Here is a 57,671-nt window from a genome sequence, read left to right as displayed (position 1 = left end):
AAAACTGGAATCTATGGGCTATGAAGTAAATGGTGATATTTTCGAAGAATATACTATCGGACAAGTGGCTACTAAACAGGTGGAACAGTATGTGACAAAACTTTATATTCCAGTTAAGCGAAGCATTGAATATAGTGTATAATAAGAGGGATATAAACAGACTGAAATGAGGCATGAGTAGCCCAATGAGATGAAAAGGAGTTATAACAATGAAGTCAATTGTACCTGTGGAAAAGGGTCAAGTCTATGAAGTGCGCATTAATGGTTTAGGTAATAGCGGTGAAGGCGTAGGCCGATATGAAGGCTTTACTGTGTTTGTTCCTTTTGCGTTACCTGAAGAAGTAGTAAAAGTGCGCATTGATTTAGTAAAGAAGAAGTATGCTACGGGCAAGATTGTAGAGATTTTAGAAGCCTCGCCGCATCGCATTACACCAGATTGCCCTGTATATGGCATTTGTGGTGGCTGTCAGTTGCAACATGTAAGCTATGAAGAGCAATTGCGTTTGAAGACTCAAAAAGTGCGTGATATTATGGAGCGCATTGGTCAGACAAATCCCGATGTAGTTCTACCTACTTTAGGACCTACTACGCCGTGGCATTATCGCAATAAAATGCAAATTCCTGTAGGTGGTCGTGCAGGCAGGGCGGAGCTTGGCTTTTATGCCATGGGGTCACATTCTATTGTGCCTTGCGTAGATTGTAAAATCCAGGATGAAGGGAATAATAAAATGGCTCAAGTCTGTGAGCGACTCATCAATGAAAGTGGCCTTGAACCATATAATGAAGTAACCGGTGAAGGGGAGATTCGCCATATTATTGGCCGCATTGGTAAAAATGGGTGGATGCTTATTATCGTGTCAACGAAGTCTTCCTTAGCGAATAAAGACCATTGGATTAGCACGATTCGAGCTGAAATGCCTGAAGTGAAAAGCATTGTGTTGAATCATAATCCGAAGAAAACCAATGTTATTATGGGGGCAGATTGTACCTTACTTTGGGGCGATAATACGATTAGTGATACTATTGATACATTGGAGTTTCGTTTGTCACCGCACTCATTTTTCCAAGTGAATCCAGAGCAAACCAATGTATTATATAAAAAGGCACTAGAGTATGCTAATCTTACTGGCTATGAAACAGTCATTGATGCATATTGTGGCACAGGGACGATTTCCTTGTTCTTAGCGCAAAAGGCAAAGCATGTGATTGGTATTGAAATTGTAGAGCCTGCCATCGTCGATGCTAAGGCTAATGCAGCGCGAAATAATATTACTAATGCAGAGTTTATTGCTGCTGATGCAGCTAAGGAAATGCCAGCCCTTGTAAAACGAGGCGTTAAATCCGATGTTATTGTCTTTGATCCAATCCGTGCTGGTTGCAAAGAAGAAGTCCTAAAAGCAGCAGCTACCATGAAACCGGAGCGAATCGTATACGTGTCTTGTAACCCTGCATCCATGGCTAGAGATATTGTAGTCCTACGAGAACTTGGCTATGAAGTACAAGACGTGCAGCCTGTGGATATGTTCCCACAAACAAGCCATTGTGAGGCGGTAGCGTTATTACAGCGAGTAAACATGTAAAATTCATGTGTTTTAAATTATAAATAGTTAGAAATAGTATTACTTAAAATTGAGCAATGTGAAGATTTATGATGGAAATATAAATTTGAGGTACTATGATGTTAAAAGGTATCATTTTTTTACTATTTGGAGTAGGACTAGTTTTAATGATTCCCAAATATGTGAATCGATATAAAGCAGAAAAGAATATAGAAAACTTGCTGATACTTTTAGGGCTTATATTAGTAGGAATTTCTAGTATAGCTTTAAGTATCAATGAGCTTAACTTTTAATAGAAGATAGTAGAAAATAACTGTTGAGATGTCATCAAAGTGATGTATCTCAACAGTTATTTTAGTTTGATTATGATTTATTACAGTACTAGTATATAGTCATATAAAAAACAGCCCCTTATATAAGGGGCTGTTTTTCTGTATAAATCTAATTTTTTACTTCTCAATATAACTCTTAAATGCTTCTAAGTTTTCATCCACAACTTTTGCCAAGAGTTCTGTATCAGCGCCAATGCCAATGAAGCTTGCACCATAATCAGCAAAGCGTTTAGCTTGTTCTGGTGTACCTGCAATAGTACCAACTGGCACATTATGTTCACGGATACGTTTGATAGCATATTCCATAGCTTCTTCTACTTCTGGATGGAATATATCCACGCCATGGCCCATATCTACAGCGAGATCGATAGGTCCTAAGAATACGCCGCCAATGCCTGGGGTAGTGGCAATAGCATCGAGGTTTTCAATACCTTTTTTACTTTCGATTTGAGGTAAAATGCAGATTTCATCAGCAATGCGTTTAAAATATTCCATTACATCAATGCGACCGTAGCGTGCAGCGCGTACTGCATCGGCACCCATGCCGCGATTGCCACGTGGCGCATAAGATGCCCAATACATAATCTGCTCAGTTTCTTCGCCGCTTTCAACTTTAGGAATAATAATATTTTGAATGCCAGAGTCTAGTAACTGTTTAATGATACCAGTGCCAGCTTCTGGAATACGTACAACTGGGGTTACATTATAAGGTGCTACTGCTCTAGAAATAGCAACTAAGGAATTAATGTCATGAGCACCATGTTCACCATCTACAAACAACCAATCATAGTTGGAAGTTGCTAATACTTCGGCCACATCAGCAGAAGGCATTTCGACTGCCACACCATATTGAAGTTTGCCTTGTTCAATGTTTGCTTTAAATTCATTTTTTAAATAATCTTTTACCATTGCCATAATAATCCTCCTTATAAATAATATGGATTAAAAAATTTAGAAATAATGTGTAATTAGTATATCAATCAATTTACTTATGTACTTTTATATATTTAATAAGTTTGTTTCAGTATATTTACTTACTGTAACTTTATTGTATAACAAAATTAAATTTTATGCAATCTTATTTTTAGAGGTATTAAAAAGAATGTCGATGACATTAACTCCTTCAATGATATCCTTGACATTAATGGTCTCAATGATATCGATTACCTGACTAATGTTAATTTTGATAGTGAGATAGAGAGATACAATAATCAAAATATAGAAGGAAGTCATTAAAATAAAGTAAAATTTTTGTAAAATATAATTTTAATTTTCAGAAAAAGAGAGATAAATTTGATAGTTTTCTCTTGATTATAATATAATATCAATTATGAAAATTAAATGAACGCTATCAAAATATGAAAGTTTTATAAATCAAATTTTACAATTTAATTAGAGGAGGATATGATAAATACTTTAAATACACATTAATTGTACAACAAAAATATTGATACATAATAAGTCCTTTATTTTACTTGATTTTACTTGATCTTCTTGTTTTGATATATATATTATTTTAAGAAATAAATATTAAAAATATAGGTTTTATTGAAAAGAATTATAGCTTTACTAATCATGAAAATTTTATGAAATTTATTGATGATTTATGAAGTTTCCTATGGTATACTGAAAAAAAGAAATGCAAAACTTGGCCTTTAATCAACTTTTAAGTGATATATACTTCATAATATTTTAAATAGAATGCATATGAATTACCCAAAATGTTAATACATCATGTCAGTCACAAGTGAAGAAAGGAGACATGTATTATGAATGGGATTTATAATGTGATTTGGAGTAAGGTAAAACAACGTTTTGTGGTCGTATCAGAGCTGGTTCATAGCTGTACTAAACACTCTGGGCGCCGTGCCACGAGGAAAATGGCGACTGTTCTAGCGGTGTTAGCTTTGACTGCTAGTGCAGGGAGCTTAGCAGAAGCCGCTACTAATGGAGAGTGGACAACAGGTGTTGATGGAAATGGTAATTTTACGGCTCATATTGATACAGCCAATACCATGGGGGCTAGTGCGAAAACAAATACTGTGTTAGGTGATGGAAATACAGTAAATACTAGTAGCAATGATATTACTGGTGATAATAACACATTAGGTTCTGGGACTGGTAGTGATTATGTTATTGGTGATAGCAATGAGATAAAAAATTTAAGATCATCGTGGGTTATAGGTAATGCCAATAAAATATATACCAATGATAAGTATTATGGTGCAAGTAACTCACTTATCTTAGGTAGTAATAATACATCAACCGAAGAAATCAATAGCACCATTTTTATAGGCAATAAAAATAAGGTAACAGATTATATTAAGGACTCTGTTGCTATTGGTAGTGGCATGGAGTTTGGTAAACGATCGGATAATTCTGTTGTAATTGGCAATAACGCAAAAAATGGGGTATTCCCAGAACTTGCATCAAGTAAGTCAAATTTGGTAGGTAGTAATGGTTCCGTTGTAATTGGTGATTCGGCAAGTAATCAGTCGCCATATAGCGTAGTTATTGGTGCAAATGCTAAGATGGGGGATAAATGGAGTTCAGCTGGTGTCAGCGTAGTTATTGGGGCTAATGCTACGATTGCGGATGATTCGGCAGATAATATACTGATTGGTTCTAGTAATTCGAAGTATACATATTCTAAAATTGGTACCAATGTAGACTGGGCGATTGCTATGGGTCATCAGGTTGAAATAGGGGATACATCTGATCAGTCCGTAGTTATTGGTGGTACGTCAGCAAGAATTGGTAATAATGCGGCTCATGGCACTGTACTAGGCTCATTCTCTACTATTTCTGATGACACCTGGTTTGGTACAGCTCTAGGATATAGTGCAGAAGTAACCGGTCGATCAAGCTTGGCTATTGGTCATGATGCTCATATTGGTGTAGCTGGTGAACCTGAAAGTAGATATTCACTCGCTATTGGCTATAAGGCAAAACTTGAAAGTGGAGTTGAGAATGCTACGGCAGTGGGGCCAGAATCTAATATTAAAAGTGGTGCCAAAGGTAGTGTGGCAGTAGGTATAAAATCTACTATAGAAAAAGGCTCATTTGGCTCTGTAGCTATAGGATCTAATTCTAATGTTAAAGGAACTAATAATATAGCTATTGGTAGTGGTGCTAAAACAACGACTAAGCCAGGAAACGTTAGTAGTTCTGTAGCACTTGGGAATAGCGCTAAAGTTGAAGTTGGTTATAGTATAGGCTTGGGGAGTAGTGCAGCTATTAGTGAAGTTGCAGAGCGTTCGTCTGTAGTTGGCTATGGTGTAGCTACCAAGAGTAAATATAGTTCGATTTTAGGGGCATCATCTAAAATTGGTTCAAACTCAGATTATTCATTTATTGGTGGCTACAAATCAAGTATTGGAGATAATGTAGATAGAGCAACTCTTATCGGTTCATCGGCTAGCGTAAATAGCATAGGTGGGACTGCCATTGGTTTTGCCACTGCTGTTGATGCAGATACTAATTACAGTGTAGCTTTAGGTCGCAGTAGTAAGGTAAAAGCTGATAATATCTTTACTACTACTAAGCTTACTGAATTTAAAGCAGACTTAGGCTCTTATTATGATAAAAATTGGAATATTTCAAGTGCTGATGGTAGTTATGGTGTTCTTTCTGTAGGTGATAGTAGTGGAAAGCGCCGTATAATTAATGTGTCTAAAGGCCGCATTTCAGCTGATTCCTATGATGCCATTAATGGTAGTCAGATCTATCATTTAACTAATGCTTTAAATGCCCAAATAGCAGCTGCAGGTGGTAGTGTAGCTGCTGGTACGAATGTTGCATCAGTTGCGACAGGCGAGGTAGATGGTAAGAAGGTATACACTGTAAATGCCAAGAATGCCAGTGTCAGTGTGGGCGATAATTTTACTTTAACAACTAAGGAAAATACAACAACGAACATTACCGATTATAATATTAAATTGAAAGATATTGTAACTATTGGTGGCGTAACAGAAGGAAATAATCCAATTAAAATTGATGGTACCGTAGGAGATATTACTGGACTAACTAATAAAACTTTAGATTCTGACGATTTTGCCACTGTTGGTCGAGCTGCTACTGAAGAGCAATTGAAATTAGTTATGTCGGATATAACAGATATTAAAGGCAGTTCGTATCAGGGCTGGAATATAACGGTCAATGATGCAGATAAAACCGCTGTAGGTAGTGATAGTACAGTCGACTTCTCTGGAACTAAAGATGGAGACGGCAATCAAAATATCATTATAAGTAAAGAGGAAAATAAATTATCCTTTGGTCTTAATGATAAAATTACTCTTGGTACGGGTAATACACAAGTTGTAGTGAATGGTAAAGAAGGCTCAGTAAATATAGGCAGTGAAGCAGGTAAGAAAATCGACTTTAACGGTACTACTGGTATTGGTCAAGTAGGTAATATCATTGTGAATGGGGATTCAGGTGAAATTACTGGTTTAACAAATACAACTTTAGATTCTGAAGATTTTGCCACGGTAGGTCGTGCAGCTACAGAAGAACAACTTAAGGGTGTTAACCAACAAGTAACTAATAATAGTGCAGCGATTAATCATTTAGGTGGTCGCGTAAATCAATTGAGCAATCGCATTGATAAAGCTGGTGCAGGCGCTGCAGCTTTAGCGGCTCTTCATCCACTTGATTTTGATCCTGATGATAAATGGGATTTTGTAGCTGGTTATGGTAATTATCGTGGAGAAAATGCAATGGCCTTAGGTGCGTTCTACCGTACGAACGAAGATACTATGTTTAGTGTAGGTGGCACGCTAGGCAATGGCGATAATATGTTTAATGCTGGTATATCGCTCAAATTTGGTCAAGGCAATAATATATCTACAACACGTGTCGCCATGGCTAAAGAAATTAAAGATATGTGCCGTGAAATGGAAGCCATGAAGTCGGCCATGCTTGATTCACATGCAGGACGCAAAATTGACACATCTAAATTACAGCTCTTCCCAGATGTTCCTCAAAATCATTGGGCTTATGAATATGTAGCTACTCTTGCTGGAAATGGTATGATTCAAGGGTATCCAGATGGTACTTATGATGGCAACCGTCCTATGACGCGTTATGAATTTGCTGCTATGCTATATCGTGCGATGTTAAATGGTGCTACTTTATCGGATAAGATTCTTACTGAATTTGCTCCTGAGTTAGAACGATTTACAGTTGACACAGTACATACTGATAAAGATGGCAATCCAACAGTAGAACGTGTACGCGTAGCTCGCCAGAAGTAAGGCTTACATGCATATTGTATATTAAGTATGCTTGAGTATTTAAGTTAAGTATATTAAATGCATTTACTGCATTAAGTATATTAAGTGCATCAAACATTAAGTAGGCTTAATATAAATAAGTTTTAACCTTTCGTGACATAATAAGAACATAATAAAAAGCACTCTCGTCGTAGTTGGCTGTGATGGAAAGAATCCGTCAAAACCAGTAAAGAGAGTGCTTTTTTATAATCTATGAACTTAATTTGTATTAATAATAACATTAGTTAGTTCTTCGTCAGCTTCAAAAGAAACATCTTCTCGTACACCATGGACATAGGCAATGTAGTTTATTTTCTTGGTGCTGTCTCTATTGGTATAATCTATTCGTATATGATAGGTTGTACTTAAATCTGAATCAAGTTCAATATTTTCTTTTTCTATATGATTTTGTACTAGTTTATAAAATTGATAGAATTTTACTCCATTTATTTTTTCATAAGGGAATGCATCAGCTACATCTTCTTTAAGGGGGAGTTTATAAGGTCTATCGTATTCCCATTCAGAAAATAAAAGATTAGTTGTATTATATACATATTTATCAAAATGAGTTGGAGTTGTTGGGTCTTGAACTGTGACTACCATACGATCTTCTGTAGCAAATACATCAAGAATATTTAAGGAGTGGCCTTTAAATTTTTTTTCTTGTGTGAGCTCATTAATAATTCGATCAAGATTTTCGGCACTTTTAAAAACTGTACCAGGACGGCCAAAATAACCTTGTACTTCATATCCCATTTGTAGCGTTGGGATAAATCGTATTTCACCAGTTAAAAACAATAGGCCTATGAATATAATAGGTGATAAAAGAAGTAGATATTTGAGTAAATGAGGTTGTCCTGATTTATTTTTATTCATAAGCAATCTCCTTGTTTCCAACATCAATATATAATTAATAATATTATACAGTATGAGTAACGTTTTAATGTAAAGCCTATGAAAAAGTTTAGTAAAATAATGATATTATTAGTTTATAGTAATACTAGTTGTACTAGTACTGTTTTATTGTATTAAATGAAAATTAATGATATATTTTGCTAAATAATTCTTGTTTAGGATATCTTTTGGTATTACTTGTTTTGGCACTCTTAGTTTAGGACTTGCTTAGTTTGCTATAATAAAGTTATATGGAATCAATTGGAGAATCATTTACTTGCACATTAGAGTGGAATAAGGGCAATCATTTTCAAGACTCTGACTTACGCTGTGCGAAAGGTTTTACTTGGTGCCTAAAGAACATGTAAAGCATGAATTTGGGTATAGATAGAAAAAGAGTAAGCGTGTATTTTAAGGAGGTTTATATGAAACTATATGATATAATTGTAATTGGCTTTGGTAAAGCTGGTAAAACATTAGCAGGAACACTCGCTAAGCAGGGAAAAGCGGTGGCATTAATTGAGAAGGATGCCCATATGTATGGTGGCACTTGTATTAATGTAGGCTGCATACCATCGAAACGGCTAATTACTGATGCGGAATTAGCTCCAAAAGATGATATGACTGCACAGGCTGCTTATTATAAAAAGACAATTGAAGAAAAACGAGCCCTAACTACAGCACTTAGAAAAGCAAATTATGATAAATTAATACAAGCTGGTGTAGATGTTATAGATGGTATGGCTTCCTTTGTTGATGCTACGCATATTATGGTGCAGACTAAAGACCAAGGTGATATTACTTTAGAAGGCAAGCAAATTGTGATTAATACAGGCGCGACACCTATTATGCCGTCTATTGAAGGACTTGCAAGTAGTGACGTGGTATATACGTCTGAAACTTTAATGGACCTTGATATGTTACCTAAAGAACTAATTATCATCGGTGGAGGATATATTGGTTTAGAATTTGCTGCAATGTATGCTAACTTTGGCAGCAAGGTAACTATTGTACAGGATGGGGATGAATTTTTGCCTAGAGAAGATCGTGATATAGCTGAATCAATCGCTACTGTATTGAAATCTAAGCACGTATCTATTGTAAAGGGCGCTAAGATTACACATATTGAAGGGGGCACATTACATTACACAAAACAGGATGGTTCATATACTGTAAGTGGTGATGCGATTTTAGTTGCTACCGGCCGTAGACCGAATACTGACGGCCTTATGGCAGAAAAAGCAGGCATTACACTTACTAAACGTGGTGCCGTAGAAACTGATGAGCACTTGCGTACAAATGTGCCAAACATTTGGGCTGCTGGTGATGTATGTGGGAAGTTACAATTTACTTATATTTCTCTTGATGATTATCGCATTATCTTAGATGATATGAACGGCCAGCAACAGCGTACAATTAATAATCGCGGTGCCTTTTCTTACTCTGTATTTATTGACCCGCCATTTTCTCGAGTTGGCCTTAATGAAATGGAAGCAAAGGCAGCAGGTTTAGATTATAGAGTTGTTACCTTGTCGGCTAATGCCATTCCAAAAGCAAAAGTACTTCGTAAAACAGACGGCATGCTTAAAGCACTAATCGACAATAATAACAAAATCTTAGGTGCGCAATTATTCTGTGCAGAATCACATGAAATGGTCAACTTTATTAAATTGGCCATAGATCAAAACTTAGATTATCAGGTTATTAGAGACTTTATCTTTACACATCCGACTATGTCTGAAAGCTTGAATGACTTATTTGTGTAATTAATTTTTAGTACATATATTTAGTATGTGAATTATAATCGTCCAACACTTTTTGTTATCGTCCAGAAACTCATAAAAATTGGACGATACGTGAGAGGTATTGGACGATTATTTTTTTGCTAAGTAATATAAGAGTTAAGTAGATATATTCTGATTATGCCCTAGACTATCTAGAGCCTCCGTGTTACAAGCTATGAAAACACTTACTGAGGAAGGGGTTATACAGCATTTAGGTTCCGGTCGAGCTACCTACTATATGGCAATTCATACATAGTAATAGACTCAGCAATTTAATAGTCTTAACAGATTTAATAGCATTAATCTATTCAATATATTGAATAGATTTTATAAATTTAATAAGGGATAGGCTTAATAGATATAATCTATATTAAAATAAAAGTAGAAATAAAAATCTATATATTTAGATATTTGAATTTACAATCTTTTATGTTATACTGTAAAAGAAGATAGTGAAGTTGTATTTCTAAGTAAATTACTTATTTTGAGTACATGCTATTTTCTTTTATTTTATAAATATATATGAATGTGCATTCATTTATTTGGCGTAGAAGTTAGATTTAGTTCAACTAAACTAGATTCAGTGACCTTCAGCAAGATTTTACGTGAACTTAGATTAGGTGTATTCCTTTAAAAATAAATTGAATGCTATATAGTAGATGAGAAGAAAAGAGGAAATTTTATGGACGTATCCTTATTAAATTTAGTACCTTTACGAGCTGGACAAGAGTTTAAGTCTGCTGTAGATGATATGGTAACATTAGCATAGCGCACGGAGCGTTATGGATATAGTCGTTACTGGATTGCTGAGCATCATAATATGAAACGATTGGCTAGTAGTGCTACTCAGTTATTAATTCAGAGAACCTTGGCTAACACGGAGACGATTCGCGTTGGTTCTGGCGGCGTAATGCTTCCTAATCATAGTCCTTACCTTGTAGCAGAACAGTATGGGACCTTGGAAGCCTTATATCCTAATCGTGTAGACTTAGGCTTAGGTCGTGCACCAGGTACAGACCAACAAACAGCACGAGCACTTCGTCGTACAGATAATTTATATTCTGATTTTGCTAGTGAATTAAAAGAATTGCGCGGTTATTTTGATGATACTAATGGTGTACATGCATATCCAGCAGCGGGCTTAGATATACCGTTTTATATTTTAGGCTCTAGTACTGATAGTGCTTACTTAGCGGCTCACTTAGGCTTGCCTTATGTATTTGCGGCTCATTTTGCACCGGCTATGATGGAGTCAGCGATTAAAATTTATCGCCATAATTTTGAACCATCTAATTATCTAATTGAACCTTATGTTATTTTATGTGCCAATGCTATTTTAGCGGATACCGATGAGGAAGCAAAGCGATTGGCGACGACTCAGACACAGAGCTTCTTAGGTATTGTAACAGGCAGTCAAGAAGGCTTATTGCCACCTAAAGATTCTGATGACGAAGTATGGGATCATTATGTCGAAGCTAAAATTGCACCTCATTTTGGACCTATTGCCTTTAAAACAGAAGATGTTGTATATCGTGAAAAAGCAGTGGTTAACCAAATGACATCGGTTACTATTGTAGGTAGCCCTGAGACGGCGAAGCAACAATTAGCTGAGTTGCATAGTCGTGCACCATTTGATGAGTTAATGGCGCAAAGTTTGATTTACGATCAAGATGCACAGGCTTATTCCTATAAGCTATTAGCAGATGTTATGAAGGACTTTAAATAAGGATAAGGAAGTTAAAGTTTTCGCTAGCGATTATATATCGCTGCTATATATGAAAAGGGACCAATTGGTCCCTTTTTTGATTTACCTAATAGACAAAGAAGGGCTATTCTCTTATACTGAAAGCATATAAAGCATATAAAACATATAACATATATGAAGCAAATAAAAAATAGTAAATTAAAAAATATGAAGCATATAAAAACTAGTAAGTTATAAATGTATAGTTTAGCTGTGGCGATTACATTTTTAGTTTTAGTCTTTTAATTTATTTTTTGTTTTAAATTTTCAGGTATATAAAGGGGGGATATGATGAAATTTTATATTGTAGATTGTTTTGCTGATGCTAAGTATGAGGGGAATCAATTATTAGTTGTAAAAACAGATAGAATTCTCACCGATGAAGAACAACAAGCTATTGCCAAAGAGATAAATTTCTCTGAGACTACCTTCATACTATCTGACAAGCAAGCTAATGGGGGCTATGATGTAAGAATTTGGACACCGAATGTAGGGGAAGTTCCTTTTGCTGGTCATCCTACCTTGGGAACAGCTCATATTTTACGCACTGAATTTGAACCTAAGGATACGAAGGAAGTAAAGTTAAATTTAAAGGTTGGTCAAATTCCCGTATCTATTCAAGACACTACTTTAACTATGAGTCAAAATCCACCAACCTTTGGTGAATACATTGACAAAGCTGAATTAGCGCCCATTTTTGGCTTAACTGAAGATGACATAGATCCAGAATTTCCTATTCAGTGGGCAAGTACAGGCTTAGAAGCTGTTTTAATTCCCTTAGCGTCGCGTGCTAGTTTAACAAAATTACACATGGAGAAAGAATTATTTAATGCCTATGTGAAAAAGCATCCAGCATGTTATTGTAATCATTTATTCTTTGTAAAAGAAGATGAAAATACGCTGGCAGCTCGTTGTTTAATGGAAGATTTTGTAGAGGATCCTGCTACAGGAAGTGCTAATGGTGATTTAGCAGCTTATATTATTAAGCATAATTATTTCTGTAGTTCACAGGTAGCGTATACAGTTATTCAAGGCGAAGATATGGGGCGTAAGTCTGTGCTTCATGTAAATGCATTATTAGAAAATGGTTCTTGGACTATTAAAGTAGGCGGACAATGCCATACAGTGGCAAGTGGAGAGTGGTATGTGTGACAGAAGAATTACAAATTGAAGAGTTTAATAAGAATCTTGGTCTAGAGCCCTATAATTGGCTCGTTGAATTAGATGATGGCTCCAGTATTTTATGGGATGAGACCGTTGGATATATTGATGTTTATAGCAACTTAGATAGCTTTTTACCCTATGAAACGCCTACCTGGCCTTGGTATGTAGAAGAACGAGATGGGGTAAAAGTTTCGCGAACTGATATAGAGCGAGATCTAGCTGATGCAACAGATAAAGAGGCGCAACCTTTAGGTGGGCGATGGAAAATTGTTAAGGAACAGTGGTTACGCATACATCGTAATGGTTTAGTGGAGATCCAAAGTGTTTCTGAATCAGCTGATTTTGATGTGGAACGTAATCATATAGTAGAGCTTTCATTATCTAAAGAACGAACACAGCTTATTTTTTATGTAATTGCTTATTTTATAAATCATCATCGTGAAGGCATAGCAGATTTAAGTTCCGGCCAATGGAGGATTGACTTAGTTAAGGACGATAAGTCACATCGGCAAATTAGTGGCTCTTTACCTGTAGTGCCACAGCCTGTACTATATGGTGCCACCGTATCTCAAGCACTGCGAGAGCTTATTGGTTATGATAATTTGCTACTTTTTGATGGTGCCCCTGATGTGATTGAATCATTAGATTTAAAATATATTTCTAAGTCTAGCGATGCATCTTGTTATACTGAATCGCTATCCATAAGTCGCAAGGATATGGAAGTTATTTATGAGACAAAACAAGAGCCCCTTAAGCCAGCCAGTATTTATTTTAAGGAAGAGGATACGGGCCTTATATCAATAAAGAATCGAGTTTTGGTACATGAGCTCTTAGAAGAAATTGACTCTTTAGATTTTTTTACCATGCCACAGCCTGGTAAGTATATGCAGGTGGAAGGTCAAGAACGTACCTATAGTTTGCGAGTGCGCAGTAAATCTGGCAAAGAATTCTTTTGTACTGGGGAATTTCACCGACTTGGTTTGCCACCAGAATGGCCTGATTTTGTTTCCATTTTAGAGGGGATTGTAGGGTCTAAGATAAAATTGGGACATATTGTACATGAGAAACTTTATGAGTATCGACCTATGCCTGATAGGGACGTGCAATTTTGTATGGTACGATTTCCTTTTGCAGGGCAGGATTATACATATCTATGTAATGATGAAATTATACAAGCCGGTGATACTGTAAGTGCCCCTTTAGGACCAGACAATACGCCTACAGAAGGTATGGTTGTTAATGTGTTTAAAGCACATCCTAAGGAAGCACCATATCCCTATGAAAAAATCAAATCGATATTTTGTAAAATAGCAGCTGAAGATAAAGAAGTATAATTAAGTTAGACAATAAATTTGGAATAAAAGTAAATTATCACGTAGCTAAAAATAAGCAAAGAAAAGTAAGTTAGTACGTAATGCCAAAGAATAAGTAAATAAGCCAATTAAACTTAAGTAATAAATAAACTTTCTAATTCATCATCGGAATAAAAAATTTAAATATAAAGAATCTGCCACTTATAGTAGAGAAAAAACTGAGAAAGGTCTATAATGTAACAATGACTTAAGATCTAAATCGTCTTTGAGTTCTAATCGTATATGTGAGGAGATGGATTGTTGTATGGAATTTTTAGAATTAGCTACGTGGATTGCCATAGGTAAAATTATTGTGGTGGATATCTTACTAGCTGGTGATAATGCAGTTGTTATTGGCATGGCAGTTAGTAAATTAAGACCAGAATTGCAAAAGCGTGCTATTTTGTGGGGCACATTCGGTGCGATTGCGTTGCGCTTTTTATTTGCTACCATTTTGATGGAAGCTTTATCTTTAATTCCAGCCCTTCACTTAATTGGCGGTTTAGTACTTCTTTGGATTTCCATTCACTTACTAAAAGGTGATGAGGAAGACGCTAATATTGAAAGTAAAGATTCCCTTCGCGGGGCCATCATTACCATTATTATGGCCGATGCAATGATGAGTATTGATAATGTTCTTGGCGTTGTAGCTGCCGCAGGTGGCCATTTGGAATTTGTCATTGTGGGCATGTTAATTACTGTGCCACTTCTTATTTTTGGGTCAGCTATATTTGCCAAAGTTATTGAACGTTATCCGCTCATTTTATGGGCTGGCGGCTCTTTATTGGGTTGGGTTTCAGGGGAAATGATTGTAGAAGACCCATTATTAATTCCTTATATTGATGGCTATCAACTAGCTATTAAAATTGGCGCGGTTCTATTTGTTGTTGTAGTGGCTCTATTAATCAGAAAAAGCCGCAAGAAAGCATAGAAAGCTAAGAACCCATAGAACGTTAAGAATACATAGTATAATCTGTTGTATAAGATTATAAAAGTAATGTAATATAATTGAATAAAAATAAGAGCTGTAATTGAGCAGGTAGTTAATTGATTAAGATAACTTACTCTAGGGATTACAGCTTTTTATTTAAATATTTCTTGTAATAATTGTTATTTCAACTTATAATAAGATTAATACAGAGGTATAGAAGTATAAGCTCTTATGTGTAGAGTTCTACTTATGCTGATTAGGTGTAGTTGTTAGGGGCATAGTAAAGCTAAGAATGTTTTATACAAGTGTATAGATTATAATTAAGGGGGTCATTTATTTGCAAATCTCAAGCCGTTTTACTATTGCCGTACATATTTTTACTTGTATTGCTATTGCAGAAAAAAATTATAAAGTTACGAGCAAATTTTTAGCAGGTAGTATTAATGTAAATCCTGTTATCATTCGCAATATTGTGCTCATGTTAAAAGCTAAAGGTCTTGTTAATTCTAAGCAGGGAAGTTCAGGTATTTCTATTGCAAAATGTCCAACAGAGATTACTTTATTGGATATATTTAATGCAGTAGAATCGCTAGATAATGGACAGCTTTTTAGTTTTCATGAAAATCCAGCTAAGGATTGCCCGGTGGGGCGCAATATTCATGTAGCCTTAGATCATCATCTCGTAGATATTCAAAAGGCCTTAGAGGATAAACTGGCTAGTATTACAATTGATTCTATTATTAAAGAAGCAGAAGCAGCTATAGCTGCTGAAGAAGTATAAAGTAACAAACTGTCTTCGTTTTTATATGATTGAAAACATATAAAGGGAGACAGTTTTTCTATTTTGAAATATAGCTTAGTTGATAGTTATTTTCTTAAATTCGTGTTAAAATATATAAGAAACCCTTTTTTAAGAATGGGTTTTAGAAGTATGAAGTAGTGCAAGTGAGGAGTTTTGGTTTTATGTTTTCTTATGGGAAAAGACAGTGGTCATTAGGCAAAGATATTTATGGAAATGGTAATTGGCGTCAAAAACGGCGAATTACTCTTTTTGTAGGTCGCTCCTATAAGAATCGTAAGCAAGTCGTGGGATTACGAAATTTTTTTAAAGGGTATACGATTTTACCTAATTTATTAAAACGTCATGAAGGTATTCATGAAGTTATTAATCGCGTATTCTTATATAAAAATTCGTCGGCCCAGGAACGTTTAGATGCATTAAAAGATCATTTCACTATGTTGCCTAAGTATTTTTCTGTTCCAGCCATACAAGCAATGTATAATAATGACCGTAGTAAGGCTGTAGAAATTTGGTCGGATGAAGAACTGGGTTTACATGGAGACATTTGGTTTGATACAGGGCAACGGAAAGAGGGCTTTTTAAGTTTATTTTTCCGTTATGAAGACAAAGGCTTATATCATATTAACTTTAGACTAGGTCATGGATTTAATGGTGAACCATGTATATGGATTGGTACGATTCAAGGCTATAAAGATGGTCTTGATGCAGCTAAAAAAATCACTAAGAAAATGCATGGATACAGACCGAAGAATTTTATATTCTTTTTAATGCGTCAACTCACTAAAGCTATGGGGATTCAATCCTTATATGCCGTATCTGATGAGGGCTTTTATACCAATAGTCATTTAATTCGTATTAACCGCTCAAAAAAGGTGAAGTTTGATCCATTTTGGCAGGAGTTAGGTGGCACTGTTTGCCCAGAAGATAGTCGTTTTTATCGCATTCCGTTAGAAGAAGAGCGAAAGACTTATGATGAGATGAAAACACATAAGCGCAATATGTACCGAAAGCGGTATGATATGTTAGACTCCTATATAACTGCTATAGATACATTAAATGCAAGTTATTTAATAAAATAAAAATATATACTTTTAGAATTGAGGTGTACTTATGAGATGTCCGTACTGCAAGCATACAGAAAATAAAGTAACAGACTCCCGTGCCACTGATGATGGGAATAGCATTCGTCGCCGTCGTGAATGTTTATCTTGCGGTCGCCGTTTTACTACCTATGAAGTAATCGAGGATGTGCCTATTATGGTTATCAAATCTGGTGGCGATTATGAGATGTTTGATCGGAGTAAACTCCTCAATGGTTTATTACGGTCCTGTAATAAACGAAACATTCCTCGTGAAACCTTAGAGAATGTAGTAAAAAATGTAGAAGATGAGATTCGCAATCGAGCTAAGCAAGAGATTAACTCTTCTGAAATTGGAGATTTAGTACTCGCTGAATTAAAGGACATTGATGAAGTGGCCTATGTTCGCTTTGCCTCTGTATATCGTAATTTTGATGATGTGCAGGCCTTTGTAGCAGTACTGGAAGATTTAAGAAAGCATGAGGCAGAAAAATGATAGATCTTCATTGCGATACCATTATGCAGTTAATTGACCATCCCAATAGTGGCGATTTATGGGAAAATCCTTGGAAAATAGACATTCAAAAATTAAAAAAAGGTGGCTATGAATTACAAGACTTTGCCCTATTTGTGCAATTGGACCAGGAAAAAGATCCTTATGCTCGCTATGAAGCTATGCTACAAGTATTTAATGAGCAAATGGCTAAGTATAAGGAGCATATTGAGCTCGTACGCTCTTATGAGGACTTTTTAGCTATTAAGAAAAAAGGTAAATTGGCGGCTCTTTTATCTGTGGAAGAGGCCGGGGTTTTTGATGGCGACTTAGGTAAATTAAAGAAAGCCTATGATGATGGCGTGCGCCTCATTACGATTAGCTGGAATTTTCCTAATGGCTTAACGTTTCCACAAGGGGAGCTTCATGAAGGTAAGAAGCTTACAGCTAAAGGCATTGAATTTGTAGAATATATGGAAGAATTAGGCATGATTGTAGACTGCTCACATTTAAATGACGCAGGAACATTCCAATTGGGTGAGATTTTAAAGAAACCATTTATAGCGTCGCATTCCAATGCGCGGGCCTTAAAAAATCATCGCCGAAATCTGACAGATGAAGAAATTCGTTTAATTGCCAATAAAGGCGGAGTGATTGGTTTAAATTTTGCCAATACATTCTTAGGCACATCAAAAATCAGTTTAATTGAAGATATTGTGCGCCATGGTTTATATATTTATGAAAAAGGTGGCGCCGATGTAGTTGCCTTAGGTACAGACTTTGATGGTATTAATCCGGCTACTGAAATAGAAGATGCAAGTCAAATGCCGCGCTTATATGAGGCCTTTAAAGCGGCTGGCTTAAGTGAAGCTGATTTAGATAAGCTCTTTAGAGCTAATGCAGAACGCGTATTTAAGGAGATTTTGCAATAGTTTATTTATGATTTAATAGTATGATTTAAATCTAATAATAGAGGAGATATATGAACGAGGGACAATCTGTCAATCCACTCATTGCGGAGCGCTTTCAAGACCATTTAGACGTATTTGGTCGCACCATGGAGCAAATGGAGTGCATTGAAGAAATTGCAGAGCGCTGCAAGATGGCGTTGGCAAATGGCAATAAAATTTTATTTTGTGGCAATGGTGGTTCAGCTGCTGATTCGCAACATTTAGCGGCTGAATTAGTGGGCCGATTTCAAAAAGAGCGCGTTTCCATGCCAGCAATTGCCTTGACTACAGATACTTCTATTTTGACCGCTGTAGGCAATGACTATGGCTATGATGAAATTTTTAAGCGTCAAGTGGCTGGTCTAGGCCGTGTAGGGGATGTACTCATTGGCATCTCTACTTCCGGTAATAGTGGCAATGTAGTTAAGGCGGTAGAACTAGCTAGAACTATGGGGCTTCATACCATAGGCTTTACTGGTGAAGGTGGCGGCAAAATGCGCGAGCTCTGTGATATTACATTGGCCATTCCTTCTAAGGTAACAGCACGCATTCAGGAGATGCATATTTTAATTGGCCATATTATTTGCGAACTCATTGAAGAAGGGTATTGATTTTATACTATGATTAGTAAAACCATAAATGACTTTTTAATTCAAAAATTGCCAGAAATGCGTGTAGCTGTTATTGGTGATATTATGGTGGACCGCTATGTGTTTGGCGAAGTGGGCCGAATTTCTCCAGAAGCGCCTGTGCCAGTCAATCGCGTGGAAGAAGTGCGCGAAGTATTAGGTGGGGCGGCCAATGTGGCTGCCAATTTAGCTGGCCTTGATTGTCAGGTGTACTTAGGTGGCATAGCGGGTGCCGATGCACATGGTGCTATTTTAAGTACTATGTTAAAAGAAAAACATATTGATCAAAGTGGCATACTGCACAGTGAGACGCGACAAACAACGACTAAAATGCGTATTATTGGTGGCCGTCAACAGATGTTGCGTTTAGATTTTGAGGAGCCTAAATTAATTGAAGAGCAAGAAGAAGCCTTTTTCTTGTCTTGGCTTGAATCAATTAGTGCAGAAGGCTTAGACGGTATTGTCATATCCGATTATGGCAAGGGCGTGTGCACACCAGCCTTATTGAAGTCAGTTATTGAGTTTGCTAAATCAAAGGGAATTAAGACGATTGTAGATCCTAAGGGGTCTGATTGGACCAAATATGCAGGGGCTACCTTCATTACTCCTAATGTAAAAGAGTTAGGTGAATGTGTAGGCCGTGAGCTTGCCAATACAGATGCAGGTATTGTAGAGGCGGCAGGACAGGTGTTAAAGGATATTGCCTTTGACTATGTCGTGGCTACTCGCTCTGCCAAGGGGATTACGGTAGTAAGTAAAACTGGTCAAGTGTGGCATAATCCAGCTACGCAACAGGAAGTATTTGATGTAAGTGGTGCTGGTGATACCGTAGTGGCCATGATTTTAACGGCTATGGCAGCAGGGCTTACAGTGAGAGCTACTCTTCATGTAGCCAATGCAGCAGCCGGAGTTGTAGTGTCTAAAATAGGGACTTATCCTATTCATCGTCAAGAGCTTCTCGATTTGTGGCAACATATTCGGGAACGAAACTCAGAAACTATGACAACATGTACGGCTCAGGACATGGCACAAAAGGTTCGTCAATGGCAAAATGAAGGGGCTACCGTTGTATTTACTAATGGTTGCTTTGACATTTTACATAGTGGTCATATATCGTATTTACGCGATGCTGCTAAATTAGGGGACCATTTAATTGTGGGGCTTAATTCTGATGCTTCTGTAAAACGTCTAAAAGGAGCAGCACGCCCTATTAATAATGAGGACGCTCGCGCTGATTTAATGCGTGCTCTAGGCTTTGTAGATGGAGTAGTAATATTTAATGAAGATACGCCAAGTGAACTCCTCAGTCAATTGCGACCAAATATTTTAGTCAAAGGTGGCGATTATAAGGCTGAGGACGTAATTGGCCGTGAATTTGTAGATAAAGTAGTGATTTTACCATTTAAGGATGGATATTCTACTACGGGCATAATTGAAAAAATTAAATCCTTGGTTCAGGAGGGCTTATTATGATTATCGTAACTGGTGGGGCTGGCTTTATAGGCAGCAATATTGTAAAGCAATTAAATAATCGTGGTCGCAATGATATTTTAATCGTTGATGATTTAACTGATGGTAGTAAAATTAAAAACTTACAGATGCTGGATTTCTATGACTATATTGACTGTGAAGACTTTGATGCAGCTGTAGCCGATAATTGCTTTGATGTAGGGCCTATTGAAGTTATTTTCCATGAAGGTGCTTGTGCGGATACAATGAACTACGATGGTCGCTATATGATGAAAAATAACTTTGAAGGAACCAAGAATTTATTCCATTATTGCCAAGAGCGTCGTGTGCCATTTATTTATGCATCATCGGCATCTACCTATGGTCATGGAACAAATGGTTTTAAAGAAGATCCCGCTTGCGAAGAAGCTTTGAATCCTTATGCGTATTCAAAATTATTCTTCGACCGCTATCTTCGTCGTTTTGAAAAGCATTTGCAATCTCAAGTAGTGGGCTTACGTTATTTTAACGTTTTTGGTCCTAATGAAAATCACAAGGGGAATATGGCCTCTTTAGTGAGCCAAATGTTCTATAAACTTCGTGAAACTGGAGAAATTACGCTTTTTGAAGGCACTGATGGCTATGGCAATGGCGAGCAAGTGCGCGATTTTATCTATGTGAATGATGTAGTTAATGTAAACTTCTTCTTCTGGGAGCATCCAGAAATCAGTGGTATTTTTAACTGTGGTACGGGCGAAGCTAAGAGCTTTAATCGCTTTATGAATGCCGTTATTAAATACAATGGGTCCGGTTCTTTGCGCTATATTCCATTCCCAGAAGTTTTAAAAGGAAAATATCAAAGCTTTACTGAAGCTGATACAACAAAACTTATGAGCGTTGGTTACGATAAAGGCTTTACTAATTTAGAAGATGCTGTAGCAGAATATTGTGAACTATTAGACCACAATGAAGGCTATGTGCGCTAATAAGTAGTGTATGAAAAGCTACTAGTGAAGTTACTAGTGAATTAACCATTTCGAGTATATTAGCCATTGCTAGTGTATTAATAGAGCTTTGTGTATTAATAGCGTTTTATGTCATAACCATTAGATTAGTTTTTTTATATAAATTACGATGTGGGAGGTACTTTGTGAGAAAAGCTATGTTTTTAGATCGCGATGGTGTCATTAATGTAGATGTAAATTATTTGTATCGCATTGAAGACTTAACTTTTTTCCCTGGTGCTAAGGAAGCGTTAGCATTGGCTGTTAAAGCAGGTTATGATTTAATTGTAGTGACCAATCAAAGTGGTGTAGCTCGTGGGTATTATACAGAAGCCGATGTGCAGGCATTACATCAGTATATGGGGGACCAATTAGCTAAGGTGGGGGCCCCCATTTTAACCTTTTATTATTGTCCTCATCATGAAAAGGGCCTTGTTCCAGAGTATACAAAAGCTTGTGATTGTCGCAAGCCAAAACCAGGTATGATATTACAAGCCTGTGAAGATTATGAAATAGATGTGGCGAAAAGTTTCTTAATTGGCGACAAGGAGACTGATGTAAAGGCTGCTGAGGCGGCAGGCATGAAAGGGTATTTACACACAGAAGATAATCTATTGCCCTTAGTGCAGCGCATTTTAAAAGAGCGCCAGGAACTAACTGATGAAAGTACAATGGCTAAAGAGTAGGAGGTCATCGTGAAAGACTATAAAAATATATTGATTATAAAAATGAGCTCTTTAGGCGATGTCATTCATGCATTACCTACTTTACATGCAATTCGTCAAAATTGGCCACAAGCTAAAATAACTTGGGCAGTTCATGAGCAATTCAGTGCTGTATTACCGGGTGAACCTTATATTGATGAAGTACTGTATATCAATAAGAAAAAATTAAAATCTATTTCTTATTTACTCGAATTGCGCCGTGAACTTCAGAGTCGCCAGTTTGATATGTGTTTAGACTTACAATGCTTAGCTAAGAGTGCCATTGTAGCTTTTTTAAGTGGGGCAAAAGAAAAATATGGTTATTGGGAGCTCCGCGAAGGAAGTAAATTAGTTAATAAGGCCTTGGTTGGACCCAATCAATATGGACATGTTATTGAGCGCTATTTAGATACAGTGCGCGCTTTAGGCGGACGAGTTGATTCCATTGAATTCCCTTTACGTCGCTCTGAAGAGGCTGCTCAATCTGTACGAGCCAAACTAGAGGCCCGAGGTCTTTCTATGGATCATCCTTATATTGTGGTAGCACCTGGTGCGCGTTGGGCTGTAAAAGAGTGGCCTATAGGGAATTTTGCACAGTTAGCTACTCGATTAAGTGAAGCAGGCTTGCCGGTCGTTTTAATTGGCGCTCCTAATGATGCTAGTAAAGGCGAGTCCATAAAGTCCGTGGCGACCTCTTCACAGGTAGTTAATATGATTGGGCAGACTAATCTACTGGAATTAATAGAACTTATTGGGCATAGTGCCCTTTATATTAGTGCTGATACGGGACCTTTGCATATTGCAAATGCTTTGAAACGGCCGTTAATCGCTTTGTTTGGCCCTACTTCACCAGATAGAACCGGTCCTTATGGGGGATCTTATGTGCATATTATAAAATCGCCTACTTCTAGAGCTACTGTAGAGGAGCCTTTAATTGATGATCCCGAATGTATGGCTCAAATTACTGTAGATCAAGTAATGGACGAAGTGAAGCCAATATTAGAACTATCTACGAATTGAGGAGTACTTTATGGATTTTGATCATAAACATATTGTGGTTACGTTTTTGATGCATTTAGGCGATGTCATTTTGACTACACCTTTTTTGCATGTTTTGAGAAAAGCGGCACCACATAGCCATATTACATATGTGATGGATGAAAAACTAAAAGAAGTTATGCAATATAATCCCAATATTGATACGATTATTACAGTGGATAAAAAAGGCCGTCATAATAGTATAGGTGCTTTACGTCGCATTGGTAAATCGATTAAGAACGTTGTAGGGAGACCTGTTGATATAGTTATTAACTTACATCCTAATGAGCGCACTAGTTTCTTAGCCTATGAAATTGGCGCGGCATACTAACCACCAACGCACAGGGACACGAAATCACCAGAAAGATGAGTCATTTTTTATTTAGACCTTTTATGTCAAAATATACAAGGCTTGATAGAAAAACTCGTCACGCTGCTGATATGTATATCAATGTATTGGAGCAATTAGGTGTACAAGATATATCCAATAAAGGCTTAGAAATATATAGCTGTTCGCAATGGGATGAAGCAGTACGAAACTTTTATGAAAGTCATGGCGTATCCGATGTTGATACGTTGATTGGGTTTAATGTAGGAAGCGCTGTACCAGAAAAACGCTGGCCAAAGGAACGATTTGCTGAGGTGGCAGATTTCTTTTGTCAAAAAGGTTATAAGGTAGTATTCTTTGGTGGGCCTATGGATGTAGATATGGTGCGTGATGTAGTCAATCATATGAATCATACGCCTATTGTTGCTACTGGTGCCTTTGGCTTAGGCGAACTAGCCGCTGCTATACGCCATTGTAATTTATTTATTACAAATGATTCTGGTCCTATGCATGTAGCTGTTAGTCAGCGCGTGCCACTAGTGGCTTTATATGGGCCTTCAAATCCTAAATTTTATGGACCTTATACGAATAATTGTATTGTGCTAGAATCAATGGATCAGTATGAAATTGGCAAGAGCATGAAACAAATTATTAAAGAAGGAAAATATAAAGGTGTTAGTGTCATAACTAAAGAGGCTGTAATTGAAGCAGCACAGACGCTCTTACAAGAAACCTGTAATGAGGACATATAATGAATTATATAATTTTTGATTTAGAGTGGAACCAACCATTTGCCAATGATATTGGGTTTATGAAGCGCACGGGGCTTCCCGTATCAGGGGAAATTATTCAAATTGGAGCTATCAAACTAGATGAAGAATTAGAACATGTGGATAGCTTAAATTTGTTGGTCAAACCACAGTATTTAACTAAGATGCATAAGCATGTAGAAGAGCTCACGCATATTACAGCGCAAGACTTGTCTATGGGACTTAGTTTTCCTACGGCCTATAGGCAATTTGAAAGCTGGTGTGGAGACGATTCTATTTTATTAACTTGGGGCTCAGACGATATCGTCATGCTTCGAGAAAATTTAAAATTGCATGGCCTTACAACACATGGCATACGGCCATGGTATGATGCTCAACTTTTGTTTGCTCATTTAGTGCATGGTGACTCCAAGCAAGTGGCCTTAGTCAAAGCTATGGAAGAACTTGGCATTTCCAGTGATGAACTGACAGCTCATAATGCGCTACATGACTCAATTTTTACAGGCCGTATATGCAAGGCTATTCCCTTTAAACAGGGAATTGAACAATATGATGAGATTATAAAAAAAGTATATGCACCGGCCTATTTTCCTGATGAATTAAGCTTTTTTATTTATGAAAACTTTCAGGATAAACGGCAAGTTTTTCATGATCGACGCGTTAATAAGGCGCATTGTCCATATTGTCAAAGCTTGCTTAATTTAAAAAAGATTCAGCGCTTGTCAGGGGATAAATTTATATCCTTAGGCCGCTGCCCACATCATGGTGAATTTGCTGTTCATTGGCGCATTGGCAAACAGATGAGAAAAGGTGGCATATTGCGTTTTTATGTAACTAAAATGCTTACAGAGGCGCCAGAAAAGCTACATACTCTCTATAAAGAGCGTACTGAAGTGAATCGCCGTAAAGAAGAGGCCTATTTAAAGCGGTTAGCTCAAAAGCAAAAAGAACGAGAGCAAGCTGAAATCAAAACAACTTCAAAGTGATAACAAGCTAACATATTCAATGTAGATATTTGATATTAAAAAATTATTATTTTATTTTTGTATAAAGGATGGTGTTATTATGGAACGCAAATATGCGTGGCATGATTATAGTGAAGCTGATTTACAAGCTGTGGAGCAGTTAAGTAAAGAGTACATGGATTTCTTAAATATAGGTAAAACTGAGCGCGAATGTATTGATGAAACGATTCGTCAAGCAGAAGCTAAAGGATATAAAAACCTTCGCGATGTATTACTTGCTAAAGAAAGTATTAAACCAGGCGACAAAGTATATGCAGTGCATATGAAGAAAATTATTGCCTTATTTAATATTGGCAATGAAGATTTAGAAGATGGATTTAACATTTTAGGGGCTCATATTGACTCTCCACGTTTAGATGTTAAACAGAATCCACTATATGAAAAAGACAATCTAGCTTTCTTAGATACTCATTATTATGGGGGCATTAAAAAATATCAATGGGTGGCTATGCCTTTAGCTTTACATGGTGTAGTAGTTAAGAAAGATGGCACAGTAATTCCTATTTCCATTGGCGAAAAAGAAACTGATCCAGTATTTTGTGTAACAGATTTATTGCCACATTTAGGGCAAGAACAAATGGAAAAGAAAGCGGCTAAAGTAATTGAAGGTGAAAACTTAGACCTTCTCATCGGTAGCCGTCCTGTTAAAGGGGAGTTAAAAGAAGGGGTAAGTAAATTCTTAAATGATATTTTTGAAAAAGAATATAATTTTACGGAAGAAGATTTACTGTCTGCAGAGCTTGAAATCGTACCAGCTGGTAAAGCGCGTGAAATGGGCTTTGACCGCAGCATGATTATTGCTTACGGCCAAGATGACCGCGTATGTGCTTACACATCTTTAGCAGCTATGCTAGAAGTTGATAAGGTAGAACGAACTACTTGTACTTTATTAGTTGATAAAGAAGAAATTGGCTCTGTAGGTGCTACAGGTATGCAATCTCGTTGGTTTGAAAATGTTGTAGCTGAGCTTCTTGAAGCAGCGGGCTTAACATCTCCATTAGCAGTGCGCCGCACTTTGGAACGAAGCCGTATGTTGTCTTCTGATGTAAGCGCTGGTTTTGATCCTCTTTATGCATCTGCATTTGAAACTAAAAACTCTGCCTTCTTGGGTAAAGGTGTAGTATTCAATAAATTCACTGGTGCTCGTGGTAAATCTGGTTCTAATGATGCTAATGCTGAATACATGAGCTTTATTCGCCGTGTTATGGATGAAAACAAAGTATTCTTCCAAACGGCAGAGCTTGGCCGCGTAGACCTTGGTGGGGGCGGTACGATTGCTTATATCATGGCTCTATACGGCATGAATGTTATTGACTGTGGTGTAGCGGTACTCAGCATGCATGCGCCTTGGGAAGTAACAAGTAAAGCCGATATTTATGAAGCTAAAAAATGCTATGTAGCCTTTTTACAGACTAAGGGTGAGGATTTAAAATAATGTCTCAGTCTAAGCAAACTGTAAAGGTTGATATTTATGATATTGAAGTAGACAAGGCTGAACAATATAAATCAGACCGAGAGCTTTGTGCCGAAGCTGTGAAAGGTATGATGGAAGAGTTTTGCTCTATAGTAAAAAGGGAAACCTTAGACCCTAAAATGGGCGAAGCCATTGCTGGATATGTTAATGATGGTTCATGTCTTATGTCCGTTCTATTAGATCCCTTTGAAGTGCCCGTCATGAAACTGGCTTTAGAACGGGGCAATTTAAAAACTTATGTTTTAGCAGCCAATGGGTTAACTGAAGAGATGGCACTAAGTTTGAAAGCCGCTCGGTAATTGATTTTACGATAGTGAATCTTATTGTAAACAATATATGTAAATATTTTTATGTAAGTAGTAAGCCATAAGTCGGAGGTGGACTATGTTATTAGTAGAGTATCCAACTTGTTCTACATGCAAGAAGGCCAAGTCTTATTTAACAAAACACAATATAGAATTTGAAGCTCGTAATATTAAGGAAGAAAATCCAACCGCTGAAGAACTAGGTGCATGGTTGCCTAAAAGCGGCAAAGAAATAAAAGCCTTTTTTAATACATCTGGTCAAGTATATCGCAGTGAAAACATTAAGGATAAATTGCCAAGCTTAAGTGAAGAGGAAAAATTAGCCTTATTAGCTAGTAATGGTATGTTAGTAAAGCGTCCTATTTTGATTTTGCCAGATACTGTATTAGTTGGCTTTAAAGAAGCAGAATGGGAAGAAGCATTACAGCGTAATGGCTTTTTAAAATAAGAATATGCATTAAGTGAGATAGAGAATTGCAATTAAAAAATATGTGAATTGCAATCCATCTATTGAAATGTAATTAGAAAAAAGCTATAATGTGTAGTATTAAATATCCCGTGTAGATGGATAAATGTAGTATAGTAGAAGGGAGCTTTTTATGATGTGGAAAAAGCGTGTAGTAGTTGCATTGGCAGCATTGATGGTAGTAGGCTTAGTGGCTGGTTGTGGTAGTGATTCTAGCAGTGGTGGCGACAAAACCTATAAAGTAGGGATTGTACAGCTTGTAGAACATCCTGCCCTTGACGCGGCAAATAAAGGCTTTGTAGATGGATTAGCATCCAAAGGTTTTAAAGATAATGTAAAAATCGATCAGCAAAATGCACAGGGCGATCAATCTAACTTAAATAGTATTGCCCAACGCTTCGTGTCTGAACGTGAAGATTTAGTACTTGCCATTGCCACACCGGCAGCACAATCAATGGCTAATGCAAGTCGTGATATTCCTATTTTAGGTACAGCCATCACTGACTATGTAACGGCTAAATTGGTTGAAAGCAATGAAAAACCAGGTGGCAATGTAAGTGGTACAACAGATATGAATCCAGTGGAACAGCAAGTGGATTTAATTGCAACTATTTTGCCAGAAGCTAAAAAGATTGGCATTTTATACAGTACTAATGAAATTAACTCCCAGCTTCAAGCTGAACGCATGAAGAAACATGCAAAAGAAAAAGGCATTGAAGTGGTAGAGGCCACTGTATCCAATGTAAATGATGTACAACAAGCAGCTCAAAATCTTGTATCTCAAGGCGTTGTAGCTATTTATGTACCAACTGACAATATTGTGGCATCCTCTATGCCTAACTTAGTTAAGATTACAGATTCAGCTAAGATTCCTGTATTCCCAGGCGAAGATAATCTAATTAAAACAGGTGGTTTAGCTACTTACTCTGTAGATTACTATCAATTAGGCTTCCAAGCAGGTGTAATGGGGGCGAAAATCTTATCTGGAGAATCTAAAGTTGGTGACATGCCAATTGAAGCACAGACAAATTTCAAACTTGTAGTCAACGAAGAACAAGCTAAAAAGCTTGGCATTACGATTCCTGCTGATGTATTAAAGGAAGCAAATAAATAAGATAAACAAGAGAAAAGGGCTTCGGTCCTTTTCTTTTTGCAAATCATATGGAGGGTGTTATGGAGAATTTAATTATTTCCACATTAGGCCAGGGCTTATTGTGGTCATTATTAGCGATTGGCGTATTTATTACGTTTAGAGTATTAGATATTGCTGATTTAACAGTGGAAGGTACTTTCCCTTTAGGGGCTGCTATTTCGGTTACTTTAATTGTCAATGGATTTAATCCAGTGCTTTCCATCGTAGGTGCTGCCATTGGGGGCGTGCTGGCAGGTGTGATAACTGGTTTAGTGCATACGAAGTTAAAGATTCCTGCTTTGCTAGCTGGTATTTTAACTATGATTGCCTTGTATTCTATTAATCTACATGTTATGGGTAAGGCTAATGTGTCTTTATTGCGCATGGACACTATTTATACATATTTAGAAAAAATTCACTTGGCACCTACTTGGGCGTTAACTATCGTAGGCTTATTAGGGGCTGTGTTAGCAGGTCTATTTTTATTCTGGTTCTTTGGTACAGAAATTGGCGCTGCCATCCGTGCCACTGGTGTAAATCCACAAATGATTCGCGCTCAAGGTGTGAATACAGATACGATGATTTTAATTGGTTTAGCCTTATCTAATGCTTTTGTAGCTATTGCTGGGGCCTTAGTCGCTCAAGGTAATGGCTATGCAGATGTAGGCATGGGCGTAGGGACTATCGTTATTGGTTTGGCTTCTGTAATCATTGGGGAAGTTTTATTTGGTACACGTTCTTTCGTGCAAAATCTTACAGCCGTGGTGCTCGGTTCCGTGGTGTATCGCATAGTAATTGCTGTAGTGCTGTACTTAGGTATGCCACCAAATGATTTAAAACTATTCACTGCCATTCTTGTAGCCATTGCATTGGCTTTGCCAACGTTAAAAGCTAAATGGCAGAGTCGATAAGGAGGGACCACCATGTTAGAAGTAAAAGATTTAGTAAAAACATTCTTTAAAGGCACGGTCAATGAAAAAACGGCTCTCCATGGCGTGAATTTACGTCTTGAATCTGGCGATTTTACGACTGTTATTGGCGGCAATGGGGCTGGCAAGAGCACGTTGTTAAATTCTATTGCTGGCGTATTTCCAGTGGACTCTGGCAGTATTACTATCAATGACACAGATATTACTAAAATGCCTGAATATAAACGAGCGGCCTTTATTGGTCGCGTATTCCAAGATCCTATGCTCGGCACAGCAGGGAATATGCAAATTGAGGAAAACCTTCTCTTAGCTTTGCGCCGTGGTAAATCCATGGGCTTGAAGTGGGCCTTCGTACCTAAAGAACGAGAATTATTCAAAGAACGTCTTTCTTTATTAGGTTTAGGTCTAGAAAATCGTTTATCTGCTCGTATGGGGCTCTTAAGTGGTGGGCAACGTCAATCCATTACTTTATTGATGGCTACTATGTTGCGCCCAGAGCTTTTGTTACTAGATGAACATACGGCAGCTTTAGATCCTAAAACAGCTGAAAATGTATTATCCTTAACGGACAAGTTAGTAAAAGAATATAATCTAACAACTCTTATGATTACTCATAATATGCGCGATGCGCTTCGCTTCGGCAATCGTCTTATTATGATGAATAATGGGCGCATTATTTTTGATGTGCGCGATGAAGAGAAGGCAAAGCTTACAGTTGCTGATTTACTAGAGCGTTTTGAAGTAGCTGGGGAAACTGTTAGCGACCGTATGGCATTGGGTTAATTAAGCTAGAATAGGCCTTTACAAGCAGTGTGAAGTATAGTATACTTTTAAAGGTGCTTAACGCACAGGACGCAGGCGAAGTATACGAGTCTCCAACGTTTACTTTGGCTTAGCGAGTATTTTATTTTTAGGAGGACATACACATGTTAACAACAGAAGCTAAATTAGCAATCATTAAAGAATTTGCTACTCATGAAGGAGACACTGGATCTCCAGAAGTTCAAATCGCGATTTTAACTAATCGTATCGTTTACTTAACTGAGCATTTAAAAGAACATAAAAAGGATCATCATTCCCGTCGTGGTCTTTTAAAATTAGTAGGTCAACGTCGTAACATGCTTGACTACTTACGTCGTAAAGATATTGAACGTTACCGTGCAATTCTTGAAAAATTAAACTTACGTAAATAATTTAACACGTAACTTAAAAAGCGGCTTCGGCCGCTTTTTTCTTATATGGGAAATGAATATTATAAGTAGAATAGAGTCTCAATTAGAAAAATATAGGTTTTTCCTAGAAAAAGACTTTCAATTTCTAGGTGAATCTATTAAAATAAGAGAGATGTGAAAAATTTAAAGACAGATTGATTCAGAGGAGGAATCGGAATGGAACAATTCCAAATGGACCTAGCGGGTCGTACATTGACAATTGAAACGGGAGAGCTAGCGAAACAAGCGAGTGGCTCTGCCTTAGTTCGTTATGGTGATACAGTGGTGCTTGTAACCGCTACAGCATCTAAGGAAGCCAAGGATATTGACTTCTTCCCATTGACTGTAGACTACGAAGAAAAAATGTACTCCGTAGGTCGCATTCCAGGGGGCTTTATTAAACGTGAAGCAAAGCCACCAGAATCTGCTATTCTTCATAGCCGTTTAATTGACCGTCCGATTCGCCCATTATTTGATAAGGGCTGCCGCAATGAAGTGCATGTAGTAGCTACTGTATTATCTGTAGATCAAGATAATGCACCTGAAATTTGTGGCATGATTGGTGCGTCTGCAGCGCTTGCTTTATCTGATATTCCATGGGCTGGTCCTATTGCTGGTGTTCGCATTGGCCGCGTTAATGGTGAATTCGTTATCAATCCAACTGTAGCTCAATTAGAAGAAACAGACTTAAATGTTGTAGTAGCTGGTACTAAAGATGCTATTTTAATGGTTGAAGGTGGCGCTCAAGAAGTATCCGAAGATGTATTGCTAGAAGCAATTATGCGCGCCCATGATGAAATTAAAACTATTGTAGCGTTCCAAGAAGATATGGTAGCTAAAGCTGGCCTAGCAAAACGTGAATTCCCAGTGCATGAAATTGACCAAGAAGTGTCTGACGCTGTACATGCGTATGCTCATGATGCTTTAGATAAAGCTGTTCGCTGCGCTGATAAACAACAACGTGATGCGCAACAAGCTGAAGTATTTGAAGATGTATTGGCTCATTTCGAAGAAATTTACCCTGAAAACTTAGGTGATGTAAAACTCACTTTAGAAAAAATGGTAAAAGAAATCGTACGTCATATGATCACTGTAGAAAAAATTCGTCCAGATGGTCGTCAACTTGATGAAGTGCGTCCAATCTCTGTGCGCGTTGGCATGTTGCCTCGTACACATGGTTCTGGCTTATTTACTCGTGGTCAAACACAGGTATTAAATATCTGTACCTTAGCGCCATTATCTGAAAAACAAACCATTGATGGTATTGGTATTGAAACAGAAAAACGCTATATTCATCACTACAATTTCCCATCCTATTCTGTAGGGGAAACTCGCTCCTCCCGTGGTCCAGGACGTCGTGAAATTGGTCATGGTGCTTTAGCAGAACGCGCTTTATTAGCTGTGCTTCCTACTGAAGCTGAGTTCCCTTACGCTATGCGTCTAGTGTCTGAAGTATTAGAATCTAATGGTTCTAGCTCTATGGCCAGCGTATGTGGTAGCACCTTGTCCTTGATGGATGCAGGTGTGCCAATTAAAGCTCCTGTAGCTGGTATTGCGATGGGGCTTGTAACGCAAGGGGATCATTATACTATCTTAACTGATATTCAAGGTATGGAAGATGCTCTTGGGGATATGGACTTTAAAGTAGCTGGTACAGCTAAGGGTGTAACAGCGATTCAGATGGATATTAAAATCTCTGGCTTATCCCGCGCTATTTTAGAAGAGGCTTTGGCACAAGCTCATAAAGGTCGTATGCATATTATGGGTAAAATGCTTGAAGTTATTGATGCACCTCGTGGCCATATGTCACCTTGGGCACCACGCATTATTACAATTAAGATTGACCCAGATAAAATTCGAGATGTTATCGGTCAAGGCGGTAAAGTCATTCGTGGCATTATTGAAGAGACTGGTGCGAAAATTGATATTGAAGATGATGGCACAGTATCTATTGCCGCTGTTGAAGAGGCATCTGCGAACCGCGCCATTGAAATTATTACAAATTTAACTAAAGAAGTAGAAGTAGGCGAAGTATACTTAGGTAAAGTGACTCGTTTGATGAACTTTGGTGCTTTTGTTGAAGTACTTCCTGGCAAAGAAGGTTTAGTTCATATTTCCAAGCTTGCAAAAGAACGCGTTGAAAATGTAGAAGATGTAGTCAATGTAGGCGATGAAATTATGGTTAAAGTTATTGAAATCGACAAACAAGGTCGAATCAATTTGTCTCGCAAGGATTGCTTAAAATAATATAGACCATGTATACTTAAGTTAATGGTGCAGTCCTTTGATTGCGCCACATTAAGAAATCTGCTTTTGAAAGAGGAGTCGTTAGATGGATATTCGTGGATTTGAGGTTGTATCTGCGTTTGAAGATAAGGATATAGCATTACCAAGAAGAAAAACAACGGAAAGTGCTGGCTATGATATTGAATGTGCAGAAGCTGTTACTATCGAACCAGGTGAAATGAAACTTGTTCCAACTGGTTTAAAAGCATTCATGAACTTTGATGAATACTTGGCTATTCATATTCGCTCAAGCATGGCTATTAAACGTCATTTGATGTTGTCCAATAGCACTGGTATCATTGATAGCGATTATTACAATAATGAAGAGAATGAAGGCCATATTTTGATTGCCTTATATAATTTTGGACAGGACACTGTTCAAATTGAACGAGGCGAGCGCGTGGCACAAGGCATATTCTCAAAATACTTAGTTGCCAATAATGATGACGCAACCGGCATTCGTGTAGGTGGCTTTGGCAGTACTGGTAAGTAAAGACATAGGCCCCTAGATTTTGTGCTAGGGGCTTTTTTGTATACATATAGGAGGTAGCATATGAGTTTCCATGAAGAGATTACGAAGTCATCAGAGATGAAATTTGACGGTAAATTGATTAAAGTAACCTATGATACGGCGTTAGTAAATGGTCGTGAAGCATGGCGTGAAGTGGTGCATCATCCAGGGGCCAGTGCTATTATTGTAATCGACAACGAAGGACGTTTGGTTATGGAGCGCCAATATCGCTATGCCCTAAAATCAGGTTTATTAGAGATTCCAGCTGGTAAATTAGATGCTGGCGAAGATCCATTAACTTGTGCTAAACGAGAGCTGGAGGAAGAAACTGGCTATACGGCCAAAGAGTGGATCTCTCTTGGGGCGGTGGCTACAAGCCCAGGCTTTTGCAATGAAATTATTCATATATTTTTAGCCCGTGATTTAGAAAAAGGGGCTACTCATTGGGACGTTGATGAGTATGTTGAGTTAGAGTATTTTACCTTAGAGGAATTACTCGCTGCCATTAAGGAAGAAAGTATTAAAGATAGCAAGACGTTGGCCGCTATTACATTGGCTATGCCTTATTTAAAATAATATTTTGTACGAATTATCTTTGAATTTTCCTATAAACTTACATATAAGTTTATGTATAAGTTGACTATAAGTTTACATATGAATTTATATATGTAAACTTATAGGATTTTGGCTATATTTAATGTGTCTTTTTATTAAATGGCACCAGGAACTGCACTTTTATTTGATTGTATTATGACGAAAGGACTGTGACGTCATATGTTTAAACGAATTATATTGTTAGTAATGGATAGTGTGGGTATTGGAGCGGCACCTGATGCAGCTGCCTTTGGTGATGCTGGTGCCGATACAGTGGGCCATATTGAAGCAACTTGTGGTGAGATTCGCTGTCCTAATTTGAAGCGACTAGGGCTTAGTAAAATTGCGAATATAAAAGAATATCCTCATGAGGATCCTGTCTGTGGTGTATATGGACGTTTACATGAAATAAGTCGCGGTAAAGACACTACAAGTGGTCATTGGGAGCTCTTAGGTCATCCTGTAGATGTACCGTTTCCAACCTTCTATGAAGGCTTTCCTAAAGAGTTGATGGATCGATTTACAGAAGAAACTGGATATGAATATTTGGGTAATGAAGTCGCCTCAGGTACGGAGATTATTGAGCGCCTAGGCAAAGAGCATTTAAAGACTGGCAAGCCCATTGTTTATACTTCAGCCGATTCAGTATTCCAAATCGCAGCGCACGAAGATATTATCCCAATTGAAGAATTATATAAGATATGTGAGATTACACGCCATAAAGTGTGCATTGGCGATTATTATGTAGGTCGTATTATTGCTCGCCCTTTTGTAGGGGAATTAGGGAATTTTAAGCGGACTGCCAATCGCCATGATTATTCCCGTATGCCAGAAAAAACTCTATATTTTGAGCTCTTGCAAGCTAAAGGATTACAAACCATTGGCGTAGGTAAAATTGGCGATATTTATGCTAAGGTAGGCATTAGTGAGTCCTATCCTACGAAATCTAATTCGCATGGCATGAACGAAGCTGCTAGATTATTAGGCGGTACCTTCAAAGAAGGTCTCATGATGATTAATTTAGTAGAATTTGACAGTCTTTATGGACATCGCCGCGATCCTCTTGGCTACAAGCGCGCTTTAGAAGACTTTGATTATCAGCTTGGAGGCTTCTTAGAACTATTACAAGTTGATGACTTACTATTAATCACTGCTGACCATGGCAATGATCCCACTTGGCAGGGTACAGACCATACGCGTGAGCTAGTGCCTTTATTAGGTTATTGGAAAGGTTTACATACAGCCATACCGCTCGGCGATAGAAGTACATTTTCTGATGTGGGGCAAACTATATTAGATAATTTTGATCTCACAGGTGAGTATGGGGCGAGTTTTTTAGAGATTTTAAATTAAATGTTACAGAGCCTAATGATAGAATTGCTACTGAAGAGCCTTAAAGGATTAGTTCCTAGTTAAAAATTTTATTCCAATATGAGGTGAAATATGAACGAAATATTAAAACAATTTAAAATGCCTAATGATGAAGCTAGTAAAGCAAAATATAATTGGGCAAAAACGCAAGTAGAAGTAGCCTTAGAGCAAGGCATGAGTAGAGAAGAGGCATCAGCTTTATATCAATATGTCGTGGATTTAGATGTGGCTGCCATTACTGAAACTGGTAATGAAGAAGTTCATGCCACATTTCGACGTGCCATAGGGCAAGCAACAGCGGCCATGGATGCAGGTCAACCCCTAGGTGTGGCATTAAATCTATTCCGCTGTATTATGCATGGCGACTTAAAGAGTGGCAAATAACACTAGAAAGTAAAAAAGAGCTGTAGACTTTGTCTTTATGCTCCTCATAATACTTAGTAACAAAATACAAAAGTGGTGGTTTTGTAGTTATATCGCTCATGCTACTTGTTGAATAAAATATAAAAAAGCGGTGCAGGGTTTAAGCCTGCGCCGCTTTTCTTTTTGAGACAAAAAAATGCACTACAGTAAGAGCATTTAGAGACGATAAGAAGTTTTACTTGCTAATTCTTTTAGTCTACAAAGGGCTGGTTTTATTTATATAAATAAAAAAAGCGCCGTAATTAAATTACAACGCTTTTTGGTGCCTATAAAATTATAAAGCATTAACTTTAGCAGCCAAGTTAGATTTTTTGCGAGCTGCTGTGTTTTTATGAAGAATGCCTTTGGAGGCCGCTTTATCAATTACGCTAGTAGCTTGAACAAGTGCTTGTTTAGCATCTTCTACTGCGCCTGCTTCAACAGCTTCAACCGTTTTGCGGGTAGCTGTACGAATCTGAGATTTCACAGCAAAATTTTTCGCACGACGTTCAGCGTCTGTTTTTACGCTTCTAATACTGGATTTAATATTTGGCAATTGAGTCACCTCCTTATGATTACAATAATATACCTGAATAATTATAGCATAGAGAGTATTGTTGTGCAATACCTTACTACAATACTTTTTATGTTATAATAAAGAGGTTAAGAATAGATTCATTGTTTTAAACAATAATACAGTATCCATAATGAGGTGTGAAATGAAAAAACTGATGATTATAGATGGAAGTAGTTTGCTCTATCGTGCATTCTTTGCCCTTCCCCCATTAAGCAATGCCTTAGGCGTACCAACCAATGCAGTATATGGCTTTTTAACTATGTTAGTTAAATTATATGATCAACTCAACCCAGACTATGTGGCAGTAGCCTTTGACAAGGGGAAGGAAACCTTCCGTACAGAATTATATTCTGATTATAAAGGAAATCGTCCTAATGCACCTGATGATTTACGTCCTCAGTTTGGTCTCATTCGCGAAGTGCTAGAAGCATTAGGAATCAGTGTAATTGAAGAAGAAGGTTATGAAGGGGACGATATTATTGGTTCCTTGAGCAAATCATTGGGTAATAAAGATACGGCTGTGTATATTATTACTGGGGACCGCGATAGTCTTCAATTAGTGGATACATATAGTACTGTGTATATAACTAAAAAGGGCATTTCCGATATGCTAGAGGTAACGCCTCAAAATATGGAACAAGAGTATGGCTATGGACCTGAAAAAGTGATTGATATGAAGGCACTTATGGGCGATAGTTCAGATAATATTCCAGGTGTTCCTGGTGTGGGTGAAAAAACCGCCCTAAAATTATTGGGACAATATGATACCTTGGAAGGTGTGTATGAGCATATTGATGAGATAAAGGGCAAGCTAAAAGAAAAATTAGCTGATAATAAGGAATTAGCTTATTTATCACGCACTTTGGCAACGATTAAGACTGACATGGAATTACCATATGCGTTAGAAGATTTTGTAACGCAGGCTCATGAAAGTGAAATTGTGCCTTTATTTGATAAACTTGGTTTTCATACAGTCACACCGCGCATAATGAAGGCCATGGGGATAACTGCTAGTGAAGCTGGTGAATCTGCCTTTGCTGACTTTGCCAATGATCCAGCTGAATCAGATTTAGATATCGTTGATGTACAAAGTGCAGAGGATATTGATTTTGCAGATAAATTAGTAGGTATTCACATTATTCCATCAGGAACACATCCTTTTAGAACTGTACAGGATGTGTATATGAGTGATGGCACGACGATCTATCATTTGGGCGCTAGTAGTCATTTTTTAGAGGCTAGCACTGAAGATATTGAGATTGATGACTTTTCTCAAGTAAAACCAGAGCCTAAGAAGAATGCTTCTAATGCTGGCGAAACAAGTTTATTTGCTGAATCAGATACTGATGAAGACAATGTAAGAACTAAAGGCTCTAGCCAAAAGACTGGCAAAAATGGTGCACTTACTGTTGAGACTATGCGAGATATACTACAAATGGTAGTGAATGGAGCTAAGTCCATCGTTTCAAATGACATTAAGTTGCTATTAGAAGTATTAGGCACTGAAAAGCCTGGTAAACTTGATTTGTTTGACAAAGAAGGTATGCCACGTGTTTGGGATTTAACTTTAATGGCCTATCTCTGTGACCCAACACGAACTAATTATGGCGTGACCTACCTATTAGAGCGCTTTAATGGTGGCACTGTGCCTACATCGGGCAATGCACAAGAGTTTGCTAGTACAGCGTTAGCTTATGTGAAGATGGCACCAGTAGCGGAACAATCTTTAACAGACAATGGTGTAAGCGATTTATATAAGACGATTGAGTTACCTTTAATTAGAACCTTGCTCCTAATGGAAAAAAATGGGATTTACATTGACTTAAAAGCTTTAGATGAAACTAAAGCGCGCTTCGATGTAGAGGCAAAAGAGCTAAGTGATGCTATTTTCGAATTAGCCGGAGAGGAATTTAATATTAACTCACCTAAGCAATTAGGCGTTATATTATTTGATAAATTGGGATTGCCAGTTATTAAGAAGACGAAAACTGGCTATTCTACTAATGCCGAAGTGCTTGATTTATTAAAGGACAGCCATCCAATTATTGAAAAGATTTTAGCCTATCGAACTGTTGTTAAATTGATTTCCACCTATTTAGATGGTTTGAAGCCTTTAGTCAATAGTGAGACGAAGCGCATTCATAGTACATTTAATCAAATGGTAACAGCTACGGGCCGCTTAAGTAGCTCTGATCCTAATTTACAGAATATCCCTGTGCGTTCTGAGAAAGGGCGAGAGATTAGAGCCTTATTCCTTCCTGGAGAAGGGTATGATAATTTGGTAAGTGCGGACTACTCACAAATTGAACTTCGCATATTAGCTCATTTATCAGAAGATCCTGCGTTAATTAAAGCCTTTTTAGACGGCGAAGATATTCATCGCTTTACTGCGGCTGAAGTATTGGGCAAAGCGGTAGAAAATGTAACTCCATTAGAGCGTTCTCATGCGAAAGCGGTTAACTTTGGCATTATTTATGGTATTAGTGACTTTGGTTTGTCTCGTGATTTAGGTATTACCCGTAACGAAGCAAAAGATTATATTGAACTATATTTTAGCCGTTATCCTAAAGTTAAGGACTATATGGATGCTATGGTAGCTCAAGCTCATGAAACAGGTGCAGTGCGCACGATGTTTGGTCGTGTGAGAGCTTTACCAGATATTAATAGCCGTAATTTCAATCGCCGTTCTTTTGCTGAACGTACGGCTATGAATACGCCAATTCAAGGTACGGCAGCAGATATTATTAAATTAGCTATGAACCAAGTAGCAGCTGCTATGGAAGAGCAGAAATTAACCTCTCGTTTATTACTTCAAGTTCATGACGAATTAGTTATTGAAGCTGTTGCCGATGAAGAGAAAATAGTAGAAGAGTTACTAACCTCTATTATGGATAGCGTGGTAGAATTAAAAGTACCACTTATTGTGGATGTGCACAGTGCGGCTAACTGGGCAGAAGTAAAATAATTTAGTTGGACCTAGTATACTCTTATACTGCGTTATGAAGAGGCACTGAGGAGGAGCCCGTATCTTGAGGATAAACGCTTGCCTTGTGCCTCTTTGATTTTGGTCTTACGGCACTGTATGCATATTAATTATGAAAAGAAGGTTTGACTATGCCAGAACTACCTGAAGTGGAAATAATAAGAGAATATATAGATGGTAAAATCAGAGGAAAAACAATAGATTCTGTTGAAACTTTGTTGCCTCGCCTTTGGCGCAATAGTACGCCGGCTATGGCTCATAGTACATTAAAAGGTTTAGTGGTAGCCGGTTTGAAGCGTCGTGGCAAATATTTAATCCTTCATTTTGAAGAAGTAGATTTACGCTTAGTGATTCACTTGAAATTGACGGGGCGTTTGGTGTATCATGAATCGTCAGTGGTTAATCGCTTTGATCGTATACTCTTTCATTTTACTGACGGTTCGGAATTGGCCTATGGAGATGTAAGAACCTTAGGTGGTTTGTACTTATTCCTTAATGAAGAGGTCATTGATTTAAAATCTTATGTTACAATGGGAGTGGAACCATTAAGGGAAGATTTTACACCAGCTTACATGTATGAAGTGAGTCGACGAAGTGGGATTCCTATAAAACCATTTTTATTGGATCAAAAATATGTAGCCGGCATTGGCAATATATATGCTGATGAAGCGCTGTTTAAAGCTCGTATTCGACCGACTCGTCGAGCCAATTCCTTAACTAAAAAGGAGAGTAAAGCTCTTTGTGAAGCGATTAAAGAAGTGCTATTGAGCAGCTTAAGCCATGGTGGCACCAGCTTTAGAGATTATAAAAATGGAGCAGGCGAAAAGGGCGATAATCAAAATTATTTGTCCGTATATGGTCGCGGTGGGCAGCCTTGTAAGGAATGTGGCGCCCCGTTAAGTGACATGACCTTGCGAGGTCGTCATACGGTATATTGTAAATACTGTCAAAAATAGGACATTATAGGAGATTGTATTTTATGTATAGAATTGGTCTAACTGGAGGCATTGCAGCAGGCAAGAGCACTGTAAGCCAATGGCTACAATCACAGGGCCATGCTGTTATAGATGCGGATAAAGTAGCGCGTGAAGTAGTTGAAGTAGGCACAGTTGGCTATAAGGCTGTAGTTGAAGCCTTTGGTCCAGATGTAGTGAATGCTGATCAAAGCTTAAATCGCGCTGCCTTAGGCTCCATTATATTTAATGATGAGAATAAACGAAAATTATTAAATGCCCTCTTACATGATTTAATAAAAGAGCGCATCAATTATTTAGCAGCTAACTTTGAAGCGGAAGGTTATTCCATCATTATTTATGATATTCCCCTTTTAATTGAAACTGGTTGGCATACTTTGATGGATGAAGTGTGGCTCGTGGAGAGTACAAAGGAGCATCAATTACATCGTCTTATGGTGCGAAATGGCTTGACTGAAGAAGAAGCTTTGGCGCGCATGAATAGTCAAATGCCTACAGAAGAAAAGCGCCGTTACAGTCAAATCATCATCCATAATAATGATGATATTCCAAGTTTAGAATTACAATTACAACATATTTGGCAAGAATTAGAAATTCGTTTGAAAAAGGAGATGGCATGAGAGGGTCCACATTATTAGCCTTAGCAGCAGTTATATTAGGTATGTACTATGCTGTTATTGGTGAACCTTATTTAGCGCGTATGTATGCATATCCTTTAGAACATCGCGAATTAGTCCATGCCCAAGCACGGGCCAATAATGTACCATTTTCCCTAGTGGCAGCAGTTATCTTAGCGGAGAGTAAATTTGATGAATCGGCGCAGTCAGCTCCTGGGGCGATGGGCTTGATGCAATTGATGCCTGACACGGCCCATTGGATTGCGGAGCAAATGGGGCGTCCTGCTATGACTGATGTTGATATTAGAGAACCTGAAACTAATATTAAATTGGGCACTTGGTATCTATCCTATTTACTTAAAGAGTTTAAAGGCAATGAAATTTTAGCCTTAGCTGCTTATAATGCAGGACGCGGTCATGTAGAAGAGTGGATGCAGACTTATGGCTGGGATGATCAATTTAATCGTATAGATGAGATTCCTTTTGCAGAAACTCGTGAGTATGTAAATACAGTATTGAAAAATAAAGAGCATTATGAACAATTGTATAGTGATGTGAGTGTACGGAGGTAAAGGTCTTGGGTGAAAAAGTTGATATATTGACTGAATGTGCAGGACGAACCTATGACTTTTCTTGGCTTCCTCAACAGATTGAGTCATTTAAATTAGTTGTTGATACAAAACAAGTGGACAATACATTTTTATTTTTTCATTATGAAAATGAACTAGGTTGGAAGTGGCAAGCCTTATATGATAAAGAAGTTGATGACTATACAGTACATGTTATTATGCCTCTTTTTTATTTTGTAGATATCAGTTTTATTCGCACTAATTGGGACGATTTCTTGCAGGGCCTACAGGAGCGAGCAGTAGAAGCTTTACGAAAGCGATTGATTGCGCAAGCAGAATTATTTACCTATGAATATAAAAAGACTAAAATTCTTGATTGGGATTATAGTAAAGTAATGCCGAGTAAGATTGATGACTTTGTGCTAGATATTACGCCTCACAATGCTATTTCTATGATTAATGGGTCTTTTATCATTGGTGAATATCGACGTATGGATGACGCATCTGGATTGCTCTTTTTCTACAATGTACTGCGCGAAGAGTTTTTTGCAGAGTTGCGAATCCACAATGTACCAGAGATTAGTCATCACTTTGATGGCCGTACTGTACAAGAGTTTGAAGACATGGTAGCAAAGCATTTACATAGTGAATTAGAGAGCATTACAGCACGACTATAAAATTTGTAAATCGTGAGAATTGTAAATTTTTGTAAACATGGCTTTAATAAGGCGTTTTATTTGAATTCTTAGAATGTTTATGCTATAATGTAATAGATTTGGAATACGTTACCTTTTGAAGAGTGGGCTCTGGCTCACTCTTTAGTTTATAATTGGCCTAATATATACATACTAGCCATATAAAATTAACAAGTGTTACCCAGTTTGAAGGAGGCGAAAGCAATGAAACGAGAAGCCGTAGAAGAATTGGTATCGTCCGTAGTAGAGAAGATTATTGAATCTACTGAGTTAGAATTAGTAGATGTAGAGTATGTGAGAGAACGAGATTGGTATTTACGCGTATACTTAGACAAGCCCAATGGAATTGACTTAGATGATTGCCAAATGGTCAGCGAAAAGTTGAGCGAGTTTTTAGATGCGAAAGACCCAATTAAAGAAAATTATTTGCTAGAAGTTTCATCCCCTGGCATTGATCGCGTATTGAAGAAAGAAAAAGATTTTATTCGCTATCGCGGTCAAGCGGTTGATGTACAATTATTTAAGCCTATTGATGGAAAGAAATTATACACTGGCAATTTAGGCGATGTAACTGATGAAGTAGTTACTATTTATATTGATGAAAAAGCAAAAGATATTGAACGCCCTGCTATAGCGCAAATTCGTTTGCATATTGATTTTTAGTATATAGTTAAAAAAGAAAACCTAGGATATTGGAGGAGTTATCAGTGAGTCAAGAATTAGTACAAGCAGTTATGGTGTTAACAAAACAAAAGGGTGTGGCCCCTGAAGTGGTATTCGAATCCCTAGAAGCATCATTATTGCAAGCTTATCGTAAGGAACCTGGCTCGAATCAAGAAGCGTATGTGGAATTAAATCGTGAAACTGGTGAATATAAAGTAAAGGCAAAGAAAACAGTGGTAGAAACTGTAGAAAATCCTGAGAATGAAATCAGTTTAGATGAAGCGCAAGCACGTGATTTACGCTATGAAGTAGGTGATATTGTAGAAGTAGACGTAACACCTAAAAACTTCGGTCGCAGTGCAGCACATACAGCTAAACAAATGCTTATTCAACGCTTAAAAGAAGCAGAACGAAGCATTGTATATGAAGAGTATTTTAGTCGTGAAGGCGATATTATTACAGCACAAGTTCAGCGCGTAGAAGGTCGTAATGTATTTGTAGATCTTGGCAAAACAGAAGCTATATTGCCGCCAACAGAACAAATTCCAACAGAAACATATAAAGCTGGCGATCGCATCAAATGCTATATTGTGGAAGTTAAAAAGACGACTAAAGGCCCTCAAATTATGATAAGCCGTACTCACCCAGGCCTATTAAAACGCTTGTTTGAGTTAGAAGTACCAGAGATTCACGAAGGTGTAATTGAATTGAAATCAGTAGCGCGCGAGCCTGGTATGCGCTCTAAAATTGCCGTTGTATCTCGCGATGAAACTATCGATGCAGTAGGCGCATGTGTAGGTCCTAAAGGACAACGTGTTCAAAACATTGTAGATGAACTACATGATGAAAAAATCGATATTGTAAAATGGGATGAAGATCCAGCTATTTATATTGCTAATTCTCTTAGCCCAGCGAAGGTATTATCTGTAGAAGTGGATGAAGAAGCTAAAACATCGCGCGTTGTAGTACCTGATTATCAATTGTCATTAGCTATTGGCAAAGCCGGTCAAAATGCACGCTTAGCAGCTAAGCTTACAAATTGGAAAATCGATATTAAGAGCGAAAGCCAACTTCAAGATGTAGAGGCTGAATCATCACAAGACTTATTAGAGGAAATGGCCTTTGATGGTTATGAAGAAGGTAATGGTGAGGCATAATGAAGAAGAAATCTCCACCTATGAGAATTTGTGTAGGTTGTGGCGAGCTGCGCAATAAAAAGGAGATGCTTCGAATTGTGGCGGCCCCAGATGGTGTAATATCCATTGATCGCAGTGGCAAAGCAGCTGGTCGTGGTGCCTATATTGAGCCCAAGGCCGAATGTTTTCAAACAGCCTATGAAATGAAGAAACTTGAGCGTTCCTTAAAGCGTCAAGTGTCAAAAGAAATTTATGAAGATTTGCGCAATCAATTGCGTAATGAATAACTATAATGAATAAAGAAAAAATACTCAATCTGCTCGGTATGGCACAGCGAGCGGGCAAGCTCTTATCTGGTGATTTTGTAGCAGAGAAGGCTATTAAACGACAACATATTCCATTAGCTTTATTAGCTAGTGACTGTGCTAAAAATAATGCAGAAAAATATAGATGGCTGGCTCAAACAAATGAAGTGCCACTGCGAGAAATTGGCACTAAAGCTGAATTAGGTCAAGCCATTGGAAAAGAACAAAGAGCAATTATTTTAGTAAATGACGAAGGATTTACTAAAGCAATGCTTAAGGAAATAGATTGTTAATTCGAGGGGGAATGTAGATGTCCAAAAAAAGAATACGAGACTTAGGTAAGGAATTAAATGTAGAGAATAAAAAGATTCTTGAGTTTTTACAAAATAATGGGTATGCCGTAACTACTGCTGCTAGTGGCATTGATGCAGATGGTGAGGCACTAGTTCGCAAGCAATTTGGCCGTGGTACAGCTCCTACTAATGAAGTAGCTAAAGCTCAAAATCAAGAACCTAAGCAGACTTCTAAGGCTAAAACACAAGTGCCGAAGGCACAAAATCAAAATTATAAGGGTCAGAATGCAAAAGGCGGTCAAGACGCTAATAAGCATGAAGGACAACAGAAATCTTCTGCTCATAAAGGTCAACAAACTCAACAGAGTCATGCTAACCAAAGCAGCGGACAAGGGAATCGTCGTCAGCATCAAGACAACCAGAAACAGAGCCCCTCTCATGTAAAATCTGGTGATGCGAAACATAGCGACAAAAATAAAAACAATAATCGCAATGATTCTCATGGCGACAATCGTCAAAAAAATGAGAGTCGCGATAAAAACAATACGCGTCAAAGTGATAACCGCAACGATAATCGTGGTGACAATCACAATGATAAGAAGAATAATCGCCCTAAAGACACTCGCAATCATCGCGATGGGGCGGATAATAATGACCGTCGCAACAAGAATAAAAAGGACAAGAAAAACAAAAACAATAATCGCCCTCAGTCCTTATTATCTACATCCTTAGCTAAGAGCAAAAATAAAGTAAAACAACGTAATGAACAAAACCTTAAACATAAGGAAGAAGAAAAACGCAAAGCAGAAGCAATGATTGCTACTGAAATCGAATTATCTGGTCCATTGACAGTTAAAGAATTAGCTGAAAAAATGGGTCGCGAAGTAAGTGAAATCATAAAAAAATTAATGCTTCTAGGCGTTATGGCGACTATTAACCAAGAGGTTGATGTAGATACAGCTACTATTGTAGCGGAAGAATTTGGTGTAACTGTAACAGAAGTGGAGCCAGAAGAAGACCCTACTGAAATCCACGAAATCGTTGATGCACCAGAAACTTTAAAACCACGTCCACCAGTTGTAACTATTATGGGGCATGTTGACCATGGTAAAACATCTTTACTTGATGTAATCCGTCAAACCAATGTAACAGCTTCAGAGGCTGGCGGGATTACACAGCATATTGGTGCGTACATGGTGCGTTACAAAGGCAATAAAGTAACATTCTTAGATACACCTGGTCACGAAGCATTTACTGCTATGCGTTTGCGCGGTGCTCAATCTACAGATATTGCTGTTCTTGTTGTAGCCGCTGATGATGGTGTTATGCCACAAACAATTGAAGCGATTAACCATGCTAAATCTGCTAATGTGCCAATTATTGTAGCTATCAATAAGATGGATAAACCAGGTGCAAATCCTGATCATGTAAAACAACAATTATCAGAACATGGCCTTTTACCAGAAGAGTGGGGCGGCGACATCATTATGGTGCCTGTATCCGCTAAAAAGCGTCAAGGCATTGATGATTTATTAGAAAACATTTTACTTGTAGCCGAAGTACTTGAGTTAAAAGCTAATCCTAATCGTAAAGCCCAAGGCGTAGTTATTGAGGCTAAACTTGATAAAGGACGCGGCCCAGTTTGTACTGTATTAGTACAAAAAGGGAGCCTTCATGTGGGCGATAGCATCTTAGCTGGTACGGCTTATGGTAAAGTGCGTGCCATGACTAATGAACGCGGTGAGCAAGTAAAAGTAGCTCGTCCATCTATGCCAGTGGAAGTACTCGGTTTATCTGATGTACCTCAAGCTGGGGAAATCATGGATGCTGTTGACGATAATGAAGCGCGCAGCATTGCAGAAAAACGTATTGAAAAAACGCGTTTGAGCGAACAAAATGCAAGTCATAAAGTTACACTTGATGATATTTTCAATCAAATTCAGCAAGGTGAGTTAAAAGACTTAAATATTATTATTAAAGGTGATGTACAAGGTTCTGTTGAAGCCTTACGCCAATCCTTAGAGGCGATTAAGAATCCTGAAGTCCGCATTGTTATTGTTCATGCTGCAGTAGGGGCTATTAATGAGTCCGACGTAATGTTAGCATCTGCATCAAATGCCATTATCATTGGCTTTAACGTGCGTCCAGATGCAGTCGTTCGCAAAGCAGCCGAAAAAGAAAATGTAGATTTACGTACATATCGCGTTATTTACGATGCCATTAATGATGTAGAAAACGCGATGCGCGGTATGTTAACACCAGAGTACAAGGAAGTTATCTTAGGTCGTGCTGAAGTGCGCCAAGTTATTTCCACACCAAAAGCTATCGTAGCGGGTTCCTATGTACAAGAAGGTCGCATTACTAGCAAATCTGATGTGCGTTTAATTCGCGATGGTGTAGTAGTACATGAAGGTACTGTTGATTCTTTACGTCGCTTTAAAGACGAAGTAAAAGAAGTAAAAACAGGCTTTGAATGTGGTATTTCTATTGAGCGTTACCGCGACATTAAAGAAGGCGATATTATTGAAGCCTTTACAATGGAAGAAATTGCACCAAAACTTTAGGAGGCCTCTATGAGTGATGTACGTGTTCGTAAATTACAAGAGTTTATAAAACAAGAGGTAAGTAGCATGTTAATGCGTGGTCTTAAAGATCCACGCATTGGCTTCGTTACTGTTACTGATGTAGAAGTGACTGGCGATTTGCGTCAAGCGACTATATATGTAAGCTTATTTGGCAATAATGATGCTAAGAAAGAATCCTTACAAGCACTTCGCCATGCTACTGGTCATATTCGCAGTGAGCTAGGTAAGGTATTGCGTTTACGCTATACTCCAGAGCTTGCCTTTGAAGCTGACACCTCTTTAGATTACAGCATGCATATTGAATCTTTATTGCATGATATTAAAAAAGATGAGGCCCTCACTGGTAAAACAGAAGTGGACTCTGAAAAGGATGATTCGTCCCATGGCGATAATTAATCGAGATGAATTAAAGCAGGCGTTAGATGGAGCACAGTCTATTTTGTTAACTGTGCATATCCATCCTGATGCAGATGCTATTGGTTCCATGGTCGCTTTTTACGAAGCCTTAATTCAGGCAGGGAAAAAAGTTACCATGGTAGTTGATGATGTGGTGCCTCAGAAGTTTTCCTTTATGGCCCATGTTGATCAAATCAAAACTGTAGCTCAAATGGACGATTGGTCTGCTGATATGCTCTTAGTCCTAGATGCTAGTACTAAAGAGCGCATTGGTCAAGTAGGAACAGTATATGCTGGTCCGATTTACAATGTGGATCATCATATTTCTAATAGTAAATTTGCAGATGGCCTATATTTAATGACTAATTATGCAGCGACTGGTGAAATCATTGCGTCTTGCTGCCAAGAATGGCAGTGGCCTATTACTAAGACTATGGCTACGTCTTTATATGCAGCGATTGCATCTGATTGTGGTTTTTTCCGCTTTAGTAATACAACAGAGCACACTTTAACTATGGCAGGCCTTTGTGTAGCACAAGGGGCTGAACCTAATGTAGTGAGTGAGCACCTAGAAGTGACAACTAAAGCGCGTTTAGAAGTGATGAAAGATGCGTTTTCAAGCATTTCGTTTCATAAAGAGAATACGGTAGCCTCTATCGCGTTAGACAAAGAGTTAATGATCCGTGTGGGTGATGACACAGATGGTTTTGTAGATATTATCCGCAATGTAGATACTGTTGATATTTCCATATTTTTGAAATATGTAGATGAGCAAACTACGCGTGTAAGTCTTCGCTCTAAGCAAAGCGATGTGAATGAAATAGCCAGTCATTTTGGCGGCGGTGGACATATTCGCGCTTCCGGTTGTACCATTAATGCTCCAATTACAGAGGCCCTTACTAAGCTCTTAGCAGTCATTAAATAGGAGGTAAATCTTGGACGGTGTATTCTCATTTTTAAAGCCCCCAGGTATTACCAGCCACGATGCAGTTAGCATTTGTCGCCGTGTATTGCGCGAGCGACGCATTGGCCATAGTGGCACTTTAGATCCATTAGCGTATGGTGTACTTCCTATGTTTATAGGAAAGGCTACGCGTATTATTGAATATACAGATAGTCTTGAAAAGACCTACGTAGCAGAATGTTGTTTAGGCTATAGTACAGATACAGAGGATGTAACTGGTGAGGTTTTGCAAAGTGTTTCATTAGATGATATTACGCCGCCTTCTATGGAGTCTTTGGAGTCTCTAGTCAAGCAATTTGAGGGACCGCAGGAACAAAAACCCTCTATATATTCTGCTATTAAAATAAATGGCAAAAAAGCCTATGAATTAGCTCGTGCTGGGCAAGCAGTAGATTTACCTAGTCGGCTCATTCATATTTATGAGTGCAAAGTCTTAGCCTATGCATTTCCTTATTTTACGGTTCAAGTGCGCTGCTCTGCAGGCACGTATATACGGGCATTGCTTCGCGACATTTGTTTAGCCTTAGGCATTCCAGGTACTATGACGCAATTAGCGCGTACCGCTGTAGGCTCCTTTTCTATTAATGAATCCATTGCTGTAGAAGAATTAGAAGCACGCGGTGAATCAGTTCTTATGCCAGTGGATAGAGCTTTATTACACTTGCCTGGCATCATTCTTCCAGAAGCCGGTGTAATAGCACTTAAACAGGGGCAAACTTGGCCTGTTAAAAACCATGATTCATTACTAACTGTTCATGAGCTCCCTGGAGATAATGAAACAGATACGGCGGTGGCTAATAGTGACAGTTCAATCTTAAGCCATATGGATACAAGATTAGCTGTAGTAGATGAGATGAATAAAGATGAGGCTTTAGGCGCTGGAATTCTTAGAGCCTATGGGCCTAATGGATTTTTCGGTGTGCTTCAAAATAAGAAGACATATTATAAAGTAGCAAAGAATATTTTTTAATAGGATGATAGTATGAAGATTTTAACCTCTTTTAGTGAATTAAATAGACTTAACAAGGATATTGTTTTTGCCTTAGGCACTTTTGATGGTGTTCATGTAGGGCATCAGACTGTCATCGCCAAGGCAGTAGAAGAGGCTAAAGCTCACGATGCATATTCTATTGTAGTCACCTTTGATAAGCATCCATTGCATATTATCAACCCGCAAAAAGAGCCAAAAGCTTTATTACAACAAGCTATTAAGGCTGAAGTATTTGAGAATCTACAGGTAGATTATGTGCTAATGCTACCTATGTGCAAAGAATTAATTGCCATGACGGCAGAGAATTTTGTTCAAAACTTAACAGCTAATGGACGGGTTATCGGCCTAGTCATGGGGCAGAACTTCACCTTTGGGGCTGGCGGTAAAGGCAATCCTGAGCTACTCAGAACATTAGTTAAGGAGAGCGCTTATTCAACTGCTTTAGTTCATGAATTGCAATTAGCTCATTGTCATTCCTTACCAGATCATGTATCGAGTACATTAATTCGTCAGCTCATCAGTAAAGGTGATTTTTCTGCTGCCAATAGTTTATTAGGTAGACCATTTACCTTTGCAGGTACTGTGATAAAAGGCGATCAGCGAGGTCGCACTTTAGGTTTTCCTACTTTGAACTTTTTATATCCTGATGAATTAGTTCTACCTCCTGATGGTGTCTATGTAAATCGTGTATTTATTGATGGTGCTTGGTATGATGGAGTGGGTAACTTAGGTGATAATCCTACATTTACTAATCAGTACCACCGATTTGAAGTTCATTTATTTGATTTTGATCGCGATGTATATGGATATGAAGCGACGATTCAGTTTTATGCTCTTTTACGAGGGGAAGAACGCTTTGACTCCTTAGAGGCATTAATTGAGCAAATGAAAATTGATGAACAAAAAGCACGAGATTTTTTAGAAACTATTAAATAGAGTATGATTTCTTTAGTATTATAAGTAATGGGAGAATTATACTATTTATATTAAAGCTCTATAGGATTAGATTTTATATAGATCTAGCCCTATAGGGCTTTATTTTTATTGTTTTGTCTTTTGCATACATACTATTGTATTCTTTTATTTGACATTCTAGATTCTTAATAGTATGATGTAAAGTATCAAATTTTAGGAGGTAATGATTATGGCTATTCGTTTTTCAGATCCAGTTAATGCAATCAAGCATTCTGATACAGGGGATATTTTAAAATTAATTGCACAGCCAAATATGATTTCATTTGCTGGGGGGCTTCCTGCGGAAGAGACTTTTCCTGCAGAAGAAATTCGAAAGGCCACTGAACTCGTGCTTCAAAGTGATTCAGGGAAAGCTTTGCAGTATGGTCCTTCCATTGGCTATGAACCTCTTCGTGAGAGTATTGCCAAGCGTATGAATCGCATTGTAAATACTAATTTTACGAAAGATAATATTTTAGTTACTTGTGGCTCACAGCAAGGACTCGATTTAATTTGTCGACTCTTCTGTAATAAAGGGGATACTGTTGTAGTAGAAAAGCCTTCCTATTTGGGTGCTATTACAGCATTTAACTTAACACAAGTTAATTATGTTGAAGTACCTGGTGATGGACAGGGCATGATTATGTCAGAACTACGCAAGGCACTAGAAACACATGATGTACGATTAATTTATATCGTAACAGACTTTCAAAATCCAACTGGCGTTACTTGGAGTCGTGAACGTCGCGAAGAACTCATGAAATTAGTAGATGAGTTTGAAATTCCTGTTATTGAAGATAATCCATATGGCGAGCTTCGCTATGAAGGAGAATATTTGCCATCACTTAATGCGTTCGACAAAAAAGGTTTAGTATGTAGTTTAGGTACTTTCTCTAAAACGTTTGCACCTGGCATGCGTCTCGGATGGATTGCAGCCAATCCTTTATTTATTGAAAAGTGTGATTTGTTAAAACAAAATATGGACTTATCTACAGCACCATTTACACAGCGTATTTGTGCTACTTGGCTCGATAATTTTGATTTTGATGCGCATGTACAAACTATTAAAGATTTATATAAATCACGTCGTGATGCTATGTTAGCTGCTATTGACGAGTATTTCCCAAAAGAAGTGACGTATACTCGTCCTGAAGGTGGTTTGTTTATTTGGTGTACTTTGCCAGAATATCTAAAATCACGTGATATTTTAAAACAATGTATTGAAAAACATGTTGCGTTTGTACCTGGGGAAGCGTTCTTTACTACAGAAGGAAATACTAATTTTATGAGACTAAATTATTCCTGCAATAATGAAGAAGTAATCCGTGATGGCATTAAACGCATTGCTGAGGTATTGAAAGCCAATCTAAAATAATATTCAACTAGTTGTGAATAAAGACGCAGTTACCAATTTACAAGTAGCTACTAGTATATAAGTAGTAATTACCTATTGATGAGTAACTGCCAATATATAAGTAGTTAGTTAATATGGAATAAGGAGCGCTAAGTGATGGAGAGAGTCTATATTACTTAGCGCTTCTTTATTGCAAATTATTTTTAAAATTTTACTGCTTATATTTTCCTTTATTATACAAGTCATGTTGTATAGTCTCTCATGCGGTCTATCGTTTTATAATTCTTAAAGTCTATATGTTATGACCTATATATGATATTATAGTAGAGGGACAAATCCTATTACGGAGTTATTCCATTAGAAGTAATTACTTATTAACAGTGAGGTTACTATGAATTCACAAGAGATGAAAGATATTCAATTAAATGAAGTTCGTAAACGCATTGATGCATTAGATAAAACATTAATAGAAACATTTGAAGAACGTTTAAATGTTGTTCTTGAAGTTGCAAAGATTAAAGAAGCGGCACATGGTCGCATTTATGAGCCACAGCGTGAGGAAATTGTAAAGAAAAAAGCAATTGAACATTTGAGCAATAAAGAGTTATCTTCTTATGTCCTAAGCTTTATTGAAAATGTTATGGACATTAGTAAACATTACCAAAAAAATCATATGCAACAGCATATTTTCTTAATTGGTATGCCTGGCGCTGGTAAAACTACAGTGGGCAAAGCATTGGCTCAAGCAGAAAGCATGGATTTCTTTGATTTAGATGCAGTGATTCAAGAAAAAACAAATAAATCTATTCAAAACATTATCATCTATGATGGGGAAGAAGCATTCCGTGAGTATGAGTATGAAGCGATTCAAGACATCGTAGCGAATCACGGACCATCTGTTATTGCTACTGGCGGGGGCACTGTATTATCAGAAAAGACTGTAGCACTTATGCGTGATGCTGGTTATGTAGTTTTCATTCATCGTGATGTGACACAAATTTTAGATGATTTAGATATGGAAATTCGACCATTATTAAAAGAGAGCATTGAATATATTTTCCGCCTCTATGAAGAGCGCTATCCATTGTATGAAAAAGTGTGTCATATTAAGATTTTGAACGCGAGCACTATTTCTGATGTGGTAGAGCAAATTATTCAAACTATGCCTGACGTGGTACGCTAATGGAAACAATTCGTGGTACAGTACAGCGACTCATCTATAAAAATACAACAGACTCCTATTGCGTGTTCTTGTTAATTGATTATAATGAAGAACGCATCGTATGCACCGCGAAACAGGAGGCTCCTAAAGAAGGAGATGAGCTGGAAGTTAAGGGCCGCTATGTAGAACATAAAAAATATGGACCTCAATTAGAGGTCCATCATTTAGAGCGTTTAAAACCAGACACAATTTTTGGAGCCCGTCAGTATTTAGCTAATCTACAAATTAGAGGCTTTGGTGAAAAATCTATTGAAAAAGTAGTAGAACACTTTGGCATGGGGTTAGTTGAATTACTAAAAGAAGTGGATCCTGTAGAAATTTTAGATGTGCCAGGTTTGCGTAAAAGTGTAAAGGAAGAATTATATAATACGCTCAGAGGCGAAGGCATTTTAGTAGATATTAATGCCTTTTTAGAAAATGCAGGCTTAAGTTCACGCTGGAGCCGCAAATTATATAATTTATATGGTGCGTCAGCTATTGATGTACTAAAGGATAATCCATTTCGTCTTATGGGTTTAGATTCAACAATTACTTTTTCTATGGCAGACACACTTCGTGGAGCTCTTAATATACCGCCAGATGATGAGCGTCGCTTAGAGGCAGCCTTGTTAGCTGTATTAAAAGGAGTCACTGATAATGGCCATTGCTGTTATCCGGTAGATGAGTTAATACGAGAAGTATATGAACGACTCGATGGTTTTGCAGATGAAATTGCTAAACAAATCGAAGACTTATTAGAATATGGTCAATTGGTGAGCACCTCATATGAAGGTGTTATTTATATTTACTTACCTGAACTCTATAATGCAGAAGCTTCTGGAGCATATTTAACACAGCAAGTTATGGCTGAAGGTGCAGCTTTTAGTTTTGATATAAAAGGTTTTTTGAAGCGATTTGAAGCAAATCAAAACATTAAATTAGGAGATGCGCAAAAAGAGGCGATTGCCATGGCCTTAGAAAACAAAGTATCACTTATTACTGGTGGTCCAGGAACTGGTAAAACGACTATAGTAAAGGCTTTAGTAGAAGCCTTTCAACAGACTGAGCAAAATCGAATTGCCTTATGTGCTCCCACCGGGCGTGCTGCTAAACGCTTAACTGAAGCTACAGGCTATGAAGCGACGACGATTCATCGTCTATTAATGCCTGTAGAGGGCAGTCATGAATATGATTTTAGTAAAAATGAAGATAATTTATTAGAAGCTGATGTGATTATTGTTGATGAAGCGTCCATGCTAAATGTTCAGCTCTACTATTCACTTATGGCAGCGATTCCAGAGTTTTCCTATCTTATAATCGTCGGTGATGTGGATCAATTACCGCCTATTGGGGCTGGTTTTATCTTGCGCGATTTAATTGACAGTGAAATTATTCCATATACTCGTTTAGATATTATATTTAGACAGAAGGAAGGCAATCGCATTGTTGAAAATGCCCATGAAATTAATGATGGGCACATGCCACTACTTTTAGATAAAGGGGAGTTTACTTTTGTGCCAGTAAATACGATTCATGATATGATGGGGCAAATTGTTCGTATTTATGAAGACGAGTTGGCGGAAAGTAGCGATGAATTAGAAGTACAAATTATTTCGCCAATGCGCCGTGGACCTGCTGGAAGTAATACGATTAGCAAAGTAATTCAGCAGCGTTTGAATCCAGTTAAAGGAAGTGACGAAGTAAAGGCTAATGGGCAATCCTTTAGAGTGGGCGATAAAGTCATTCAAGTGCAGAATAATTATGATTTAGAAGTTTTTAATGGGGAGATCGGCGTTGTCTATGCCATCAGCAAAAACTATGTATTTATTCGCTTTACAGATAAAGAAGTGACTGTCCCACTGGAAGATATGGACTCTATTATGTTGGCCTATGCGATTACTGTTCATAAAAGTCAGGGGAGTGAATATGGAACGGTGATTATTCCATTCATTCCGCCTTATGCTAATATGTTACAGCGAAATCTTCTCTATACGGCAGTAACGAGGGCGAAGAATAAAGTTATACTAGTTGGTACTAAGGGTGCTATTAAGCGCGCTGTAGATACTCAAATTGGGGATGAGCGGTATACATTATTTAAAGAGCGTTTACAAGGATTAGTGTAATTTTAGTATTTTGTGTTAAGTATTAAACATAAACATCTAAGATTAAGGCTGAAACAATTAACCTTTAACTTATAACATAGATAGACTATTAGGGAGGTAGTTGTATATGAAGCATATGTCAAATAAAGTATTACATAATACTGTAGGGCATGACTTTGTAGAGGGAAGCGCAGTACAATCTGGGCGACTAGATTGGCTCTTAAAAGGATTAAAGAAAGGTATTATATCTCTATTATATCCGCCACATTGCCCTCATTGTGGCCAAGCGGTGTGGCATGAAGGCGAATGGTGTGAGGCTTGTTTTAAAAGCGAATTTCATATGAAGCAGATTAAATTAACGAAAGCTTCCTCGCTAGAGCTAATCTATGTACTTAGTGACTATGATAATGGTGTTAAAGAGTTAATTCGAGATATTAAATTTAATAAAAAACCGGAGCGCAGCCAATGGCTGGCTCCTTTTTTATTATCGTTTTCTATTGCCCTGGCAAAAGGGGATAGACAATATACTTCAAATACCTATGATTATGTCATTCCCATTCCTGTAAGTCCTAAGAAAATCCTAGAGCGTGGATACAATCAAGTAGATATTATTTTTAAGTCCTGGACTACAGCGCAGGGAAACATAAGCATTGATAATGATATGAATCTGCAATGGTTAGATTGCTTACAAAAGGCGGATAGTACAAAGAAAATGTATGCCCTTGGTAGGGTTGAACGGCAGGCAAATATTGAAAAGGCCTTTTCTCTGAAATTATCAATAAAAAAGCAAAATATATTAAGAAATAAAAAGGTGTTACTAGTTGATGATATTTATACTACTGGTGCTACTTTAGAAGCGGCGGCTAAAGTGTTAAAAGACGAGGGAGGTTGTGCCAGTGTTCATGGTCTAGCCATAACAGGGGGACATAGTGCATAAGGAACAGTCTTAAAAATAAGTTTAAAAAGAGATAATAAGTACAAAAAAGAAATAGTAAAAATAAAGTAGAAAATATAACGCAGAAAATATAACGCAGAAAATATAATGCAGTAAAAGGCATAAAAAATAGCTGTAAGAAATTAAGAATGACTCAATTTCTTACAGCTTATATTTTATAGGAAGGGAAATTTAACCGATAATTTCAATAAAGGCTTTTACAATATCTGGGTCAAATAGGAGATTTGATCCACTAAAGAGTTCTTGTTTCGCCGTTTTTTTGCTTTTAGACCAAGATTCTGTTGATGGATTAATGGCTGAATCGTAGTAATCGGCAATACCGATGATTCTTGCCCCTAAAGGAATATTGCTACCTACTAAATGCTTTGGAAAACCTGTACCATCCCAGCGTTCATGATGGTGTAAAATCATGGGAATAATAGGTTGGCAGCAGGAGTAGTTTTCAATCATGTTCACCCCGTTTGTTGGGTGTAAACGATAACGCGATAATTCCTGACGTGTTAAGAAAGGTGCTTTTTTTAATGTAGCAGAGGATAATGTAATTAATCCTACGTCATGCAATAATGCGCCATGTTTAATTTGTATTATTTCGTTGGCTGGCAAGCCAAGTTTGGCAGCTATACTAACAGAGTAGTTAGCCACATTGAGCGAATGCTTATACAATTCATAGCTTTTCATACGAATCATTTGCAGGAGCTGAGCACTGATGGCTTCTAAGCTGTCCTTTTCTAATTCGTATAAGCCTGATGGCTGCATTAAAGATAACATAAACATAATAAAAAATCCTTCCCTAATTTATTTTCTCACCTTACAAGTATAGCTATTATACAATATAATACGAGAAAAGGGTATACCCTATAATTGCTATATATGTATAAATAAAATGCAATGATTTTGAGAGGGAAAGTGAGAACACCATCTCTATGGGAGTCTATGAAGTAAAATACTTTAGTGTATAAAAGTATCAAGGGAAAAAATAAAAGTTACAATACCATTTTGCTATAGACAAAGTCATTTTCATTTCATATAATCACTAGGTACGGGTCTGTGGTTGAAAGTCGAGGCCAGTCGCAGGCAAAACGATCCACGTAAGTAATTCAAAGTAATTATGAGCATGGTGCGGCTTAGATGTAAGACCTGCCGAAAAATTCGAGAGAAGTAGTAGTGGGGAGTCAGAGGACTTAGGAGCGAACCTTCCAGCAGGCGAGTGTGGGGGCAAAGACCAGGTCAGCCGTATTTGGGCTGTAACCAAATGAGACATAAGTCTTATTTAGTTACAGCCCTTTTTTTATTTGCCTATACAGAGAAAGTTTTAAACCTAAATACTCATAAATATTAGTCCATAGTTATGCATAAAATGCGATTAAATAGG

52 protein-coding genes and 2 pseudogenes (1 of these 54 only partly in view) are annotated in these 57,671 nt (G+C 37.7%); 50 read left to right on the top strand and 4 right to left on the bottom strand.

Annotated features, from left to right (window positions below; translation table 11 throughout):
* The 3 genes from QZR90_RS04110 to QZR90_RS04100 all read left to right on the top strand — a co-directional run.
* Positions 1-142 carry the end of a MerR family transcriptional regulator gene (locus QZR90_RS04110; RefSeq protein WP_295789074.1) on the top strand. The gene continues 689 nt to the left of window position 1, outside the view, so only the last 142 of its 831 coding nucleotides appear in the window; its start codon lies beyond the left edge, outside the window; it ends in the stop codon at positions 140-142.
* Positions 143-209: 67 nt separating this feature from the next.
* Positions 210-1,580 (top strand): 23S rRNA (uracil(1939)-C(5))-methyltransferase RlmD, encoded by a 1,371-nt coding sequence (gene rlmD, locus QZR90_RS04105; RefSeq protein WP_295789072.1) that lies wholly within the window; start codon positions 210-212, stop codon positions 1,578-1,580.
* A gap of 95 nt (positions 1,581-1,675) precedes the next feature.
* Positions 1,676-1,852, top strand: coding sequence for a hypothetical protein (locus QZR90_RS04100; protein WP_295789071.1), 177 nt, complete (start codon positions 1,676-1,678; stop codon positions 1,850-1,852).
* Positions 1,853-2,008: 156 nt separating this feature from the next.
* Here the strand turns inward: QZR90_RS04100 and QZR90_RS04095 are convergent, their stop codons facing one another.
* Positions 2,009-2,806, bottom strand: a complete 798-nt coding sequence (locus QZR90_RS04095; protein ID WP_295789069.1) for an HpcH/HpaI aldolase/citrate lyase family protein — start codon at positions 2,804-2,806, stop codon at positions 2,009-2,011.
* A gap of 854 nt (positions 2,807-3,660) precedes the next feature.
* Between QZR90_RS04095 and QZR90_RS04090 the strand changes: the two genes are divergently transcribed.
* Entirely contained in the window at positions 3,661-7,146 is a 3,486-nt protein-coding gene (locus QZR90_RS04090; protein ID WP_295789066.1) for an S-layer homology domain-containing protein, read from the top strand.
* Positions 7,147-7,383: 237 nt separating this feature from the next.
* Here QZR90_RS04090 and QZR90_RS04085 read toward each other — a convergent pair whose 3' ends face one another.
* Positions 7,384-8,040 carry a hypothetical protein gene (locus QZR90_RS04085; RefSeq protein ID WP_295789064.1) on the bottom strand — a complete coding sequence of 219 codons (657 nt, stop codon included), beginning with the start codon at positions 8,038-8,040 and terminating at the stop codon, positions 7,384-7,386.
* A 443-nt stretch (positions 8,041-8,483) separates the two neighbouring features.
* Between QZR90_RS04085 and QZR90_RS04080 the strand changes: the two genes are divergently transcribed.
* From QZR90_RS04080 to QZR90_RS03945, 28 genes and pseudogenes are all read left to right on the top strand, one after another.
* Complete coding sequence (locus QZR90_RS04080; RefSeq protein ID WP_295789062.1) at positions 8,484-9,824, top strand: FAD-dependent oxidoreductase; 1,341 nt, start codon at positions 8,484-8,486, stop codon at positions 9,822-9,824.
* Between the two features lie 802 nt (positions 9,825-10,626).
* Positions 10,627-11,568, top strand: a pseudogene (locus tag QZR90_RS04075) (LLM class flavin-dependent oxidoreductase); the annotation flags it as partial.
* Between the two features lie 309 nt (positions 11,569-11,877).
* Complete coding sequence (locus tag QZR90_RS04070; protein WP_295789059.1) at positions 11,878-12,738, top strand: PhzF family phenazine biosynthesis protein; 861 nt, start codon at positions 11,878-11,880, stop codon at positions 12,736-12,738.
* Positions 12,735-14,084: a hypothetical protein gene (locus QZR90_RS04065; RefSeq protein ID WP_295789057.1), complete on the top strand. Its 1,350-nt coding sequence runs from the start codon at positions 12,735-12,737 to the stop codon at positions 14,082-14,084. Before QZR90_RS04070 ends, QZR90_RS04065 begins: the two co-directional genes overlap by 4 nt.
* Positions 14,085-14,367: 283 nt before the next feature.
* Entirely contained in the window at positions 14,368-15,033 is a 666-nt protein-coding gene (locus QZR90_RS04060) for a TerC family protein (protein WP_295789056.1), read from the top strand.
* Positions 15,034-15,370: 337 nt separating this feature from the next.
* On the top strand, positions 15,371-15,814 hold the full coding sequence (locus QZR90_RS04055) for an Rrf2 family transcriptional regulator (RefSeq protein ID WP_295789055.1): 444 nt from the start codon (positions 15,371-15,373) through the stop codon (positions 15,812-15,814).
* Positions 15,815-15,996: 182 nt separating this feature from the next.
* Positions 15,997-16,914 (top strand): DUF535 family protein, encoded by a 918-nt coding sequence (locus QZR90_RS04050; RefSeq protein ID WP_295789054.1) that lies wholly within the window; start codon positions 15,997-15,999, stop codon positions 16,912-16,914.
* A gap of 31 nt (positions 16,915-16,945) precedes the next feature.
* Positions 16,946-17,410 (top strand): transcriptional regulator NrdR, encoded by a 465-nt coding sequence (gene nrdR, locus QZR90_RS04045; protein ID WP_295789053.1) that lies wholly within the window; start codon positions 16,946-16,948, stop codon positions 17,408-17,410.
* On the top strand, positions 17,407-18,339 hold the full coding sequence (locus QZR90_RS04040; protein ID WP_295789050.1) for a dipeptidase: 933 nt from the start codon (positions 17,407-17,409) through the stop codon (positions 18,337-18,339). The genes nrdR and QZR90_RS04040 overlap by 4 nt, the downstream gene beginning before the upstream one ends.
* 50 nt (positions 18,340-18,389) lie before the next feature.
* Positions 18,390-18,968 carry a D-sedoheptulose 7-phosphate isomerase gene (gene gmhA, locus QZR90_RS04035; RefSeq protein WP_295789048.1) on the top strand — a complete coding sequence of 193 codons (579 nt, stop codon included), beginning with the start codon at positions 18,390-18,392 and terminating at the stop codon, positions 18,966-18,968.
* A 9-nt stretch (positions 18,969-18,977) separates the two neighbouring features.
* Entirely contained in the window at positions 18,978-20,459 is a 1,482-nt protein-coding gene (rfaE1, locus tag QZR90_RS04030; RefSeq protein WP_295789047.1) for a D-glycero-beta-D-manno-heptose-7-phosphate kinase, read from the top strand.
* Positions 20,456-21,421, top strand: a complete 966-nt coding sequence (gene rfaD, locus QZR90_RS04025) for an ADP-glyceromanno-heptose 6-epimerase (RefSeq protein WP_295789045.1) — start codon at positions 20,456-20,458, stop codon at positions 21,419-21,421. Before rfaE1 ends, rfaD begins: the two co-directional genes overlap by 4 nt.
* 164 nt (positions 21,422-21,585) lie before the next feature.
* On the top strand, positions 21,586-22,125 hold the full coding sequence (locus tag QZR90_RS04020) for an HAD family hydrolase (RefSeq protein WP_295789043.1): 540 nt from the start codon (positions 21,586-21,588) through the stop codon (positions 22,123-22,125).
* A gap of 9 nt (positions 22,126-22,134) precedes the next feature.
* A complete protein-coding gene (gene waaF / locus QZR90_RS04015) occupies positions 22,135-23,163 on the top strand; it encodes a lipopolysaccharide heptosyltransferase II (RefSeq protein ID WP_295789039.1) in 1,029 nt (342 codons plus the stop codon).
* A 10-nt stretch (positions 23,164-23,173) separates the two neighbouring features.
* Positions 23,174-24,261 (top strand): annotated as a pseudogene (locus QZR90_RS04010) (glycosyltransferase family 9 protein).
* Positions 24,261-25,265, top strand: coding sequence for a 3'-5' exonuclease (locus QZR90_RS04005; protein ID WP_295789037.1), 1,005 nt, complete (start codon positions 24,261-24,263; stop codon positions 25,263-25,265). The pseudogene QZR90_RS04010 and the gene QZR90_RS04005 overlap by 1 nt, the downstream one beginning before the upstream one ends.
* Before the next feature lie 79 nt (positions 25,266-25,344).
* On the top strand, positions 25,345-26,739 hold the full coding sequence (locus tag QZR90_RS04000) for an aminopeptidase (RefSeq protein WP_295789035.1): 1,395 nt from the start codon (positions 25,345-25,347) through the stop codon (positions 26,737-26,739).
* On the top strand, positions 26,739-27,077 hold the full coding sequence (locus QZR90_RS03995) for a hypothetical protein (protein ID WP_295789032.1): 339 nt from the start codon (positions 26,739-26,741) through the stop codon (positions 27,075-27,077). Before QZR90_RS04000 ends, QZR90_RS03995 begins: the two co-directional genes overlap by 1 nt.
* An 85-nt stretch (positions 27,078-27,162) precedes the next feature.
* Positions 27,163-27,531 carry an arsenate reductase family protein gene (locus tag QZR90_RS03990; RefSeq protein WP_295789031.1) on the top strand — a complete coding sequence of 123 codons (369 nt, stop codon included), beginning with the start codon at positions 27,163-27,165 and terminating at the stop codon, positions 27,529-27,531.
* Between the two features lie 151 nt (positions 27,532-27,682).
* Positions 27,683-28,663 carry an ABC transporter substrate-binding protein gene (locus QZR90_RS03985; protein WP_295789029.1) on the top strand — a complete coding sequence of 327 codons (981 nt, stop codon included), beginning with the start codon at positions 27,683-27,685 and terminating at the stop codon, positions 28,661-28,663.
* A gap of 59 nt (positions 28,664-28,722) precedes the next feature.
* Positions 28,723-29,592, top strand: coding sequence for an ABC transporter permease (locus QZR90_RS03980; protein ID WP_295789027.1), 870 nt, complete (start codon positions 28,723-28,725; stop codon positions 29,590-29,592).
* A 12-nt stretch (positions 29,593-29,604) separates the two neighbouring features.
* A complete protein-coding gene (locus QZR90_RS03975) occupies positions 29,605-30,393 on the top strand; it encodes an ABC transporter ATP-binding protein (RefSeq protein WP_295789025.1) in 789 nt (262 codons plus the stop codon).
* Between the two features lie 143 nt (positions 30,394-30,536).
* Positions 30,537-30,803 carry a 30S ribosomal protein S15 gene (rpsO, locus tag QZR90_RS03970; RefSeq protein WP_295789023.1) on the top strand — a complete coding sequence of 89 codons (267 nt, stop codon included), beginning with the start codon at positions 30,537-30,539 and terminating at the stop codon, positions 30,801-30,803.
* 195 nt (positions 30,804-30,998) lie between these two features.
* Positions 30,999-33,068: a polyribonucleotide nucleotidyltransferase gene (locus QZR90_RS03965; RefSeq protein ID WP_295789021.1), complete on the top strand. Its 2,070-nt coding sequence runs from the start codon at positions 30,999-31,001 to the stop codon at positions 33,066-33,068.
* 85 nt (positions 33,069-33,153) lie between these two features.
* The gene (gene dut, locus QZR90_RS03960) at positions 33,154-33,600 is read left to right on the top strand and encodes a dUTP diphosphatase (protein WP_295789019.1); all 447 of its coding nucleotides are present in this window, start codon (positions 33,154-33,156) and stop codon (positions 33,598-33,600) included.
* A gap of 60 nt (positions 33,601-33,660) precedes the next feature.
* Positions 33,661-34,194, top strand: a complete 534-nt coding sequence (locus QZR90_RS03955) for an NUDIX domain-containing protein (protein WP_295789017.1) — start codon at positions 33,661-33,663, stop codon at positions 34,192-34,194.
* A 198-nt stretch (positions 34,195-34,392) separates the two neighbouring features.
* Positions 34,393-35,565 (top strand): phosphopentomutase, encoded by a 1,173-nt coding sequence (locus QZR90_RS03950; RefSeq protein ID WP_295789015.1) that lies wholly within the window; start codon positions 34,393-34,395, stop codon positions 35,563-35,565.
* Between the two features lie 90 nt (positions 35,566-35,655).
* Positions 35,656-35,967, top strand: coding sequence for a hypothetical protein (locus QZR90_RS03945; RefSeq protein ID WP_295789013.1), 312 nt, complete (start codon positions 35,656-35,658; stop codon positions 35,965-35,967).
* Between the two features lie 313 nt (positions 35,968-36,280).
* Here the strand turns inward: QZR90_RS03945 and rpsT are convergent, their stop codons facing one another.
* Complete coding sequence (gene rpsT, locus QZR90_RS03940; protein WP_295789011.1) at positions 36,281-36,541, bottom strand: 30S ribosomal protein S20; 261 nt, start codon at positions 36,539-36,541, stop codon at positions 36,281-36,283.
* 163 nt (positions 36,542-36,704) lie between these two features.
* On the opposite strand from rpsT, the gene polA reads away from it, so the two are divergent.
* From polA to QZR90_RS03850, 18 genes are all read left to right on the top strand, one after another.
* Positions 36,705-39,527 carry a DNA polymerase I gene (gene polA, locus QZR90_RS03935; protein ID WP_295789010.1) on the top strand — a complete coding sequence of 941 codons (2,823 nt, stop codon included), beginning with the start codon at positions 36,705-36,707 and terminating at the stop codon, positions 39,525-39,527.
* Between the two features lie 149 nt (positions 39,528-39,676).
* Positions 39,677-40,501, top strand: coding sequence for a bifunctional DNA-formamidopyrimidine glycosylase/DNA-(apurinic or apyrimidinic site) lyase (gene mutM / locus QZR90_RS03930; protein WP_295789008.1), 825 nt, complete (start codon positions 39,677-39,679; stop codon positions 40,499-40,501).
* A gap of 23 nt (positions 40,502-40,524) precedes the next feature.
* Positions 40,525-41,139, top strand: coding sequence for a dephospho-CoA kinase (gene coaE / locus QZR90_RS03925; protein ID WP_295789007.1), 615 nt, complete (start codon positions 40,525-40,527; stop codon positions 41,137-41,139).
* Positions 41,136-41,708: a lytic transglycosylase domain-containing protein gene (locus QZR90_RS03920; RefSeq protein WP_295789005.1), complete on the top strand. Its 573-nt coding sequence runs from the start codon at positions 41,136-41,138 to the stop codon at positions 41,706-41,708. The genes coaE and QZR90_RS03920 overlap by 4 nt, the downstream gene beginning before the upstream one ends.
* A 5-nt stretch (positions 41,709-41,713) precedes the next feature.
* The gene (locus QZR90_RS03915; RefSeq protein WP_295789004.1) at positions 41,714-42,382 is read left to right on the top strand and encodes a hypothetical protein; all 669 of its coding nucleotides are present in this window, start codon (positions 41,714-41,716) and stop codon (positions 42,380-42,382) included.
* Between the two features lie 222 nt (positions 42,383-42,604).
* Complete coding sequence (gene rimP / locus QZR90_RS03910; protein ID WP_295789002.1) at positions 42,605-43,063, top strand: ribosome maturation factor RimP; 459 nt, start codon at positions 42,605-42,607, stop codon at positions 43,061-43,063.
* Between the two features lie 44 nt (positions 43,064-43,107).
* Entirely contained in the window at positions 43,108-44,220 is a 1,113-nt protein-coding gene (nusA, locus tag QZR90_RS03905) for a transcription termination factor NusA (RefSeq protein WP_295789000.1), read from the top strand.
* Positions 44,220-44,486, top strand: a complete 267-nt coding sequence (locus QZR90_RS03900; RefSeq protein WP_295788998.1) for an RNase P modulator RnpM — start codon at positions 44,220-44,222, stop codon at positions 44,484-44,486. Before nusA ends, QZR90_RS03900 begins: the two co-directional genes overlap by 1 nt.
* A gap of 5 nt (positions 44,487-44,491) precedes the next feature.
* Positions 44,492-44,797 carry a ribosomal L7Ae/L30e/S12e/Gadd45 family protein gene (locus tag QZR90_RS03895; RefSeq protein ID WP_295788996.1) on the top strand — a complete coding sequence of 102 codons (306 nt, stop codon included), beginning with the start codon at positions 44,492-44,494 and terminating at the stop codon, positions 44,795-44,797.
* A 17-nt stretch (positions 44,798-44,814) separates the two neighbouring features.
* On the top strand, positions 44,815-47,361 hold the full coding sequence (infB, locus tag QZR90_RS03890) for a translation initiation factor IF-2 (RefSeq protein WP_295788994.1): 2,547 nt from the start codon (positions 44,815-44,817) through the stop codon (positions 47,359-47,361).
* 9 nt (positions 47,362-47,370) lie between these two features.
* Positions 47,371-47,778, top strand: coding sequence for a 30S ribosome-binding factor RbfA (gene rbfA / locus QZR90_RS03885; RefSeq protein WP_295788992.1), 408 nt, complete (start codon positions 47,371-47,373; stop codon positions 47,776-47,778).
* Positions 47,765-48,703 carry a bifunctional oligoribonuclease/PAP phosphatase NrnA gene (locus tag QZR90_RS03880; protein ID WP_295788990.1) on the top strand — a complete coding sequence of 313 codons (939 nt, stop codon included), beginning with the start codon at positions 47,765-47,767 and terminating at the stop codon, positions 48,701-48,703. Before rbfA ends, QZR90_RS03880 begins: the two co-directional genes overlap by 14 nt.
* Before the next feature lie 10 nt (positions 48,704-48,713).
* On the top strand, positions 48,714-49,712 hold the full coding sequence (gene truB / locus QZR90_RS03875) for a tRNA pseudouridine(55) synthase TruB (protein ID WP_295788988.1): 999 nt from the start codon (positions 48,714-48,716) through the stop codon (positions 49,710-49,712).
* Positions 49,713-49,724: 12 nt separating this feature from the next.
* Positions 49,725-50,669, top strand: coding sequence for a bifunctional riboflavin kinase/FAD synthetase (locus QZR90_RS03870; RefSeq protein WP_295788986.1), 945 nt, complete (start codon positions 49,725-49,727; stop codon positions 50,667-50,669).
* 208 nt (positions 50,670-50,877) lie between these two features.
* Positions 50,878-52,062, top strand: a complete 1,185-nt coding sequence (locus tag QZR90_RS03865; RefSeq protein ID WP_295788984.1) for a PLP-dependent aminotransferase family protein — start codon at positions 50,878-50,880, stop codon at positions 52,060-52,062.
* Between the two features lie 370 nt (positions 52,063-52,432).
* Complete coding sequence (locus QZR90_RS03860; RefSeq protein WP_295788982.1) at positions 52,433-53,224, top strand: shikimate kinase; 792 nt, start codon at positions 52,433-52,435, stop codon at positions 53,222-53,224.
* Positions 53,224-55,365 (top strand): ATP-dependent RecD-like DNA helicase, encoded by a 2,142-nt coding sequence (locus QZR90_RS03855; protein ID WP_295788980.1) that lies wholly within the window; start codon positions 53,224-53,226, stop codon positions 55,363-55,365. The genes QZR90_RS03860 and QZR90_RS03855 overlap by 1 nt, the downstream gene beginning before the upstream one ends.
* 106 nt (positions 55,366-55,471) lie before the next feature.
* Positions 55,472-56,281 carry a ComF family protein gene (locus tag QZR90_RS03850; RefSeq protein ID WP_295788978.1) on the top strand — a complete coding sequence of 270 codons (810 nt, stop codon included), beginning with the start codon at positions 55,472-55,474 and terminating at the stop codon, positions 56,279-56,281.
* Positions 56,282-56,470: 189 nt separating this feature from the next.
* Here the strand turns inward: QZR90_RS03850 and QZR90_RS03845 are convergent, their stop codons facing one another.
* Positions 56,471-57,073 (bottom strand): HD-GYP domain-containing protein, encoded by a 603-nt coding sequence (locus tag QZR90_RS03845; protein ID WP_295788976.1) that lies wholly within the window; start codon positions 57,071-57,073, stop codon positions 56,471-56,473.
* Positions 57,074-57,671 lie beyond the last annotated feature (598 nt).

It is taken from the genome of uncultured Veillonella sp. (genome assembly GCF_900545795.1).
Classification (GTDB): Bacteria; Bacillota; Negativicutes; order Veillonellales; family Veillonellaceae; genus Veillonella_A.
Note: the sequence above shows the minus strand (reverse complement) of the source record. Positions and strands in the feature narration are given on the sequence as shown.

What these genes read in the sequence shown, in the direction of transcription:
- rlmD (WP_295789072.1), top strand. Translation starts at nt 210, where the DNA reads ATGAAGTCAATTGTACCTGTGGAAAAGGGTCAAGTCTATGAAGTGCGC.
- QZR90_RS04100 (WP_295789071.1), top strand. Translation starts at nt 1,676, where the DNA reads ATGATGTTAAAAGGTATCATTTTTTTACTATTTGGAGTAGGACTAGTT.
- QZR90_RS04095 (WP_295789069.1), bottom strand. Translation starts at nt 2,806, where the DNA reads ATGGCAATGGTAAAAGATTATTTAAAAAATGAATTTAAAGCAAACATT.
- QZR90_RS04090 (WP_295789066.1), top strand. Translation starts at nt 3,661, where the DNA reads ATGAATGGGATTTATAATGTGATTTGGAGTAAGGTAAAACAACGTTTT.
- QZR90_RS04085 (WP_295789064.1), bottom strand. Translation starts at nt 8,040, where the DNA reads ATGAATAAAAATAAATCAGGACAACCTCATTTACTCAAATATCTACTT.
- QZR90_RS04080 (WP_295789062.1), top strand. Translation starts at nt 8,484, where the DNA reads ATGAAACTATATGATATAATTGTAATTGGCTTTGGTAAAGCTGGTAAA.
- QZR90_RS04070 (WP_295789059.1), top strand. Translation starts at nt 11,878, where the DNA reads ATGAAATTTTATATTGTAGATTGTTTTGCTGATGCTAAGTATGAGGGG.
- QZR90_RS04060 (WP_295789056.1), top strand. Translation starts at nt 14,368, where the DNA reads ATGGAATTTTTAGAATTAGCTACGTGGATTGCCATAGGTAAAATTATT.
- QZR90_RS04050 (WP_295789054.1), top strand. Translation starts at nt 15,997, where the DNA reads ATGTTTTCTTATGGGAAAAGACAGTGGTCATTAGGCAAAGATATTTAT.
- nrdR (WP_295789053.1), top strand. Translation starts at nt 16,946, where the DNA reads ATGAGATGTCCGTACTGCAAGCATACAGAAAATAAAGTAACAGACTCC.
- QZR90_RS04040 (WP_295789050.1), top strand. Translation starts at nt 17,407, where the DNA reads ATGATAGATCTTCATTGCGATACCATTATGCAGTTAATTGACCATCCC.
- gmhA (WP_295789048.1), top strand. Translation starts at nt 18,390, where the DNA reads ATGAACGAGGGACAATCTGTCAATCCACTCATTGCGGAGCGCTTTCAA.
- rfaE1 (WP_295789047.1), top strand. Translation starts at nt 18,978, where the DNA reads ATGATTAGTAAAACCATAAATGACTTTTTAATTCAAAAATTGCCAGAA.
- rfaD (WP_295789045.1), top strand. Translation starts at nt 20,456, where the DNA reads ATGATTATCGTAACTGGTGGGGCTGGCTTTATAGGCAGCAATATTGTA.
- QZR90_RS04005 (WP_295789037.1), top strand. Translation starts at nt 24,261, where the DNA reads ATGAATTATATAATTTTTGATTTAGAGTGGAACCAACCATTTGCCAAT.
- QZR90_RS04000 (WP_295789035.1), top strand. Translation starts at nt 25,345, where the DNA reads ATGGAACGCAAATATGCGTGGCATGATTATAGTGAAGCTGATTTACAA.
- QZR90_RS03995 (WP_295789032.1), top strand. Translation starts at nt 26,739, where the DNA reads ATGTCTCAGTCTAAGCAAACTGTAAAGGTTGATATTTATGATATTGAA.
- QZR90_RS03990 (WP_295789031.1), top strand. Translation starts at nt 27,163, where the DNA reads ATGTTATTAGTAGAGTATCCAACTTGTTCTACATGCAAGAAGGCCAAG.
- QZR90_RS03985 (WP_295789029.1), top strand. Translation starts at nt 27,683, where the DNA reads ATGATGTGGAAAAAGCGTGTAGTAGTTGCATTGGCAGCATTGATGGTA.
- QZR90_RS03980 (WP_295789027.1), top strand. Translation starts at nt 28,723, where the DNA reads ATGGAGAATTTAATTATTTCCACATTAGGCCAGGGCTTATTGTGGTCA.
- QZR90_RS03975 (WP_295789025.1), top strand. Translation starts at nt 29,605, where the DNA reads ATGTTAGAAGTAAAAGATTTAGTAAAAACATTCTTTAAAGGCACGGTC.
- rpsO (WP_295789023.1), top strand. Translation starts at nt 30,537, where the DNA reads ATGTTAACAACAGAAGCTAAATTAGCAATCATTAAAGAATTTGCTACT.
- QZR90_RS03965 (WP_295789021.1), top strand. Translation starts at nt 30,999, where the DNA reads ATGGAACAATTCCAAATGGACCTAGCGGGTCGTACATTGACAATTGAA.
- dut (WP_295789019.1), top strand. Translation starts at nt 33,154, where the DNA reads ATGGATATTCGTGGATTTGAGGTTGTATCTGCGTTTGAAGATAAGGAT.
- QZR90_RS03955 (WP_295789017.1), top strand. Translation starts at nt 33,661, where the DNA reads ATGAGTTTCCATGAAGAGATTACGAAGTCATCAGAGATGAAATTTGAC.
- QZR90_RS03950 (WP_295789015.1), top strand. Translation starts at nt 34,393, where the DNA reads ATGTTTAAACGAATTATATTGTTAGTAATGGATAGTGTGGGTATTGGA.
- QZR90_RS03945 (WP_295789013.1), top strand. Translation starts at nt 35,656, where the DNA reads ATGAACGAAATATTAAAACAATTTAAAATGCCTAATGATGAAGCTAGT.
- polA (WP_295789010.1), top strand. Translation starts at nt 36,705, where the DNA reads ATGAAAAAACTGATGATTATAGATGGAAGTAGTTTGCTCTATCGTGCA.
- mutM (WP_295789008.1), top strand. Translation starts at nt 39,677, where the DNA reads ATGCCAGAACTACCTGAAGTGGAAATAATAAGAGAATATATAGATGGT.
- coaE (WP_295789007.1), top strand. Translation starts at nt 40,525, where the DNA reads ATGTATAGAATTGGTCTAACTGGAGGCATTGCAGCAGGCAAGAGCACT.
- QZR90_RS03920 (WP_295789005.1), top strand. Translation starts at nt 41,136, where the DNA reads ATGAGAGGGTCCACATTATTAGCCTTAGCAGCAGTTATATTAGGTATG.
- rimP (WP_295789002.1), top strand. Translation starts at nt 42,605, where the DNA reads ATGAAACGAGAAGCCGTAGAAGAATTGGTATCGTCCGTAGTAGAGAAG.
- QZR90_RS03900 (WP_295788998.1), top strand. Translation starts at nt 44,220, where the DNA reads ATGAAGAAGAAATCTCCACCTATGAGAATTTGTGTAGGTTGTGGCGAG.
- QZR90_RS03895 (WP_295788996.1), top strand. Translation starts at nt 44,492, where the DNA reads ATGAATAAAGAAAAAATACTCAATCTGCTCGGTATGGCACAGCGAGCG.
- infB (WP_295788994.1), top strand. Translation starts at nt 44,815, where the DNA reads ATGTCCAAAAAAAGAATACGAGACTTAGGTAAGGAATTAAATGTAGAG.
- rbfA (WP_295788992.1), top strand. Translation starts at nt 47,371, where the DNA reads ATGAGTGATGTACGTGTTCGTAAATTACAAGAGTTTATAAAACAAGAG.
- QZR90_RS03880 (WP_295788990.1), top strand. Translation starts at nt 47,765, where the DNA reads ATGGCGATAATTAATCGAGATGAATTAAAGCAGGCGTTAGATGGAGCA.
- QZR90_RS03870 (WP_295788986.1), top strand. Translation starts at nt 49,725, where the DNA reads ATGAAGATTTTAACCTCTTTTAGTGAATTAAATAGACTTAACAAGGAT.
- QZR90_RS03865 (WP_295788984.1), top strand. Translation starts at nt 50,878, where the DNA reads ATGGCTATTCGTTTTTCAGATCCAGTTAATGCAATCAAGCATTCTGAT.
- QZR90_RS03860 (WP_295788982.1), top strand. Translation starts at nt 52,433, where the DNA reads ATGAATTCACAAGAGATGAAAGATATTCAATTAAATGAAGTTCGTAAA.
- QZR90_RS03855 (WP_295788980.1), top strand. Translation starts at nt 53,224, where the DNA reads ATGGAAACAATTCGTGGTACAGTACAGCGACTCATCTATAAAAATACA.
- QZR90_RS03850 (WP_295788978.1), top strand. Translation starts at nt 55,472, where the DNA reads ATGAAGCATATGTCAAATAAAGTATTACATAATACTGTAGGGCATGAC.
- QZR90_RS03845 (WP_295788976.1), bottom strand. Translation starts at nt 57,073, where the DNA reads ATGTTTATGTTATCTTTAATGCAGCCATCAGGCTTATACGAATTAGAA.